This window comes from Cellulosimicrobium sp. CpK407 (assembly GCF_051844275.1).
Classification (GTDB): Bacteria; Actinomycetota; Actinomycetes; order Actinomycetales; family Cellulomonadaceae; genus Cellulosimicrobium; species Cellulosimicrobium cellulans_G.
The window spans coordinates 1-56,230 of the sequence record NZ_JBGNYC010000032.1; the positions used below are offsets into that span (position 1 = coordinate 1).

The 56,230-nt window shown below is 75.5% G+C and carries 48 protein-coding genes and 1 pseudogene; 36 read left to right on the plus strand and 13 right to left on the minus strand.

The genetic code is table 11. The annotated features are described in order from the left end of the window. Positions 1-165: 165 nt before the first annotated feature. Entirely contained in the window at positions 166-522 is a 357-nt protein-coding gene (locus ABWU78_RS14065) for an iron chaperone (protein ID WP_439158721.1), read from the plus strand. Between the two features lie 102 nt (positions 523-624). Further along, positions 625-1,062 (plus strand): alternative ribosome rescue aminoacyl-tRNA hydrolase ArfB, encoded by a 438-nt coding sequence (gene arfB / locus ABWU78_RS14070; protein ID WP_439158722.1) that lies wholly within the window; start codon positions 625-627, stop codon positions 1,060-1,062. 118 nt (positions 1,063-1,180) lie between these two features. On the opposite strand, the gene ABWU78_RS14075 is transcribed toward arfB, so the two are convergent. Continuing rightward, on the minus strand, positions 1,181-1,810 hold the full coding sequence (locus ABWU78_RS14075; RefSeq protein ID WP_439158723.1) for a putative glycolipid-binding domain-containing protein: 630 nt from the start codon (positions 1,808-1,810) through the stop codon (positions 1,181-1,183). A 62-nt stretch (positions 1,811-1,872) separates the two neighbouring features. Here ABWU78_RS14075 and ABWU78_RS14080 point away from each other — a divergent pair, with 62 nt between their 5' ends. Next, positions 1,873-2,292: a VOC family protein gene (locus tag ABWU78_RS14080; protein ID WP_205201125.1), complete on the plus strand. Its 420-nt coding sequence runs from the start codon at positions 1,873-1,875 to the stop codon at positions 2,290-2,292. On the opposite strand, the gene ABWU78_RS14085 is transcribed toward ABWU78_RS14080, so the two are convergent. After that, a complete protein-coding gene (locus tag ABWU78_RS14085) occupies positions 2,289-3,005 on the minus strand; it encodes a helix-turn-helix transcriptional regulator (RefSeq protein ID WP_439158724.1) in 717 nt (238 codons plus the stop codon). The two genes, ABWU78_RS14080 and ABWU78_RS14085, sit on opposite strands and share 4 nt — an antisense overlap. A gap of 231 nt (positions 3,006-3,236) precedes the next feature. On the opposite strand from ABWU78_RS14085, the gene ABWU78_RS14090 reads away from it, so the two are divergent. The 14 genes from ABWU78_RS14090 (at position 3,237) to ABWU78_RS14155 (ending at position 19,232) form a co-directional block, all read left to right on the plus strand. Further along, a complete protein-coding gene (locus tag ABWU78_RS14090) occupies positions 3,237-5,063 on the plus strand; it encodes a fatty acyl-AMP ligase (RefSeq protein WP_439158725.1) in 1,827 nt (608 codons plus the stop codon). Beyond that, on the plus strand, positions 5,060-5,326 hold the full coding sequence (locus tag ABWU78_RS14095; protein WP_439158726.1) for an acyl carrier protein: 267 nt from the start codon (positions 5,060-5,062) through the stop codon (positions 5,324-5,326). Before ABWU78_RS14090 ends, ABWU78_RS14095 begins: the two co-directional genes overlap by 4 nt. Then, positions 5,323-6,300: a 3-oxoacyl-[acyl-carrier-protein] synthase III C-terminal domain-containing protein gene (locus tag ABWU78_RS14100; protein ID WP_439158727.1), complete on the plus strand. Its 978-nt coding sequence runs from the start codon at positions 5,323-5,325 to the stop codon at positions 6,298-6,300. Before ABWU78_RS14095 ends, ABWU78_RS14100 begins: the two co-directional genes overlap by 4 nt. Further along, positions 6,297-7,784: a hypothetical protein gene (locus tag ABWU78_RS14105; RefSeq protein ID WP_439158728.1), complete on the plus strand. Its 1,488-nt coding sequence runs from the start codon at positions 6,297-6,299 to the stop codon at positions 7,782-7,784. Before ABWU78_RS14100 ends, ABWU78_RS14105 begins: the two co-directional genes overlap by 4 nt. Further along, complete coding sequence (locus ABWU78_RS14110; protein WP_439158729.1) at positions 7,781-9,100, plus strand: type III PLP-dependent enzyme; 1,320 nt, start codon at positions 7,781-7,783, stop codon at positions 9,098-9,100. The genes ABWU78_RS14105 and ABWU78_RS14110 overlap by 4 nt, the downstream gene beginning before the upstream one ends. A 71-nt stretch (positions 9,101-9,171) precedes the next feature. Then, positions 9,172-9,462: an acyl carrier protein gene (locus tag ABWU78_RS14115; protein WP_253051684.1), complete on the plus strand. Its 291-nt coding sequence runs from the start codon at positions 9,172-9,174 to the stop codon at positions 9,460-9,462. Between the two features lies 1 nt (position 9,463). Continuing rightward, positions 9,464-10,429, plus strand: a complete 966-nt coding sequence (locus ABWU78_RS14120) for a hypothetical protein (RefSeq protein WP_439158730.1) — start codon at positions 9,464-9,466, stop codon at positions 10,427-10,429. Beyond that, positions 10,426-11,229 (plus strand): acyl-CoA dehydrogenase family protein, encoded by an 804-nt coding sequence (locus tag ABWU78_RS14125; RefSeq protein ID WP_439158731.1) that lies wholly within the window; start codon positions 10,426-10,428, stop codon positions 11,227-11,229. The genes ABWU78_RS14120 and ABWU78_RS14125 overlap by 4 nt, the downstream gene beginning before the upstream one ends. Further along, a complete protein-coding gene (locus ABWU78_RS14130; RefSeq protein WP_439158732.1) occupies positions 11,226-12,383 on the plus strand; it encodes an acyl-CoA dehydrogenase family protein in 1,158 nt (385 codons plus the stop codon). The genes ABWU78_RS14125 and ABWU78_RS14130 overlap by 4 nt, the downstream gene beginning before the upstream one ends. A 58-nt stretch (positions 12,384-12,441) precedes the next feature. Then, on the plus strand, positions 12,442-14,172 hold the full coding sequence (locus tag ABWU78_RS14135) for an MATE family efflux transporter (RefSeq protein ID WP_439158733.1): 1,731 nt from the start codon (positions 12,442-12,444) through the stop codon (positions 14,170-14,172). A gap of 62 nt (positions 14,173-14,234) precedes the next feature. After that, positions 14,235-16,385 (plus strand): hypothetical protein, encoded by a 2,151-nt coding sequence (locus ABWU78_RS14140; RefSeq protein ID WP_439158734.1) that lies wholly within the window; start codon positions 14,235-14,237, stop codon positions 16,383-16,385. After that, positions 16,382-17,134, plus strand: a complete 753-nt coding sequence (locus tag ABWU78_RS14145) for an HAD-IA family hydrolase (RefSeq protein ID WP_439158735.1) — start codon at positions 16,382-16,384, stop codon at positions 17,132-17,134. Before ABWU78_RS14140 ends, ABWU78_RS14145 begins: the two co-directional genes overlap by 4 nt. Beyond that, the gene (locus ABWU78_RS14150) at positions 17,131-17,898 is read left to right on the plus strand and encodes a 4'-phosphopantetheinyl transferase family protein (protein WP_439158736.1); all 768 of its coding nucleotides are present in this window, start codon (positions 17,131-17,133) and stop codon (positions 17,896-17,898) included. Before ABWU78_RS14145 ends, ABWU78_RS14150 begins: the two co-directional genes overlap by 4 nt. Positions 17,899-17,918: 20 nt before the next feature. Then, on the plus strand, positions 17,919-19,232 hold the full coding sequence (locus tag ABWU78_RS14155; RefSeq protein ID WP_439158737.1) for a condensation domain-containing protein: 1,314 nt from the start codon (positions 17,919-17,921) through the stop codon (positions 19,230-19,232). On the opposite strand, the gene ABWU78_RS14160 is transcribed toward ABWU78_RS14155, so the two are convergent. Continuing rightward, on the minus strand, positions 19,219-20,019 hold the full coding sequence (locus ABWU78_RS14160; protein WP_439158738.1) for a thioesterase family protein: 801 nt from the start codon (positions 20,017-20,019) through the stop codon (positions 19,219-19,221). The genes ABWU78_RS14155 and ABWU78_RS14160 overlap by 14 nt on opposite strands. 162 nt (positions 20,020-20,181) lie before the next feature. On the opposite strand from ABWU78_RS14160, the gene ABWU78_RS14165 reads away from it, so the two are divergent. Further along, the gene (locus ABWU78_RS14165; RefSeq protein WP_439158739.1) at positions 20,182-21,201 is read left to right on the plus strand and encodes an NAD(P)H-dependent flavin oxidoreductase; all 1,020 of its coding nucleotides are present in this window, start codon (positions 20,182-20,184) and stop codon (positions 21,199-21,201) included. Between the two features lie 23 nt (positions 21,202-21,224). On the opposite strand, the gene ABWU78_RS14170 is transcribed toward ABWU78_RS14165, so the two are convergent. After that, the gene (locus tag ABWU78_RS14170) at positions 21,225-22,172 is read right to left on the minus strand and encodes an ArgP/LysG family DNA-binding transcriptional regulator (RefSeq protein ID WP_439158740.1); all 948 of its coding nucleotides are present in this window, start codon (positions 22,170-22,172) and stop codon (positions 21,225-21,227) included. A gap of 70 nt (positions 22,173-22,242) precedes the next feature. Here ABWU78_RS14170 and ABWU78_RS14175 point away from each other — a divergent pair, with 70 nt between their 5' ends. After that, entirely contained in the window at positions 22,243-22,902 is a 660-nt protein-coding gene (locus ABWU78_RS14175) for a LysE/ArgO family amino acid transporter (protein ID WP_439158741.1), read from the plus strand. Between the two features lie 12 nt (positions 22,903-22,914). On the opposite strand, the gene ABWU78_RS14180 is transcribed toward ABWU78_RS14175, so the two are convergent. The 3 genes from ABWU78_RS14180 to ABWU78_RS14190 all read right to left on the minus strand — a co-directional run bounded on the left by ABWU78_RS14180 (position 22,915) and on the right by ABWU78_RS14190 (position 25,123). Further along, the gene (locus tag ABWU78_RS14180) at positions 22,915-23,295 is read right to left on the minus strand and encodes a VOC family protein (RefSeq protein ID WP_253051697.1); all 381 of its coding nucleotides are present in this window, start codon (positions 23,293-23,295) and stop codon (positions 22,915-22,917) included. A 43-nt stretch (positions 23,296-23,338) separates the two neighbouring features. Beyond that, the gene (locus tag ABWU78_RS14185; RefSeq protein WP_439158742.1) at positions 23,339-24,106 is read right to left on the minus strand and encodes a methyltransferase domain-containing protein; all 768 of its coding nucleotides are present in this window, start codon (positions 24,104-24,106) and stop codon (positions 23,339-23,341) included. A 147-nt stretch (positions 24,107-24,253) separates the two neighbouring features. Beyond that, a complete protein-coding gene (locus ABWU78_RS14190) occupies positions 24,254-25,123 on the minus strand; it encodes an MBL fold metallo-hydrolase (RefSeq protein ID WP_439158743.1) in 870 nt (289 codons plus the stop codon). A gap of 100 nt (positions 25,124-25,223) precedes the next feature. Between ABWU78_RS14190 and ABWU78_RS14195 the strand changes: the two genes are divergently transcribed. The 5 genes from ABWU78_RS14195 to ABWU78_RS14215 all read left to right on the plus strand — a co-directional run bounded on the left by ABWU78_RS14195 (position 25,224) and on the right by ABWU78_RS14215 (position 30,276). Next, positions 25,224-25,742, plus strand: coding sequence for a VanZ family protein (locus tag ABWU78_RS14195; protein ID WP_439158744.1), 519 nt, complete (start codon positions 25,224-25,226; stop codon positions 25,740-25,742). Positions 25,743-25,878: 136 nt separating this feature from the next. Next, a complete protein-coding gene (locus tag ABWU78_RS14200; RefSeq protein WP_439158745.1) occupies positions 25,879-26,853 on the plus strand; it encodes a LacI family DNA-binding transcriptional regulator in 975 nt (324 codons plus the stop codon). A 112-nt stretch (positions 26,854-26,965) separates the two neighbouring features. Then, positions 26,966-27,466 carry a hypothetical protein gene (locus ABWU78_RS14205; protein WP_439158746.1) on the plus strand — a complete coding sequence of 167 codons (501 nt, stop codon included), beginning with the start codon at positions 26,966-26,968 and terminating at the stop codon, positions 27,464-27,466. A 135-nt stretch (positions 27,467-27,601) separates the two neighbouring features. Further along, positions 27,602-28,639 (plus strand): glutaminase A, encoded by a 1,038-nt coding sequence (gene glsA, locus ABWU78_RS14210; protein ID WP_439158747.1) that lies wholly within the window; start codon positions 27,602-27,604, stop codon positions 28,637-28,639. Beyond that, on the plus strand, positions 28,636-30,276 hold the full coding sequence (locus tag ABWU78_RS14215; RefSeq protein ID WP_439158748.1) for an MFS transporter: 1,641 nt from the start codon (positions 28,636-28,638) through the stop codon (positions 30,274-30,276). The genes glsA and ABWU78_RS14215 overlap by 4 nt, the downstream gene beginning before the upstream one ends. Positions 30,277-30,280: 4 nt before the next feature. Here ABWU78_RS14215 and ABWU78_RS14220 read toward each other — a convergent pair whose 3' ends face one another. Then, positions 30,281-31,450 (minus strand): YihY/virulence factor BrkB family protein, encoded by a 1,170-nt coding sequence (locus ABWU78_RS14220; RefSeq protein ID WP_353707029.1) that lies wholly within the window; start codon positions 31,448-31,450, stop codon positions 30,281-30,283. A 352-nt stretch (positions 31,451-31,802) separates the two neighbouring features. Continuing rightward, positions 31,803-32,954 (minus strand): LacI family DNA-binding transcriptional regulator, encoded by a 1,152-nt coding sequence (locus ABWU78_RS14225; protein WP_253051706.1) that lies wholly within the window; start codon positions 32,952-32,954, stop codon positions 31,803-31,805. 278 nt (positions 32,955-33,232) lie between these two features. Here ABWU78_RS14225 and ABWU78_RS14230 point away from each other — a divergent pair, with 278 nt between their 5' ends. The 6 genes from ABWU78_RS14230 (at position 33,233) to ABWU78_RS14255 (ending at position 45,475) form a co-directional block, all read left to right on the plus strand. Continuing rightward, a complete protein-coding gene (locus tag ABWU78_RS14230; protein WP_253051707.1) occupies positions 33,233-34,612 on the plus strand; it encodes an ABC transporter substrate-binding protein in 1,380 nt (459 codons plus the stop codon). Between the two features lie 270 nt (positions 34,613-34,882). Further along, positions 34,883-37,891 carry a CBM35 domain-containing protein gene (locus ABWU78_RS14235; protein ID WP_439158749.1) on the plus strand — a complete coding sequence of 1,003 codons (3,009 nt, stop codon included), beginning with the start codon at positions 34,883-34,885 and terminating at the stop codon, positions 37,889-37,891. 58 nt (positions 37,892-37,949) lie between these two features. Then, positions 37,950-40,541, plus strand: coding sequence for a TIM-barrel domain-containing protein (locus ABWU78_RS14240; protein ID WP_439158750.1), 2,592 nt, complete (start codon positions 37,950-37,952; stop codon positions 40,539-40,541). Positions 40,542-40,746: 205 nt separating this feature from the next. Next, on the plus strand, positions 40,747-41,118 hold the full coding sequence (locus ABWU78_RS14245) for a carboxymuconolactone decarboxylase family protein (RefSeq protein WP_439158751.1): 372 nt from the start codon (positions 40,747-40,749) through the stop codon (positions 41,116-41,118). Between the two features lie 50 nt (positions 41,119-41,168). Beyond that, positions 41,169-43,403 (plus strand): AAA family ATPase, encoded by a 2,235-nt coding sequence (locus ABWU78_RS14250; protein ID WP_439158752.1) that lies wholly within the window; start codon positions 41,169-41,171, stop codon positions 43,401-43,403. 149 nt (positions 43,404-43,552) lie between these two features. Continuing rightward, positions 43,553-45,475, plus strand: coding sequence for a heavy metal translocating P-type ATPase (locus ABWU78_RS14255; protein ID WP_439158753.1), 1,923 nt, complete (start codon positions 43,553-43,555; stop codon positions 45,473-45,475). A 7-nt stretch (positions 45,476-45,482) separates the two neighbouring features. On the opposite strand, the gene ABWU78_RS14260 is transcribed toward ABWU78_RS14255, so the two are convergent. Beyond that, the gene (locus ABWU78_RS14260) at positions 45,483-46,655 is read right to left on the minus strand and encodes an epoxide hydrolase family protein (protein WP_439158754.1); all 1,173 of its coding nucleotides are present in this window, start codon (positions 46,653-46,655) and stop codon (positions 45,483-45,485) included. A gap of 129 nt (positions 46,656-46,784) precedes the next feature. Here ABWU78_RS14260 and ABWU78_RS14265 point away from each other — a divergent pair, with 129 nt between their 5' ends. The 6 genes from ABWU78_RS14265 (at position 46,785) to ABWU78_RS14290 (ending at position 52,595) form a co-directional block, all read left to right on the plus strand. Next, complete coding sequence (locus tag ABWU78_RS14265; RefSeq protein ID WP_253051714.1) at positions 46,785-49,151, plus strand: arylsulfatase; 2,367 nt, start codon at positions 46,785-46,787, stop codon at positions 49,149-49,151. Positions 49,152-49,275: 124 nt separating this feature from the next. Beyond that, positions 49,276-49,752: a DUF6325 family protein gene (locus tag ABWU78_RS14270; RefSeq protein ID WP_439158755.1), complete on the plus strand. Its 477-nt coding sequence runs from the start codon at positions 49,276-49,278 to the stop codon at positions 49,750-49,752. Between the two features lie 24 nt (positions 49,753-49,776). After that, positions 49,777-50,097: an SHOCT domain-containing protein gene (locus ABWU78_RS14275; protein WP_253051716.1), complete on the plus strand. Its 321-nt coding sequence runs from the start codon at positions 49,777-49,779 to the stop codon at positions 50,095-50,097. Positions 50,098-50,129: 32 nt separating this feature from the next. Beyond that, positions 50,130-50,507, plus strand: a complete 378-nt coding sequence (locus tag ABWU78_RS14280; RefSeq protein WP_253051717.1) for an SHOCT domain-containing protein — start codon at positions 50,130-50,132, stop codon at positions 50,505-50,507. Positions 50,508-50,565: 58 nt separating this feature from the next. After that, the gene (locus ABWU78_RS14285; RefSeq protein WP_253051718.1) at positions 50,566-51,936 is read left to right on the plus strand and encodes a glutamate decarboxylase; all 1,371 of its coding nucleotides are present in this window, start codon (positions 50,566-50,568) and stop codon (positions 51,934-51,936) included. A gap of 5 nt (positions 51,937-51,941) precedes the next feature. Next, entirely contained in the window at positions 51,942-52,595 is a 654-nt protein-coding gene (locus ABWU78_RS14290) for a YrhK family protein (protein ID WP_253051719.1), read from the plus strand. A 46-nt stretch (positions 52,596-52,641) separates the two neighbouring features. Here the strand turns inward: ABWU78_RS14290 and ABWU78_RS14295 are convergent, their stop codons facing one another. From ABWU78_RS14295 to ABWU78_RS14305, 3 genes and pseudogenes are all read right to left on the minus strand, one after another. Next, a complete protein-coding gene (locus ABWU78_RS14295; RefSeq protein ID WP_439158756.1) occupies positions 52,642-54,855 on the minus strand; it encodes a sialidase family protein in 2,214 nt (737 codons plus the stop codon). Between the two features lie 216 nt (positions 54,856-55,071). Then, a complete protein-coding gene (locus ABWU78_RS14300; protein ID WP_353707039.1) occupies positions 55,072-55,743 on the minus strand; it encodes a peptidase in 672 nt (223 codons plus the stop codon). Between the two features lie 339 nt (positions 55,744-56,082). Further along, positions 56,083-56,230, minus strand: a pseudogene (locus ABWU78_RS14305) (glucosamine-6-phosphate deaminase); the annotation flags it as partial.

Here is a 56,230-nt window from a genome sequence, read left to right on the forward strand (position 1 = left end):
GAGAGTGTAGACAGGCATGGTTCCTCAGGTTCCTTCCGTCGGTATGCAGCCACGCTAGGACCTCGACCACGGTTGAGGTCAAGGTGGGCGCACTGTGATCTTGCAGGTCGGACGAGCGGTCCCGCTCGCCGAGCGGCCCCGCGCCGACGGCGGGACGATGGCCGGATGGGGACCGTCACCGACTACCTGGCCGGCGTGGACGAGCCGGACCGCGCGACGCTCGCGCGCGTCGTCGAGGTCGCGCGCGGCGTCGTCCCGGACGCCACCGAGGGCACGAGCTACGGGATGCCCGCCCTGCTCTACCGCGGCAAGGCGCTGCTCAGCGCCATGGCCTCGGCGAAGCACCTCGCGGTCTACCCGTTCAGCCCGGCCGCGGTGACCGCCGTCGAGGCGCGGCTCGACGGCTTCTCGCACGCCAAGGGGACCGTCCGGTTCTCCAGCGACCATCCGCTCCCCGACGACGTCGTCCGCGACCTCGTCGCCGCCCGGGTCGCCGAGATCGACGCGCAGCTCGACCGCTGACCGCCGGGCCGCCGCCCGCCGTCGCTGCCGTCGCCTGCCTGCGCCCGCGAGGCGCGACCGAATCCCCTGGGCCGCGCGGGCGCCGTCGGGCACGATGGACGGATGCCCGACGACGCCCGCCCCGGCCTGCCCGTGACGACCACCCTGGTCGTCCCCGAGGCGGAGCTGTCGTGGCGGTTCTCGCGCTCGTCCGGGCCCGGCGGGCAGGGCGTCAACACGACCGACTCGCGCGTCGAGCTGTCGTGGGACGTCGCGCGGTCGGCGGTGCTCACGGAGTCCCAGCGCGCGCGGCTGCTGGACCGCCTGGGCCGGCGGCTCGTCGGGGGCGTCGTCACCGTCGCGGCGTCGGAGCACCGGGAGCAGCGGCGCAACCGCGAGGCCGCGCGGACGCGGCTCGCCGCCCTGCTGGCCGACGCCGTCGCCCCGCCCGGGCCGCCGCGGCGCGCGACCCGGCCCACGCGGGGCTCGGTCGAGCGCCGGATCGGCGCCAAGAAGCGGCGGACCGACGTCAAGCGCCTGCGCCGGCCGCCACAGGACTGACCCGGCCCGCCGCCGCTCGCCGTCAAGAACGACGTTCCGCGCGGGTCGAGCACGAGGTTGCTGTCGTCATCGCCTCGAGAACGACAGCAACGTCGTGTTCGGCGGGAGGCCGGGTGTGTCAGAGGCGGCGGGCCAGGTGCGGGTAGTCCACCACCAGGCCGTCGGTGTCGACCGTGAGGTCTGCCGTGAAGTCGCGCGTGGCGCTCGTGTACGTGACGACGCCCTGACCGGTCGCGGGGTCGAGCGGCTCGCGCGCGGCGTATACCTGGTCGCTGCGCAGGACCGCCAGGGACGGCAGGTCGACCCACGCCATGACCAGGCGTGTCTCGCCCGCCGGCGGGCGGTCGCCGAGCAGGCCCAGCCGCAGGATCGGCATCGTGTTGGTGACCGGGCACAGCGCGACGTCGCAGTCCAGCGCGCCATCGAGCGCCGCCGGGTCGGCGATGCCCGGCTCGGCGAGGCCCGACGGCGGCGTCCCCGACTCGCGCACGTCGGCGCGCCACGCGCCGTCGGGCGTCCGGACGAGGTCGAGGTGGCGGGACCACCCGAGCCCGCGCACCGAGACGTCGAGGTGCTCGGTCACCCAGCCGGGACCGGTGCGCAGCGCCCACGCGGTCGCGTGCGACGTCGCGCGCGACGTGCCCAGCGCCGCGAGCCGGTCGTCGCGCACGGCGACGGTCGCAGCCTCCAGGCGGTCCGGGTCGTCGTCCCACCCGGTCCACGCGACGTGCCTCGTCGATGCGCTCACGCGGGCCAGTCTCGGGCGAAAAGACGGTGCCCGCGCGGTGAGCGCGTGGCAGGGTCACGCCCATGACCTCTCGCATCTCCCACACCACGTTCGACGCGCGCGACTCCTACGCGCAGTCCGTCTTCTGGGCCCAGGTCCTCGGGTACACCGACGTGCCCGGCGACCCCAACCTCCCCGGCCACGAGGAGTGCATGATCATCCCGCCGGCGGACGCGACGACGCCCGCCGAGAGCCGTGGCCATGTCCTGTTCGTCGAGGTGCCCGACGACAAGGAGCTGAAGAACCGCGTCCACCTCGACCTGCGGCCCACGGACCGCACGCGCGAGGAGGAGGTCGAGCGCGTGCTCGCGCTCGGGGCCACGCAGGTCGCGGACCGGCGCACGCCCGACGGCGGGGGCTGGGTCGTGCTCGCCGACCCCGAGGGCAACGAGTTCTGCATCCTGCGCAGCGACGCGGAGCTCGCGGCGGCGGCTGCCCGTTAGCGGTCGGTGATCCGGATCCAGCCGCGCTGAGCGGCCCGGGCGCCGGCCTCGAACCGGCTCGTCGCGCCGAGGCGCCCCATGAGCCCGGCGGCGTGACGGCGGACCGTGCGCGGCGACACGCCGAGCCGCGCGGCGACCGCGGTGTCCGTCTTGCCCTCGGCGAGGAGCCGCAGGAGCGTGTCCTCGCTCGGGGCGAGCGCGTCGTCGGCCGCCCGCGCCCGGTCCCACTCGGACTCGGCGAGGGCCCGCAGCGCGCGGACGGCGTCCCGGTCGGTCACGGCTCGCGTGCGGTCCGGGCGGGCGACGAGCACGACCGTGTCGTCGAGGGCGACGAGGGTCAGGGGCAGCGCCGGTGCCACGCGGTGCTCGACGCCGGGGCCGTCGTCGCGCCCGTCGTCGCGCTCGTCCTCGGGGGCGTCGGGGCCCGGGTGGTCGGCAGCGGGCGGCGTGTCGACGAGCGGTCCGTCGGGGACGGCGTCGCCGTCAGGGGCGGTGTCGTCGAGCGCCCCGTCGCTCGGCGGCTCGGGTGGCTCGACCGTCACGACCCGGATGCGGGCGTCGCGGCGCGCCCGCTCGCGCACCCGTGTCCACAGGGGCTCCGGGGCCGCTCCGACGCCGGAGTCGAGCACGAGGACGTCGCGGGCGCGGCGCAGCGCGACCGCCCGCGCGGAGTGCCTGGCGCCGAGGGCCGGGTCTCGCTCCGTCGACGTCACACGGTGGGACTCTAGCCGACCTCCCGCGGCGTGCAGAGGGCCGTCCCGGCGGTCGGACCTGTGTGACGAACGGGGAGGTCAGCGGGCATTTGTCCTCTTCCGGACACGTCGGATTTGTTTACACCGCGGCCTTCCGCTGCCAGGCTTCCCCCGGACCGCCGGGTCGGGCTTAGTGCTGCCCGGCGTCCTACGTGCCGGGACGGTCCCGGCGCCGGTGACGGAGGGGGCCACATGGGCGCGCAGCCGGACGACCTGACCCTCGTGGACCTCGTCCACGAGCACGCACGCGAGCGGCCGGACCACGCCGCGGTGGTGGTCGTGCCGGAGGTGGGCGAGCGGCGCACCCTGACCTACGCCGAGCTCGACGCGCAGGCGGCGGCGCTCGCGGCCGACCTCGCGGACCGGCACGAGCAGGGCGACCGCGCCCTCGTGCTCTACTCGGCGACCGCGTCCTTCGTCGTCGGGATCGTGGCCTGCTTCTACGCGGGCCTGATCCCCGTCCCGTCGCCGCTCCCGGGAGGGCAGGCGTACCAGCGCGAGCGCGTGCGCGGCATGCTCGTCGACTGCGACGCCGCCGTCGTGCTCGTCGACCCGACCGCCGCGAGCGAGACCACCGAGTGGGCCGAGCCGCTGCGGCGCGCCGACGGCGGCCCCGTCGTCGTGACCGTGGTCGACGGCGCCACGGACGGCCCGGCCCGGCGCGGCCGCCTGGGCCCGCAGGACGTCGCGTTCCTGCAGTACACCTCCGGGTCCACGAGCAGCCCCAAGGGCGTCGTCGTCACGCACGCGAACGTGCTGCACCACCACGAGGCGTTCTCGACGACCCTCGGCCTCGTCCCCGAGGACGTCTTCTGCAGCTGGCTGCCGGGGTACCACGACTTCGGCCTCGTCGGGATGCTGCTCGTCCCCCTGGGCCTGGGCGCGACGGCCGTCATCGTCCCCTCCACGGCCTTCCTCAAGCGTCCCGTCCGCTGGCTCTCCGCGATCACCGAGACCGGCGCGACCGTCACGGCGTCGCCGAACTTCGGCTACGACCAGTGCGCGCGGCGCGTGCGCGACGACCAGCTCGCCGAGCTCGACCTCACCCGGCTGCGCTGGGCGCTCGGCGGGGCCGAGCCGGTGGATCCCGCCGTCCTGGACGCCTTCACGCGCCGGTTCGAGCCCGTGGGCTTCCGCGGGTCGGCGCACGGCCCGGGGTACGGCCTCGCGGAGGCGACGCTCACGGCGACGTACCCGGACCGGCGGCTCCCGCTCGTCATCACCGCGGACGAGGCGGCGCTCGCCGACGGCCACCTGGTCGTGCTCGAGGAGGCGTCGTTCCTGTCCGCCCTCCCGGACGCCGCGGCGCAGGGCCGGGGCAGCGTCCCGGGCGCGCGGCTCGTGTGCTGCGGCCTGCCGAGCGGCGTGGAGCTGCGCCTCGTCGACGACCAGGGCGTCGAGGTGCCCGACGGCGCGGTCGGGGAGGTCTGGCTGCGCGGCGGGACCGTCGCGGCCGGGTACTGGGGCGACGCGGCCGCGGGCGCGACGGCCGAGACGTTCGGCGCGGTCGCGGCCGACGGCACCGGCCCGTGGCTGCGGACCGGCGACCTCGGCGCGCTGCACGGCGGCCAGCTCGTCGTCACGGGCCGGATCAAGGAGCTCCTCATCGTCGCGGGGCGCAACCTGTACCCCTACGACCTCGAGCGCGAGCTGCGGCGCCTGCACCCCGGCGCCGAGGGGCGCCCGGGCGCGGTGTTCGAGGCGGAGGGCCTGCCGGGCACGCTGTGCGCGGTCCAGGAGTTCCGCCCCACGCCAGGGGCTCGTCTCGACGGCGCGAGCGCCGAGGACGAGCTGGACGCCGTCGTGCGCCAGATGGCCTCCCACCTGGCCTCCGTCTCGGGCGCCGCGGTGCACGACGTCGTCCTCGTGCGTCCCGGCCAGGTGCCGCGGACCACGAGCGGCAAGATCCAGCGCGGTCGGGCGCGCGACCTGCACGGCGCGGGCGACCTCGCCGCGCTCCACTCCCTGCGCGCGTCCCGTGACCGCGCGCGCACCGAGCTCGCAGGGACCCGCTCATGACCTCACCGCAGCCCGACGCTCTCGACGACCTCGTGCTCCGCCACGTCGCCACCGCCCTGGGCGTCGCGCCCGCGGACGTCGACCCGGCGGGCGACCTCGCCGGCCTCGGCCTCGGGTCGGTCCAGGTCCTGGCGCTGCTGGGCGACCTGGAGGACGCGCTGGGCGTCGACCTGGACCCGGAGGCCGTCGTCGACAACCCGACGCCCCGGGCGCTCGCCGAGCACCTGCGCAGCGTCGTGGACGTCCCCGGGACCGCGGCATGACGACCCTCGTCGACGTCGGCGCGCACGTCCCCGCGACGCGCGTGCCCATCCGCGACCTGGCGGACGAGCTGGGCCTCGACCACCTCGAGCTCGGCGTGTTCGAGCGCTTCTTCGGGCTCCGTGAGGTGTGCACGGCGCCGGACGAGAGCCTCACCGACCTGCTCGTCGCCGCGGCGCGCGCCGTGCCCGGCCTCGCGGGCAACGAGCAGCGCGTCCGGTACGTGCTGGGCGCGCGGACCATCGCGACCGTCGCCCCGGTCGGGGTCAACCCCCTGCACGACGCCGCGGACCGCCTCGGGCTCGACCACGCGGTCGTGTGGACCCTCACCCAGCACGCGTGCGCGTCCGCGCTGCTCGCGGTCGACGTCGCGGGGCGCCTGCTCGCGGCCGACGGCGACCCGGACGCGCTCGCGCTCGTCCTCACCGGGGAGAAGGCGTTCAGCCCCGGGTCCCGCCTCATCGAGGGCACGACGATCATGGGCGAGGGCACGGCGGCGGTCCTCGTGGCGGCGGACCCGGCCGGCGGGGTCTCGGCGCAGGCCGGCAGCCCCGTCCTCTCCTACGCGACCCGCACCCTGGGCGAGTACCACCAGGTCCCGCTCCCGGAGGACCTGGCCGCGCCGTTCGGCGTCGCCTACACCGAGGTGCTCGCGGAGGTCGTGGTCGAGGCCGTCGAGCGCGCGGGCCTGACGCTGGACGACCTCGCGCTCGTCCTGCCGCACAACGTGAACCGCGTGTCCTGGCGGCGCCTGTGCACGCGCCTCGGGCTGCCGATCGCGCGCGTCCGGCTCGACGACGTGCCCGTGACGGGCCACTGCTTCGGCGCCGACTCGTTCATCGGCTACGCCGCGGCGCGCGCCGAGGGCCGGCTACGCCCCGGCGACCCGTTCCTCATGGTGGCGGTCGGGCTGGGTGCCACGTTCTCCGCCATGGTCCTGCGCTACGCGCCCCACGAGACGGAGGAGCCCGCATGACGGTCGAGCAGGTGGCGGAGGCCGCCACCCCGGACGCTGCCCCGGACGTTCGGACGGGGGTCCCCCGCGAGCCGTTCCTCGCGCGGACCAAGCGCGCGCTCGCAGGCGCGCCCGACGCGCCGCTCGTGCTGCTGGGGAACTTCGAGGTCGAGGACGCGTGGGCGGTCGGGGAGGTCGGCCTGCCCTCGGTCGGGGGCGCGTCGGCGACGGCCGCGCTCGTCAACCGCATGGACGAGCTCGCGCTGCTCCTCGCCGGGCCGGACGACCACGTCGTGCTCAAGGCCGAGCCCGACCCGGACCACCTCGCCCACCTGGACGCGCTCGGCGTCGGGCTCCCGACCGTGCACGTCGCCGAGTCGAGCGACCCGCTGCGCACCGTCACCCTCGACGCGCTCGACTCGCCCGCGCTCCTCGCTCGCCTGGGCGACCTCGCGGCGGACGGCGTGCGCCTCCTCGCGCACGGGACGTCGTCGGCGGAGGAGGACCTTGCGGCCGCCACCGGCCTGCGCTCGGTGCTCACCGACGCCGCCACGACCAAGGCCGTCAACAGCAAGGTCTACAGCCGCGGGCTGTGCGACGAGCTCGGGATCGAGCAGGCGCGCGGCTGGGCGTGCCGGACCGTCGAGGACTTCGAGCGCGCGTGCGCCGAGGCGGCGCGGCTCGTCGCGGACGGCGCGACCGTGGGCGTCAAGGACGCGTACGGCGTCTCCGGCAAGGGGATCCTCGTCGTCGATGACCCGCGCCGCCTCGACCAGCTCGTGCGCATGGTCACGCGCCGGGCCGCGCGCTCGGGCGACGACCGCCTCGCCGTCGTCGTGGAGGTCTGGGCCGACAAGGCGACCGACCTCAACTACCACTTCACCGTCGCGCAGGACGGCTCGGTCGCGTTCGACTTCGTCAAGGAGGCGATCACGGAGGGCGGGGTCCACAAGGGTCACCGCATCCCGTCGCGCCTGCCCGCGGCGCAGGTCGACGCGCTGGCCGAGCTGTCGTCCCGGCTCGGGGCGCGCCTCGCCGCCGACGGGTTCCACGGTCTCGTCGGGGTCGACGCGCTCGTGCGCACGGACGGGTCGCTGCTGCCGGTCCTGGAGATCAACGCGCGCAGCAACATGTCCACGTACACCGTGCCGCTCCAGGAGCGGTTCCAGCCGGACGGGTGGGTCGCGCTCGCGCGCCAGTACCCGCTCGTGCTCGACGCCCCGCTGTCGTTCGCGGCGCTCCACGACGCCCTCGGCGACCTGCTCCCGGGCGCGGCCGGGCGGGCGGGTCTCGTCGTCCAGGGGACGGGCACGGTCAACGCCGGCGCGCCCGCCGCGGCCTCGGGCGGCACCTTCGCCGGCCGGCTGCACGGCTTCCTCGTCGCGCCCGACGAGGACGCCCTCACCCGCCTCGACCGCGCCGTGACGGAGCGGCTGACGGAACGGACCGCCCGGCGCACGACGGCGCCGACGGCCGCGACCCCGACCGAAGGAGACCCCCGATGACCACGACCCCGAGCCGGCCGACGACGCCCGGGAGCGCGGACCTCGCCGCGGTCGCGGAGGAGTTCGGCACGCCCGTGTACGTGTACGACGGCGACGTGCTCGCCGCGAACTACCGCGCGCTGCGCGAGCGGCTGCACCCCGCGCTGGGGATCTTCTACTCGCTCAAGGCCAACCCCAACGTGAGCATCTGCGGGCTGCTGCACTCGCTCGGCGCGAACGCCGAGGTGTCGTCGCTCACCGAGCTGCGCACGGCGCTCGCGGCCGGGGTCGAGCCGCAGGACGTCCTGTTCCTCGGCCCCGGCAAGAGCCGCGACGAGCTCGTCGCGTGCCTCAACTCGGGCGTGCGCGCGATCATCGTCGAGTCGCTGCCGGAGCTCGCGCTGGTGGACGAGCTCGCCCGCGCGACGGGACGGCCCGCGCGCGTCGTGCTGCGCGTCAACCCGTCGTTCTCCGTCAAGGGCTCCGGGCTCACGATGGGCGGCAAGCCGCGCCAGTTCGGCATCGACGAGCAGCAGCTCCTCGACGCGCCGGACCTGTGCGCCGGGCTCACGACGGCGCGCGTCGTCGGGGTCCAGGTGTACATGGGCACCCGGATCCTCGACGAGGGCACGATCGTCGAGAACACCACGCGCATCTTCGAGCTCGCGGAGCGCCTCGCGGACCGGCTCGGGTTCCCGCTCGAGCTCGTCGACGTCGGCGGGGGCCTGGGCGTGGCGTACTTCGAGCGCGAGCGCGACCTCGACGTCGAGGTCCTCACCGCGGCGCTCAACCCCGTGGTCGAGGCGTTCGTGCAGCGGCACCCCGCGACCGACCTCGTCATGGAGCTGGGGCGCTACCTCGTGGCGCTGTGCGGCACGTACGTCGCGCGCGTGCGCTACGTGAAGAAGTCGATGGGCGAGCGGTTCGCCGTCGCCGACGGCGGGACCAACCACCACATGGCGGCCGTCGGCATCGGCTCGTTCGTCAAGCGCAACTTCCCGATGCGCAAGGTGGGCCCGGCGACCGGCGCGGAGGACGTGCCGTGGAACGTCACGGGTCCGCTGTGCACGCCCAACGACACGATCGGCAAGGCCGTCCCGCTCCCGGCGGACCTCGCGGCCGGCGACCTCGTCGCCGTCGACCGCTCCGGCGCGTACGGCGCGACGGCGTCGCCCGTGCACTTCCTCAGCCACGGCTACCCCGCGGAGGTGCTGACGCTCGGCGACGAGTCGTTCCTCGTGCGGCACGCGGACACGCCCGACGACCTCCTGTCCCGTCAGGTCTTCCACGACCTCGGCGCGCGCGTCGCCCCCGCCGAGGCCGTCGCCGCCCCCTGACCCGCCGGCCGACCGGCCGCGACCCGCCACCCGCTCCCGCGGGCGCCCGACCCACCACCCGGAGGAACATCGTGAGCACCAGCACGAACACCGAGTCCCAGGAGGCCCTCGGCCGCGAGCGCGTCGTCGGCGCGGTCGTCGAGGCGCTGTCGAGCGTCCTCGGGCGGCCGCTGCCCGACGTCACGGACGCGACCCGCCTGTTCGACGACCTCGACCTCGACTCGACGAGCGTCCTCGGCCTGCTCATGGCCCTCGAGGACTCGCTCGACATGGAGGTCGACCCGGAGTCGCTCGAGCAGCACCACCTCGAGACCGTGGGCTCGCTGACGGACTTCGTCGTCGAGCACTCGACCCGGAACTGACGTGACGCTCGGGGGCAGCAGCGGGTCGTCGTCCGGCCCGGCGTCCTGGACGGGTCCCGGCGGCGCCGCCCTGCGCGTGCGCGGCGTCGTGGACGTCCCGGTCGACGACCTCGTCCCGGTCGGGGACGGGACGCGCCGGTCGGTCGCCGAGGACCTGCGGTACGTGTACGGCGAGGACCAGCCGACCGACTGGCTCCAGAGCGGCCCGGGGCGGGACTACCCGACGATGATCCGCGCGGCGCGCGCCGCGCTGGGCGACCGGGGCCTGCTCGACGACGTGCGCCTCGTCGTCCTCGTCGTCACCACCCCGGACCTGCAGCACGAGCGCCTGCTCGGCGGGTTCGTCGCCGACTTGTTCGACGACCGGCCGTACACGTTCTGCGTGACCGAGCAAGGGCTGGCCGGACCGTTCACGGCGCTGCGCCTCGCGCACGAGGAGCTCGCGCACGGCGGCCCCACGGGCACCGGGCTCGGGGGCGACGCCATGGTCCTCGTCCTGGAGCAGTGCACGCTGCCCCCGACGGCGACGCGTGTCCCCGCGCGCGACCGGGTCGTCGCGCTCGTCGTGGGCCACGGCGGCGCGGGCCGGCCGGTCGAGGCGCTGTCGGTCGCGCGGGCACCGCGCGGCCCCCGGCCGGACGCGGCGGAGTCGCCCCGCGACGGTGCTCCCGCGTCGGCCGGGGAGAGCGCCCCGGCACCGGGCGCTCGGCGCGTCGTGCTCGGCGTCGACATGGACCCGGGCGACGTACCCGATCTCGACGGCGTCGTGCTGCGCGCCGACCCGGGCGCGGCGGCGACGGGCGTCTGGGAGGTCCTCGCCGCGTGCGACGACGTCTCTGACGCGCCGGTCGCGCTGCACGAGCGGTGCCTCGAGCTGGGGTACCGCTGCTCCCTCGTCCTCGGCCCGCGTCCCGTCGAGGCGTCCCCGGACGTCGACGACCTGTCCCGAGAGGCGGTGCTCGCATGAGCACGGACGTCGTCGCCCCCGCCCCCGTCGGGGCGGGCGTGCTGCCCGAGAAAGGCACCGTGGACGGCCCCGCCGACCTCCGCGCCGTCGCGCGCGAACGTGGCGCGGTCGCGGCGCTCACCGCGCTCGGGGGTCTGCTGCCCGTCGCGGCGCTGCCGGGCGAGTGCGTCCTGCTGCCCGACGACGTCCCGCCCCCGGGCGGGTGGGCGCGGGTCGGCGAGGTGGCGTCGGACGTCGGCACGCTGCGCGCGTGGCGGGCGCCCCGCGCCGCCGTGGCACCCGGGTCGGCCGCGCCCGCAGCCGGGGAACCCGGACCTGCCGCACCCGCCACCGACGGGGGCGCCGCGGCCCGCGCGGCCGACGCCGCCTGGCGAGTCGGGGTCGCGTGGGTCCGGACCGGGCTGTGCGAGCGCCTGACGGACCGGGCCGTGGAACGCCTGCGGGGCCGCACGGTCGGCGGTACGGCGACGGTGAACCTGCCGCCCGTCCGCCTCGTGCTCGCGGACGCGGCGCTCGCGCACCTCGAGGCGCAGGCGCTCCTGGGCGGGGTCGCGGCGGGGGACGCCGCCGCCGGGTCGCCCGACCGCGGGCCCGCGGTCTCCGGGACGTCGCTCGCGCGCGTCACCGCGGTCCTGGACCGCTCGTCGCGCGCCGTCCACAACCTGTTCGGCGCGTCGGGGTACGTCGACGGCGACGCCGCGCGGCTCGCGCGCACGATCGACCTGCTCGGCCACGCGAGCGGGACGCTGCCGGGCCGCGACACCGAGACACCCCACGGCCGGGAGGGGCAGGACGCATGAGCACCGTCGACCTCGTCGCACTGCGCGACCACCTGCGGCCCGTGGGCGCCGCGCTCCGCGAGCACGCCCTCGCGATCGACGCCGACCCCGCCGCGCTCCAGGTGCTCCTGGACTCCGGCGCCCTGCCGTACCGGCAGCTCGGCGGGTTCCCGCCCGGCTACCTCGACGACCCGCTGCGTGTGCGGGGCGTGCCGGTGCACGTGCGCACGTGCGTGGAGCGCGTGGTCGTGGCCGAGGCGCTCGCGTGGGGCGACGCGTCCGTCGTCGTCGGGGCGCCGGGGCCGTCCATGTCCGGGGTCGTCGTGGACGATCTCGCGGACGACGAGCAGCGCGACCGCTTCTACCGTCGCGTGGCGCAGCCGGGCACGTGGACGTTCTTCGGCCTCACCGAGCCCGAACGCGGCTCGGACGCGGCGGCGCTGGAGACCGCGGTCGCCGAGGCCGACGGCGCTCCCGTGCTGCGGGGCCACAAGAAGTACGTGGGCAACGTGGCGCGCGCGAGCCTTGGCGTCGTGTTCGCCCGGCACCGCCCGGGCCCGCTGGGCGTCGGCGTCTACCTGGTCGACACCGACCGGCCGGGCTTCGACGCCGCGCCGCTCGTGACGACCGGGATGCGCGCCGTGCAGCTCGGCGAGGTGCGGCTGCACGACGTGCCGCTGCTCGCCCAGGACACGCTCGGGCGGCACCTGTCGCCGTCGCGCCGCGGTCTCCTCGGGGCCGTGCGCACCTTCAACCGGCTGCGCCCCGTCGTCGCGTCGCTCGCCGTGGGCGTGACGCAGGCGGCGCTCGACCACGTGCGCGCCGAGCGGTCGTCGTTCACCGCCGACGAGCGGTGGCGCCTGGAGACCTTCGACGACCGGCTCCACGCCGCGCGCGCTCTCGTGCTCCAGGCCGCGCGTGCCGCCGACGCCGACCCCGCGGACGGGACGCTGCCGGCGGCGGCCAAGGCCACCGCCCTCGACCTCGCCGAGGAGGTCACGCACGCGGTGCCGCCGCTGCTCGGCCCGGGTGCGCGGTGGGAGCACCCGTACCTCGACAAGCTGGTCCGCGACGTGCCCGGCCTGGAGATGATGGAGGGCACGCGGACCGTGCAGCGGCTCACCCTCGCGCAGGGCTGGTTGCAGGGCAGGGCACGGCATGCCGAGTTCGTCTAGGGAGGCGGCCGCGACCCCGGTCGCGACCGCCTCGCCGCGACCGGAGGCGCTGCCGCCCGTGGCGCCGCCACCGTCCGCGGGGCCGACGGTCGGGGCACTGCGCCGTCGCGTCGTCCGCCTCGCCACCCCGATCTGCGCGGCCCTGGTCGTGGGGGCGCTCGCACAGCTCGTCATCGCCGCGCTGCTGGGGCACATGGGCGACGACGCGCTCTACGTCCGGTCGCTCTTCATCCCCGTGACGTTCCTCGTCCTCGCCGTCCAGGAGGGCCTCGACGTCTCGACCCAGGTCGGCTTCGCGCGCCTGCACGGGTCCCGGGGGCGGGGCGAGGGGGCCGACGCCGAGGACGGCGGCGGGGCCGGCGCGGGCGAGGACGGCGGCGCGGCCGTCGTCCCGACCTCGGCCACCGCGGCGCTGCTGGGGCGGTTCGTGGCGGCGGGTGCGGCCGTGCTCGGCGGGGTCGCCCTGCTGGTGGTTCTGGCCGCGCCGGCGCTCGCCGACGTGCTGTCCGTGCCCGCGCCGCTCGTCGCTGAGTTCGTCGCGTTCGCGCGCTGGACCGTGGTCGCGAGCGTGCTGTCCGTCCCGACGGCGGTCGCGGCCGCCGCGCTGCGCGGGTGGGCGCGCACCGGGGCGTCGGCGACCGTGGCGCTGCTCGTCGCGGGGCTCCAGGTGCTCGTCGTGTGGCTCGTCGGGCTCGTGGGCGGGTTCGGCGTGCTCGCGGTCCCGGTCGCGATCACGGGCTCCACGCTCGTCGGTGCCGCCGTCGCCTGGGCGCTCCTCGTGCGCGCCCGCCTCCTCCCGCGGCCGGGTCACGTCCCCGGCCTGCGCCGCGTGCTCGCCCTGCGCCACCACCCGGCGCCGCAGCGGGTGGCCGCGTGGTGGCGACGGGTGCTCCGGGCGCTGCCCGCCGGCTCGTGGACGACGCCGGCCCCGCCTCCGCCTCCACCTCCGCCTCTGCCGCCATCGTCCGCGACGACGACGGCTCCGACCCCGGCCACGGCACGGCCCGGCCGGCCGGGTGCTGCGGCGTCCGTCCCCCCGGCCGCCCCGGACATCGCGGAACCGTCGACGTCGGACGCGCCCTCCGAGGGTGTGGTCGTCGAGCGGGTCGACGTGCGCGGGCTGCTCCTCGGCGTCGGCCTGCCGGTCGGCCTGTCCTACCTGCTCCTCACGGTGACGAACCTCGTCATGGTGTGGGTCCTCGGGCCGTCGGGCACGGACGTCGTCGCGGGGTTCGGCGGTGCCGCGACGGTCCAGACGCTCGTGATCGTGCCGGCGATCGGGCTCGCCGCGGCGGTGAGCATCGTCATGAACCAGCAGTGGGGCGCGGGCGAGCTCCGGCTGCTGCCGCGCACGCTGCGCGCGGGCACGGTCGTCGTGGCGGGCGTGTACGTGGTCGTGGGGGCGCTCGTCCTCCTGACCGCGCCGTTCGTCGCGGGCCGGCTCTCCGCGGACCCGGACGTCGCCACGCAGGCGGCGCTCTACCTGCGGGTCGTCGGCCCGTCGTACGCGGGCGTCGGGCTCGTGCTCTTCCTCCTGACCCTGCTCGAACAGCTCGGGTACGGGCGCGTCGCCGTGACCCTCAACGTGCTCTACCACGCCGTCTCGCTCGGCGTCGGCGGCGTCCTCGCGCGCGCGGGCGGGGGACCGGCCGCGCTGTACGCGACGATCGCGGTGACGAACGTCGTCGGCCTCGTCGTCATGCTTCCCGTCGCGGTGCGCCTGGTCCGGCGGCGCGCGACGGCCGAGCCGGTCGAGCAGGCCGGCTCGGCCGTGGAGGTCGCGTCGTGACCGCGCGGCGGACGACGCCGCCGGTCCAGGACGTTCCGGTCCCTATCGCTGCGATCCGCGACGTGCCGGTCCATGACGCGCAGGTCCGCGACGTGCCGGGAACGGGCGCGGTCGTGCGGACGGCGGCCGGGGGCCCGGGCTCGGAGGCCCCGGAGCCGGTGCTCAGCGTCGTCGTCATGCACCACCCGGCACGGGGCGACGTGTCGGACCTGGTCGCGGCGTGCGCGCCGCTCGACGTGCGGGTCGTCGAGGACCCCGAGCCGGACGGCCCGCCCAGCCCGCTGCGCACCGCGAAGCGCGCGTGGGCCGCCGTGGCGCCCGGTGCGACGCACCACCTCGTGCTCCAGGACGACGTCACCCCGGTCCCCGGGTTCGCCGAGCTCGTGCTGCGGGCCGCGCGCGCGCGGGACCGGCACGCCGTCGCGCTCTACTCGAACTGGAACAGCCCGCGCAACGCCTACCTCGTGCGCGCCGCGGCCGTCGCCGGGCAGGCGTGGGCGCCGCTCGGGCACGACGAGTGGGTGCCCACGCTCGGACTCGTCCTCCCCGCGGACGGCGCCCTGCGCCTCGCCGCGCACCTCGCGACCCTGCCCGACGACGAGCGCGACGACGACGAGGCCGTCGTGACCTTCTGCGCGCGCGAGGGCTACCCCGTCGTCGCGACGCTGCCGCACCTGCTGGAGCACGGCGACGGCCCGAGCCTCGCGGGCAACGACGCGCACGGGGCCCGGCACGCGACCGTCCCGGCGGGCGACGCCGTCGACCCGGACGCGTGGGACCGGCCCGGCCTCGACCGCGAGCCGTCGCGCTCACCGGCGACCCTCCGGCCGGTCGCGGTCACGCTCGAACGCTCCCGCTGCACGCTGCGCGTGCTCCGTCCGGGCACCGGCGAACCGCTCGAGCACCCGTTCGGCTGGGGCTGGGACGCGTGGTCGTGGTGGCTCGGCGTCGACCCGGCGGCCGTCGCGCACGACGTGACGGCGCTCGTCGCGGGCGCCTCCCCGGCGCTCGGCCGGGTCTCGCGCGACGCGCTGCTCGAGCTCGGCGCGGCGTGCTGGCTGCTGGGCCACGACGTCGCCCGCTCGGACTGGCCCCCGCCGGCCGGTCCCGACGCCTCGGCGCACCGGGCCGCCGCGGTCCGGACGTGGGTGCTCTCCGGCCTTCTCCCCGCCGACCGCCCGGAACACCTGGTCGACGAGCTCGTCGCCTTCGCCCTCGACGCGCTGCTCGCGGGCTCGTCGTGGACCGGCACCACCCCGTCGAACCCGGGGTTACGGGCGGGTTCGGCGCCGGGGTCGCCCACAACCCCGGGTTCGGCACCCGCTGGCGGGGTGGGGGCGCGCGACGGCGCGGCGGGGGTCGCGGTCGACCGGGCCGTGCTTGCCGCCGCTCGGCTCCTCGGGGAGCGCGACGCCGAGGTCGTGTGCCGGGCGGCGGGTCCGGCGGTGCCGGTGCGCGTCGTCGTGCACGACTGCGCGGCGTGCGGCGCGCGCGCCGAGGACGCGGTGCGGCGCCTGACCGCGCAGGTCGACCTCGACGGCGCCGCCGAGCACCGGGTCGCCGGGACCGGTGAGCACCGCGTCGCCGGGACCGGTGAGCACCGCGTCGCCGGGACCGGCGAGGACCGTGCCGCCGGGGCCGACGACGTCGCGGGCGGGGGCGGGACGCCCTCCGGCCCGTCCGACCGTCCCGTGCCACCCCTGACACCCGAGGCGTCTGATGCGCCTGACGCACGCGAGGCACGCGAGGCGCCCGACGGCGCGGACGGCCCGGGCGGCCGGGCCGTCGTCGAGATCCTCGCGTGCGAGCACGTCGAGCCGCGCGGGCTCCTCGGCGTCGAACCCGGCGGGCGTCACGTCTCGCGCGGGCTGTGGGTGGCGCGCAGGGCGGCCCCCGCACCGCCGGGCGCGACGACGCGCGAGCCGCACCGCACGACGGCGCCCCTGTCCCCCGCCGCGCACGGCACCGTGGCGGAGGCACTGGTGACGCTCACCGATGCCGATGCGGCGCACCTCACCGTGGCGGACGTCCTGGTGGCGCTCGTCGACGCCGACGCCGCGCACGTGCTGCCGGTCGTCGCGCGCGCGGACGGTGACGCACCGGGCCGGCCGAGCCCGGCCACGCTGGGGCTGCAGCACATGCCCGGGCTCGCGCAGCGGTGCGCCGACCTCCACGCGGAGGCGCGGCTCGCGCGCGCGGTGGAGCTGCTGTGAACGCGGCCCCGACCGGTGCGTCGGCGCCCGCGTCGACCGGCGTGTGGGCGTGGCGCGGCGCTGCCCTGCTGCTCGACCTCGACGGGACGCTCGTCGACTCCTCGGCCGCGATCGAGCGGCACACGCTCGCGTGGGCGGCCCGGCTCGGGCTCGACGGCGACGCCGTGGTCGCGGCGTCGCACGGCCGCCGCGACGTCGAGGTGGTCCGCCTCGTGGCGCCGGGTGCCGACGTCGCGCGCGAGGTCGAGTGGCTGCACCGCATCTCGTGCGACGACACCGAGGGGGTCGTCGCGGTGCCCGGCGCGGCGGACCTGCTGGACGGCCTGGACCCGCGCGCCTGGACGGTCGTGACGTCGGCAGCGCGCGAGGTCGCGCTCGCGCGCCTGACGGCCGCCGGGCTGCCCGTGCCGGCGCGGTTCGTGTGCGCGGAGGACGTGGAGCGGGGCAAGCCCGACCCGGAGGGCTTCCTCGCGGGGGCGCGGCTGCTCGGCGTCGACCCGCGGCGCTGTCTCGTCCTGGAGGACTCCGCGGCCGGGGTCGCCGCGGGCCGGGGCGCGACGGCGACCGTGCTCGCCGTCGGCCCGGACGACGTCCCCGGCGCGCACCACGGCGTCGCGGACCTACGCCCGGTCGTCGCGCGCGCGGTCGACCGGCGGGTGGAGGTCGTCGTGACGACGCGCGGCACGGGCGCGTTCGGGGGCGCGGCCGAGGGAGCGGTCGACGACGGCCTGCCGGAGTTCGTCGCATGAGCGCGGTCGATCCCGAGCCGGAGGTCGAGCTGTGGTTCGTCACCACGACCCCGCCCCCCGCCGAGCACGACATGAGTGTCGTTCTGGGCTCCATTCCGACCGCCAGGTCGTGCTCGACGGCGGGTGACGTCGTGCTCGACGCCTGGGTGCTGGACGTGGTGGAGCGTGACCGTGCTCGTCGCCTCGCCTCGCCCGCCGACGCCGCGCGGTACGTGCGCGCGCACGTCGCCGCGCGCGAGATCCTTGCGGCGCGTACGGGCCTGTCGCCCGCGGACGTGCGCTGGGAGGTGGGGCCGCACGGGAAGCCGGGCCCCGTCGTCGGGCAGCGCTGGAACCTCAGCCGCAGCGGCGACCACGCGCTCGTGGCGCTCGCCGGGACGGACGTGGGCGTCGACGTGCAGGTGCGCGACCCGCGCGTCGACGTCCACCGCCTCGCCGCGCGGTTCCTGGTGCCGGGGGACGCGCGGTCGGACGTGGACGGGGACCCGTGGCGCCGGTTCTCCCGGCTGGAGGCGTGCGCCAAGGCGGTCGGCGGGCGACTGCTCGACGTGCTCGGGCTCGACGTCCGCGCCCCCGGTCTCGTCCGGGCCGACCGCGGCCCGTGGCGCGGGCAGGAGTGGTGGGTGAGCGACGTGGCGGCACCCAGGGACGCCGTCGCGGCGTGCGCGACGCCGGGGCCGCGGCCGCACGCCCTCCGTACCCGGGTCCGGGGCGCGGAGCATCCGTCGCCCCCGCTGCGTCCGGGCGTGGGAGGTGCGGGGTGAGGGTCGTGCATCGTGTCGAGGTGAACGGGCGAGCGGGCGCGGGACCCGCGACGTGGGGCCAGACGGCGATCCGGCGGGCGCTCGCCGCCCTGGAGCCGCTGGACCACCAGTTCAACCTCGTGTGGGGCGGCCCGCTCGACGCGCCCGTGCCGACCGAGGCCGCGACCGCCGTCGTGCGCGGGCTCGTGGAGCGGCACGACTCGCTGCGCACGCGGATCCACCCGAGCGGGGACGGTTACGTCCAGGAGCTGTGCGGGGCCGGGACGGTCGAGGTCGTCGAGGAGCGCGTGCCCGACGTGGCGGACGTCGCCGCGCACGGCGCGCGGCTGCGCGACGAGCTCTGGGGCCGCGCGTTCGACTACCCGGCCGAGCTGCCCGTGCGGGTCGGTCTCGTGACGGTGGACGGCGCGGTGCACCACACCGTGCTCGTCGTCGCGCACACCGCGCTCGACGGCTGGGGCCTGCCCGTGCTCGACGGCGACCTCACGGCGCTCGCGGCGGGGGCCACGCTGCCGGACGTCGCGGCGTGGACGCCGCTCGACGAGGCGGCCTGGCAGACCTCGGACGAGGGCCGGCGGCACGACGACGCCGCGCGCGCACGCACTCTGCGCACCATGCGCGCGGCCCCGCCGCAGGTCTTCGCGCCGCGCCCCGCCGAGGCCCTCGACGGGGGGCCGCGGTACCGGCAGACGGTCCTGCGGTCGCGGCGCCTGGGGCCCGCGGCCGAGCGGGTGGCGGCGCGCTGGCGCACGAGCGCGTCCGGCGTCCTGCTCGCGGCGTCGTGCCGGGCGCTCGCCGCCGCCGCGGGCCGGGACGACCTCGCGCTGCAGGTCATGGTGAGCAACCGCTTCCGCCGGGAGCTCGCGACGGCCGTCGTGACGACGGCGATGGAGGGCCTGGTGCACGTCGACGGTCTCGACGCGCCGTTCGACGAGGTGGGCGCGCGGGTCTGGCGCGCGGCGATGACGGCGTACCGGTCGGCGTACTACGACAAGGACCGGCTCCAGGCGGAGGCCGCGGCCGACCCGTCGACCGCCCACGACGGCACCTGCTGGTACAACGACCGCCGCGGCACCGGACCTGACCGGACGCTGCGCGCCCGCCCCACGTCGTCGCGGCGGCTCGCGCGCGCCTACGCGTCCGACGAGCAGGGCGGCGTCACCCTCACGCTGCACCTCGTCGACGCCCCGGGCGGGGGCATCGACGTGGTCCTCACCGCCGACACGTCGCGCGTGGACGACGCGACGGCGGAGCAGGTCGTGCGCGACGTCGAGCGCTGCGTGCTCGACGCGTCGCGCGAGGGGAGCCCCGGCGGGACGGTCACGCGCCGGTAGGAGCGCCGCCCGGCGCGGCGAGCGCGCGGACGACGAGGGCCTGCGCGAGCATCCCGAACGGCCCGTCCTCGTCGTGGAGCGTGCTGTGCGTGACGCCGGAACCCGCGGGGCCGAAGACGACCGAGGTGTCCAGGCCGACCCAGCCGCCCAGCGGCGCGCGGAAGAGGTGGGCCGTGAGGTCGACGTTGGGGAAGGCGACCTCCCGCGGGTCCGCGCGCACGGCCATGCCGTTGGCGGCGTCGAGCAGCGCTGCGGTGCGCGCGAGCGGCCCCACCTCCTCGTCGGCGACGAGCGGGACGTCGGTGCGCACCCAGACCGTCGCGCGCCCCGGCTCGACCGCGGTGCGGCGGACCTCGACGGAGTCGATGAAGCCGCCGGGCCAGACGGTCGCCGGGTCCCAGGGCGGCGTCCGGTCCGGTCCCGGCACGGGTGCCGGCGCCCCGCCGGCGAGGTCGGCGGTGTCGCCCCTCCGCACGAGCCACGCCCGGAGCGAGACGGCGCAGCGCCCCGCGCACCAGAGCGTCGCCTCGACGAGCTCCACGCCCCGCCCCGGGCGCACTACGCGGACCCGAGTCTCCACGTCGCCGATCGGGAACACGCCCCAGATGTCGTAGGCGAGGCGCGACGCCGCGAGGTCGTCGCGCCCCCGGGCGGCGCGGTCGGTCTCGACGACGTGCGCGAGCAGCCCGAGCGCGGGTGCCACGTGCTGCTCGTCGGTGCGCCACGCCCCGCCGACGTGCGGGCTCGCGCGGAACGTCGTCGGGCCGGTGCGGAAGAAGTACGCCATCGTGCTCCTCGGTGGGGGTGGTCGCTCGGCTCTGCGAGCGGGTGACCCCACGAGTGTGCCCCGGTGCGACGGCGGCCGGTGCCCGTCGACGGCACCGGCACGTCCGAGGGGCGACCACGGGGGCGAGGTCGAGCCGTTCCGGCGACCTGAGAGGATCCGACCATGAGCGCGCCGATCCTCGACTCCCCGCTCCCGATCGTCGCCGCGCCGATGGCCGGCGGCCCGACGACGGTGGCGCTGTCGACCGCCGTCGCGTCCGCCGGAGGGTTCCCGTTCCTCGCCGGTGGCTACACGACGCCCGAGGCGCTGGCGGCCCAGATCGAGCCGCTCCACGCCACGGGGCACGCCTTCGGGGTCAACCTGTTCGTGCCGTCGCGCGACGTCGTCGACCCGGACGCGCTCGCCGCCTACGCCGCCGAGCTCGCGCCGGAGGCGGACGCGCTCGGCGTCGTGCTCGACCCGACGCCCGTCGCCGACGACGACCGCTGGGAGGAGAAGCTCGCGCTCCTGCTCGCGCGGCCGGTGCCGGTGGTGTCCCTGACGTTCGGGCTGCCCGACCGGGCCGCGGTCGCCGCCCTCCGCGCCGTCGGGACCCGGGTGCTCGCCAGCGTCACCGCTCCCTCCGAGGCGCGGCTCGCGCGCGACGTCGGAGTCGACGGGCTCGTGGTCCAGGGCTCCGACGCGGGCGGCCACAGCGCCGTCCACGACCCCGGCCGGGACCCGGAGCCCGTCGCGACGACCGAGCTCGTCCGGCGGGTGCGGCGCGAGGTGGACCTGCCGGTCGTGGCCGCCGGTGGCGTCGACGGACCCGGGGCGGTGCGTGCGCTCCTCGACGCCGGGGCGCAGGCCGTGGCCGTGGGCACGCTGCTGCTGCGGACCGACGAGGCGGGCACGTCGCCCACCTACCGTCGCGCCCTCGCCGACCCCGCCTTCACCGAGACGGTCCTGACCCGGGCGTTCACCGGCCGGCCCGCCCGGGCGCTGCGCAACGGCTTCGTCGAGCGCCACCGCGGGAGCGCACCCGTCGCCTACCCCGCGGTGCACCACCTGACCCGCGGGCTGCGGCAGGCGGCCGCGGCGGCGGGCGACGCCGACCGCCTGCACCTGTGGGCGGGGACCGGCTACCGGAACGCGTCGGACGGGCCGGCGGCCGACGTCGTGCGGGCGCTCGCGGGCGTCTGAGCGGACGGGTCGGCGTCCGGGCCTCAGGGGTCGCCGAGCGCGGCGCGGGCCGCGCGCGCGACGGCGGTCGCCAGGCGGTCGAGAGACGTGGAGTGCAGCCGCCACTGCTGCCAGTGCTGCGGCACGTCCATCGCCCGGGCATCGTCGAATCCCACGAGGAGGCCCGCGCGCTCGGCCCGAGCGCTCTGGAGGTCGGGGAGCATGCCCCACCCCATGCCGAGCTCGATCGCGCGGCGGAACTCGTTCGACGCGGGGACGTGGTGGCGGGGCGGGTCGATCACTGCCCCTGCCGCTGTCCCGACCGCCTCCTGGGCGCGCAGCCGCAGGTAGCGCTCCTGGAGGTCGTCCTTGCGGTCGAACGCGAGGACGGGCGCGCGGGAGAGCGCGACGGCGGTCGGGCCCTCGGGGAACCAGCGCGCGGCGAACGCGGGGCTCGCCATGGGGCGGTAGCGCATCCGGCCCAGCAGGGTCGAGCGGCAGCCGGGGACGGCCTCGGCGACCGACGTCACCGCCGCGACGGCCGTGCCGTCGCGCAGCAGGCCGATGGAGTGCTCCTCGTCCTCGCGCAGCACCTCGAGCCGGGCCCACTCCGACGCCTCGACGAGCGCCGGCAGCGCCCAGGTGGTCAGGGCGTCACCGGAGACGACGAGCGTGACCTCGGGCAGGGGCACGCCGCCGCCGGCCTCGGGGTCGCTCGGACGCGTCGCGGTCCCGATCCCCAGCTCCGCGAGCACGTCCGCCTGCTGCAGCGCGAGGTGGCGCGCGTGCCGGACGAGCACCTGGCCCGGCGGCGTGAGCTCCGCGGGCTTCCCGCGCCGCACGAGCACCTGGCCCACCGCCGACTCGAGCGCGCGCACGCGCTGGCTCACGGCGGACGGGGTGACCCCGAGCCGCTGGGCGGCGGCCTCGAACGTCCCGGCGGCGGCGATCGCGTCGAGCGTCCGGAGTTGGTCGGGCTGGAGGTCCACCATGAAGCAGATCTTAGGGAAGTGCAGAATCTTTCGCTGTACTTCATCGGGCCGCGTACCTACCGTCGAGGGCGTGCTCGCCGCTCTCTCGCCCCTCGCCGCCGGTCTCGCCGCCGGGCTGTCCCTCATCGTCGCGATCGGGGCGCAGAACGCGTTCGTCCTGCGCCAGGGCCTGCGCCGCGAGCACGTCCTGCCCGTCGTGCTCGTCTGCGCGCTCTCCGACCTCGTCCTCATCGCCGCCGGGACGGCCGGGCTCGGCGCGCTCGTGACCGGCGCGCCCGCGCTGCTCACCGCGGTGCGGTGGGGCGGTGGCGCGTTCCTCCTCACGCTCGCGGTCCTCGCCGCCCGCCGCGCCCTGCGACCCGGCGGTCTCGACGCAGCGTCCGGCGAGGTGTCGGGCGCCGGCGTGACGAGCGCCCGCTCCGCCGTCGGGACGTCGCTCGCCCTCACGTGGCTCAACCCGCACGTCTACCTCGACACCGTGCTGCTCCTCGGGTCGCTCGCCGCGGGCTACGCCGCCGCGCACGCCGGGGGAGCGGGCGACCCCGACGCCGCCCGCTGGCTCTTCGGGGCAGGCGCGATGGTCGCGAGCATCGCCTGGTTCACCGCGCTCGGCTTCGGCGCACGCCTGCTCGCACCCGTGTTCGCCAGGCCCGGCGCGTGGCGCGTGCTCGACGGCGCGATCGCCGTCGTCATGGCGACGATCGGGGTGTCGCTCCTGCTCGGTGGCTGAGGCGGCGCGTCCTCAGGACGTCGCCCAGGCCCCCAGCTCGTTGCCGCTCGGGTCGAGGAAGTGGAACCGTCGGCCGCCGGGGAACGCGTACGGGCCCTCGACCACCTGGCCGCCCGCGCCCTGCACGGCGGCGAGCGTCGCGTCGAGGTCCGCGGAGAACAGCAGCACGAGCGGCCCGCCCCGCGAGACGTCGGCCGCCTCCGCCAGGCGCAGCCCGCCCGCCTCGTCCGCACCCGACTCCGCGGCGGTGCGGATCCCCGCGTACCCGGGGCCGTAGGGGACGAACTCCCAGCCGAACGCCGCGCCGTAGAACGCCTGCGCCGCGGCGAGGTCGGTCACGGGGAGCTCGACGTAGTCGATCGAGTGGTGGATGCCGTGCGCGTGGGTGCTCATCCGGGCATCGTCGCGCGGGCCACCCACAGGGACGCGGCCTCGGTCAGCGGTCGGCGACCACGACGAACAGGGTGACCGACGCGAAGAACGCCGCGGTCGTGAGGTGCGCGACCCAGCGCTCGTACGCGTCCGGCTCGAGGTACCCGGCCTCCCGCGCGCGCCGGGCGACGCGCCCGAGACCCAGCACGGCGTCGGCCTCGCCGACGTCCCGGAAGACGGCCGTGACCGGGACGACCCGGCGGACCGAGAGCCCCGAACGCGCGGCGAGCGCGGGGAGCTGCCGGCCCGTCCACGCGTTGCGTACCACCTCCTCGACCACGTACGCCTGGTACGCGTGCGTCGTCGCGCGGTCCGGCCCGTCGATCGCGAGGGTTCCCCAGTCCGGCTCCGCGAGCACGGCGCGCCCGCCCGGGCGGAGCACGCGAGCGATCTCGTCGACGGCGCGGCCGGGGTCCGCGACGTGCTGGAGCACACGATCCGTGTGGGCGCGGTCGACGCTCCCGGCGTCGAGGTCGAGCTCGTGGGCGTCGCCCGTCCGCACCGTGACGTTGCGGGTCCCCGCCACGCGCTCCCGCGCCGCCTCGACCGCTTCGACGTCGTGGTCGATCCCCACGACCAGCCCGTCGGCGCCGACCGCCGCGCTGAAGGCGAGGAGGTCGGCACCGGGGCCGCACCCGACGTCGACCACGGTGTGGCCGTCCGCCAGGGCGAGCTCCGCGGTCACCATCGCCTTGTAGCCGCGCCCGAGGTCGGACGCCGCCAGGCGCATCAGGTAGTCGTCCGGTCGGGTGGCCTCGAAGATGTCCGCCATCCGACGATTCTCGGCTCTCGTCGGCGGCGTCGGCGGGAGGGAACGGCAGGATCCGGGACGGAGACCGTGAAGGGGCCGAACCGTCGCCGAAGGATCGAACGTCACGGATCCATGACCGTGGTCGACGGACCCGCGGGCGGCGACCGGTCAGGTGAGGTGGTCGAAGTCGCCGCGGACCCAGGCGGCGTGGCGCTGCGCGGAGCGGAGCACGACCTCTCGCGCGTCGGCCGGGACGACGCCCTCGAAGTTGTTGTAGAGCCGCTCGAACGGGCGCCGCGCGACGTGCTCGGCGACGCGCAGCACGACGGCGGCGGACAGCGGGATGCGGTTGGGGTAGGACCGCATGAAGCTGACGGACGTCCGGTCCGGGTTGGCGAAGATCGTGTCGCCGGACAGCAGCACGCCCCGGCCCTCCGCGCCGGCCGCCCAGTGCACGACGGCGCTCCCGGGGAAGTGGCCGCCCGGCTGCGACAGGACGACGCCGGGCAGCACCTCGCGCTCGCCGGTCCAGGTCTCGATGACCGGGTCCGGGCGCGCGACCCAGTGCGCGTCCGCCTCGGCGACGAGCACCGGGACGCCACCGAGGGCGCGGCTCCACGCGACCTGGACGCCGAACATGTGGGGGTGGCTCGCCGCGATCGCGACGACCGGGCCGAGCGCGCGCACCTGCTCGACGGCGTCGTCGTCCACGTAGCCGGGCGGGTCCCACAGGAGGTTGCCCGCCGGGGTGCGCACGACCTTGGCCTGCTGGCCGATGCCGACGCTGGGCTCGCTCGACAGGCCGAACAGGTCGGGCTCGAGCTCCTCCAGCACGAGGCGCTCGCCGGCCGCGGCGAGCTCGGCGAGCGTCGTCCACGCCTGCCCGGTCGCGGGGACCCACTGGCGCTCGTCCGCGCAGATGGCGCACACGTCGGGTCGCTCGGCGTGCTCGACCGCGCACGTGCAGCAGATCCACCACTCCTCGCGGGATGCGGGAGCGTCGGGCGCGAGGGGCTCGGGGGACGGCGTCGTCGTCATGGGCACAGGTCTACCGTGACCCGCCGACACGCGTCGCCTGTCACCCGGCACCCGGGCGCCGACGCACCAGGGCATCCGGCACCTGCGAGACTGGCCGCCCATGATCGCCACCGTCCTCGTCGCGCACCCCTGGCTGTCGCCGCTCGCCCTCCTCGTCCTCGTCGTGGCGGGTCCGCTCGTGGGCGCGTGGCTGGCGGGCCGCCGACCGCTCGCGTGGGTGCTGTTCGGCGTCTCGCTGCTCCCGGTGCTCCTGCTGACCCTCGTGCCGGTCGACCGCGAGCTCTTCGCGGTGTGCACCGTGAGCTGGTCGCTGCCGACCCCGGGTCGGGTCGAGCTCCTCGCGAACGTGGTGCTGTTCGTGCCGCCGGTGCTGCTCGCCGCGGTCGCGCTGGGCAGGCCCCTCGCCGCGCTCCTCGGCGGCGTCGTCGCCTCCGCGCTCGTCGAGGTGGTCCAGGCGCTCGTCCCGGCGCTCGGGCGGTCGTGCGACACGAACGACTGGCTCTCCAACTCGATCGGGGCGCTGCTCGGCACGGTCCTCGCCGTGGTCGCGCTCCGCCTCGCGGCCCGCCGGGAGCGCGCGACGAACCCGGGCTCGGTCCCCACCGCGCGCCGGTCCTGAGGAGCGACCCCGGGATCGACGACGGACCGGGCTCCGACACGACCGTGGGAACGCTTCCACCGACGGCCCTCCGCGGGTTAGCGTGGTGCTCCGGGCGCCGCCCGTCATCGCCGACCGGACCGCCCAGGAGATCGCCATGCCGCCCACCACGCTCGACGACGTCGCCGCGGCGGCCCGCGTCTCGCGGTCCACGGCCTCGCGCGTCGTGCGCGGCACGGGCCCCGTCTCCGACGCGGCGCGCCGTGCCGTCCTCGCCGCCGTCGAGGAGCTCGGGTACGTCCCGCACCCCGGTGCGCGGTCGCTCGCGAGCGGGCGTGGCGAGCGCGTCGTGGTCGCGGTCGGGTCGCCGTCCGCCGACCTGCTGGGCGACCCCTACGTCGCGCGCGTCGTCGCGGCGGCCAGCCGCGCGGCCGACACCCAGGGCGTCGGCGTGGCGCTGCGCTGGCTCGGGCGCGACCCGCGCGACGAGCTGGCCCGTCTCGCGCGCGACCCCGGCGTGGGCGGCGTGCTGCTCGTCGACTACTCCGCGGAGGTGCTCGCGAGCGTGCCGCGAGCGCTCGTCGACCGTGTGGCGGCGATCGGCCCCGCCGACGGGCGCGTGCCCTCGTACGACGTCAACGCCGCCGCGGGGATCGCCGCGCTGGTCGAGCACGTGCTCGCCGAGGGTCGGCGCGACGTCGTCATGCTCACCGGCCCCGGCTGGCTCCCCGGCGCACGGCGCGCGGTCGAGGCGTACGACGCCGTCGTGCGCGCGGCCGGGCTCCCGCACCGCGTCGTGGCCGCCGACCTCACGTCCCTCGCGGGCGCGGAGGCGGCGCGCGAGGCTCGCCGGCGCTGGCCCGCCGTCGACGCGCTCGTCGCGATGAGCGACACGCTCGCCGTCGGCGCGATGCGCGCGCTCGCGGAGGACGGCGTCCGCGTGCCCGACGACGTCGCCGTCACCGGGTTCGACGACCAGCCCTTCGCGGCGCAGGCCGGGCCGGGCCTGACGACCGCGACCCACCCCGTCGAGCGGATCGCGGCCGCGGCGACGGCAGCCCTGCTGGACCGCCGCCGGCGCGACGACGAGCGCACGTTCCCGTCCGTCGTCGTCCGCCGCACGAGCGCCTGAGCGGAACCGCGGGCAGACGTCGGATCCGGTCGTCGGCGCCGAGCCCGCGGCGCGCGCAGTAGGGTCGGCTCGCGCCGCCGACGGGCGGCCTCACGAGCACCCGGGGGGAACCATGACGCTGCAGCCCGACCTGCCCACCGCCGGTACGCCGGTCCCGCCGGTCCCGAGCCCGACCCGGCGTCGCGGGCGCCTGGTCCTCGTCGTCTCGCTCGTCCTCGTCCTCGTCGTCGCCGCCGCGCTCGTCGTCTACCTCACCGTCCGCCCGCGCCTCGCCCGCGAGTCGAACATCGAGGACGTGGCGACGGCGTTCGAGGCCTGCGATCTCGACGTCACGGGCGCGACCCTCGACCGGGACAACGGGTCGATCGACTTCGGCGCGGTGGAGGCGGCGACGGGGCCCGGCGGGTTGGGCACGACCTGGGACGACGTCGAGTGCGTGGGCGACGCGCTCGGGATGCCGGCCGAGCACCTCTCCCGGCTCCAGGAGCCGGGCAGCGGGTTCGACACGGAGGAGCTCCGGTGGGACGTGTACATGGTGCTGCGCCTCCAGGGCGACGGGGACACCCACGTGTCGCTGTACCACGACTGGCAGGCGCCCGCCTACGGCGACTGAGGGCCGCGGCCCAGCGCCGGGAGCCGATCACCCCGGCCGCGACGCCCACCGCCCCGTGCCTCCTCCTGCGCCCGCGGGGCGGACGTGGCAGCATCGCGCGTGGTCGCTGCGGACGATCCGGACGGAGGGGACGGGATGGGACTGGACGTCGACGGGGTCGAGCAGGAGGTCGCGACCGGGTCCCTCCCGGGGTGGGACCGCGTCGAGGAGCACGTGCGCGCGGCCCACGAGCGGTACCGCGCGCACGACGACGGTGCTGTCGCCGACTACATCCCCGTCCTCGCCGAGGCGGACCCGGCTCTGTTCGGGGTGTGCGTCGCCGAGTCGGGCGGGGCGGTCCACGCCGTGGGCGACGCCGACGTCGAGTTCTCCGTCCAGTCGATCTCCAAGGCGTTCGTCTACGCGCTCGTCTGCGAGGCCTACGGCCACGAGGGGGTGCTCGAACGGGTCGGGGTGGACAACACGGGCCTCGCCTTCAACTCGGTCATGGCGGTCGAGCTCCACGACGGCCACCCGCGCAACCCCATGGTCAACGCTGGCGCGCTCGCGACCACGGCGCTCATGCCCGGCTCGTCCTTCGCCGAGCAGTGGGAGAACGTGCGGACCGGCCTGTCCCGGTTCGCCGGTCGGCCGCTCGAGCTCGACGGGGTCGTGTACCGGTCGGAGTCGGCGACGAACATGCGCAACAAGGCGATCGCGCGGCTCCTGGAGAGCTACGGACGGATCGAGGTCGACCCGCTGGAGGTCGTCGACGTCTACACCAGGCAGTGCGCGCTGCGCGTGAGCGCGCGCGACCTCGCCGTCATGGGCGCGACGCTCGCGGACGGCGGGGTCAACCCGGTCACGGGCGAGCGCGTGGTCTCCGCGCAGGTCTGCCGGGACACGCTCGCGGTGCTCGCCGCGACGGGCATGTACGAGCGGTCCGGGGAGTGGCTGTTCGAGATCGGCCTCCCGGCCAAGTCCGGCGTGGCAGGGGGCATCGTCGCGGTCGCCCCCGGCAAGGGGGCGATCGGCACGTTCTCACCGCCGCTCGACCCGGCCGGGAACAGCGTGCGCGGCCAGCGCGCGACCGCGTACCTCTCGCGGACGCTCGGCCTCAACCTCTTCGCGTCCTCCCCGCACGTCCCCGTGACGACCACCCGCCCGACCGAGAGAAGGGACGCCGCCCTGTGAGCACCCGAGACGCCGTCGACGCCACCGCCGCACCGGCGACCGAGGACCGTCGGTCGTGGGTGCCGATGGTCGGCCTGTTCCTCGCCCAGGTCCTCATGTCGTTCAACGTCGCGGCGCTGCCCGTGTCGCTGGGCGGGATGGTGGAGGACTTCGGCGTCCCGCCGACCGTCGCGAGCACGACGATCGTCGTCTACGGCCTCGCGGTCGCCGCGCTCGTCATGACCGGGGCGAAGCTGGGCCAGCGGATCGGGTGGGTCGCGATCTTCCGGGTCGTCGTGGCGACCTTCGCCGGCTCGGCGCTGCTCATGATCCTCTCGCCGACCGTCGCCTGGGCCATCACGGGCCAGGCCGTCGCGGGCGCCTCGGCCGCGATCATCGTGCCCGCGCTCGTCGCCCTCATCGCGGAGAACTACCGCGGACCCCAGCAGGCGACGGCGATCGGCTCGCTCGGCTCGGCGCGCGCGGTGTCCGGCATGAGCGCGTTCTTCATCGGCGGCGCGCTCGGGACGCTCATCGGCTGGCGACCCACCTTCGGCATCGTCCTCGCGCTCGCCGTCGTCGTCTTCGTGCTCAGCTTCCGGCTCCGGTCCGACGCGGGCGACCCCGGCATCCGCATCGACCTCGTGGCCGCGGTGCTCATCGGCGCGGCCGTCGTGGCGCTCACCCTCGGCTTCAACAACCTCAACGCCTGGGGGCTGTTCTTCGCCGCGCCGGGCGCCCCGTTCGACCTGGTCGGCGTCTCGCCCGCACCCGTGCTCGTCCTGCTCGGCATCGTGCTCGGGCAGGCGTTCTTCTGGTGGACGCGGCGCCGGACCGCCGCCGGCAAGGTCCCGCTCGTCGACCTGTCCGTCCTCGCACGGCCCAGCGAACGAGCGGCGGTCTACGCGATGTTCGTCGTGGTCGCCCTCGAGGCCGCGCTGAACTTCACCGTGCCGCTGTACATCCAGATCGTGCAGGGCCGCACGCCGTTCGACACGGCGCTCGCGATGATGCCGTTCAACCTCACCGTGTTCGTCACCGCGACGCTCGTCGTGCGCTTCTACCGGCGCTACCCGCCGCGCACGATCGGGGTCTTCGGCTTCACCCTGACGACCGCCGCGCTGCTCTGGCTGTCGTTCGTCGTGACGAACAACTGGGAGACGCTGCCCACGATCCTCGGCCTCGTCGTCTTCGGGATCGGTCAGGGTGCGCTCGTGACGCTCGTGTTCAACGTGCTCGTCACGGCGGCGCCCAAGACCCTCGCGGGCGACGTCGGCTCGATCCGCGGCACGACGCAGAACCTCGCCTCGGCGGTCGGCACGGCGCTCGCGGGGGCTCTGCTCGTGACGATCCTGTCGTTCAGCGTCGGGCGCGCCGTCGTCGAGCACCCCGAGCTGCCGCCGTCGCTCGTCGCCCAGGTCGACCTCGACACCGTCAACTTCGTGAGCAACGACGACCTGCGCACGGTCCTCGCGGGCACCGACGCGACGCCCGCCCAGGTGGACGCCGCCGTCGCGCTCAACGAGGACGCGCGCCTCGGGACGCTGAAGATCGGCCTCCTCGTCCTGGCCGCGGTCAGCGCGACGGCGATCCTCCCCGCGAGCCGCCTGCCGCGCTACCGGCCCGACGAGATCCCCGACCCCGCGCCCGCCCGGTAGCCCGCTACGCCTCGCGGCCTCCGGCGCCGTCGGGCCCGTCGGCGGAGCGGTGGGCACCGCGACCCGACTCCTGACCGGGGCCGCCGTCCCGGGTCTCGGCGTCCGCGGAGCGCCCGCCGCTCCGGCGCAGCGCACGGGCCTGCTCGACCGCCTCGTCGCGCTTGGCCGCCTTCTTGTCGCTCGCGCGCGTGTCCCGCGGCGGGAGCTGGAGGCGCTCCTCGGCCTCGAGCCCGCCCTGGAGCTCGCGGCTGCGCTCGACCTCCGCGTCGAGCTCGGCGCCGAGCAGGAGGGCGAGGTTCGTGATCCACAGCCAGAGCAGGAAGATGATGACGCCGGCGAGAGTCCCGTACGTCGCGCCGTAGCTGCTGAGGCCGCTGCCCAGGTAGAGCCCGAACGCGGCGGACGCCAGCGCCCACACGAGGATCGCGAGGAGCGCCCCGGGGCTGACCCACCGGAAGCGCGGCTGCTTCACGTTCGGCGTGAGGTGGTACAGCAGCGCGACGAGGACCACCACGAGCAGGAGCGCGACCGGCCACTTCACGACCTGCCACACGGCGATCGCGGTGTCCCCGAGGCCCACGAGCTCGCCCACCTGGCGCGCGATCGGTCCGGAGAGCACGAGGCTCGCGACGACGAGCGCCGCGAGAACCACCACGACGACCGTCACGCCGAGCATGACGGGCCGCAGCTTCCAGATCGGGCGCCCCTCCTCGACCTCGTAGATGCGGTTCATCGACCGGCCGAACGCCCCGACGTAGCCCGACGCGGACCACAGGGCCAGCACGACACCGATGACCAGCGCCCACCCGGCCTTGTCGGTGTCGGCGGCCTGCTCGACGAGCGGCTCGATCATGCTCAGCGTGGTGGACGGCACGACCCCCTCGACGCTCGTCAGGACCGAGTCGACCGCCTTCTCGCCGTCGCCCACGAGCCCGAGGATCGACACGAGCGCCAGGAGCGCGGGCGCGGAGGCGAGCACGGCGTAGTACGTGAGGGCCGCGGCGAGGTCGGTGCACTGGTCGTCCAGGAACTCGCGCACCGCGCCCTTGAGCGCCAACCCCCACGACGGCTTGTGCAGGTCGGTGGGGGAGCCCGGCTTGCGCTCGGGGGCAGGCCCGGCCTCGGCGTCCGCCGCGGTTTCGGACGCGCGGCGTCCGCTGCTGCTCTCGGTCATGGCGGCCTCCTCGGTGGGCGTCGCCTCGGCGCACGACGCTCGCGTCGGCGGACCGGCCTCGCGGCCCGTCCCGGACCCTCACCACGCTCGGGGCGCCCGGCTGCACCCGCAAGCCGGGGACGGTCAGTGCGAAGTGCCCGCACGCTCCCCGCTGTGCCAGGTGAAGGCGACGGCGTGGGGCGGGTCCCAGCGCGTGACGCGGCCCGCTCGGCGGTGAAGACGCCGAACGCGCGCTCCGGCGGGCCGGGACGGCGAGGGTCGTGACGAGCGGTGCGGTCGTCGCGGTCATGAGGTCCTCGCGACGGGTGCGTCCTGTCGACCGTGGCCCCGATGCGCGAGCAGGCAGCCGCGGCTACGGCGCGGCCGCGGTCGACCGCCGCTCGACCAGCGCGACGTCGATGCGGGTAACGCCGGTGGGTCGGTCGGCCAGCTCGTCGCGGGCTGCGTCCTGGGCGGGCCGCCGCGGTCGCGACGCACCGTCGTCGAGCGCGTCCAGGAGCAGGTCCGCCGCGGTGCGCCCCTTGAGCGCGGTGTCCTGCGCGACCGTCGTGAGCGGCGGGTCGACGTAGCGCGCGATCTCCGCGTCGTCGAACCCGACGACCGACACCTCGCCCGGCACACGGACCCCGGCCTGGGTCAGCCCGCGCGAGATCCCGGCGGCGAGGACGTCCGCCGTGGCGAACACCGCCGTCGCGCCGGGATGACTGGCCGCGACGCGCGCGGCCGCGTCGAGGCCGTCGTCGTACGTCGTGTTCGCCGGTACGACATGCAGCACGACGCCGTCCCCCGCCTCGCCACGGACCACGTCCTGCGCCGCTCGCTCCTCCCGGGTGTGACGGTCGGGCGCGCTCGGCTCGGCCGCGTCGGCCGGGTCGAGCCCGAGCCCCGCGCGGAAGCCGGCGAGGCGCTCGCGGACGACCTGGCTCGTCGTGCCCACGGGCCCGCACAGCACGACCTCGCGGTGACCCAGGGCGCGCAGGTGCTCGCCCGCGAGCCGCCCGCCCTCGAAGTCGTCGGCGCGCACGGTCGCGGCACCGGGGGCGTCCACGTAGGTGTCGACGACGACGGCGGGCACGCCCCGCGGTAGGTCGAGCGTCGCGAGCTCGTCGTCGGTGAACCCCATGACGACGATCCCGTCGAGGTTCCAGCGCTGGACGGAGTCGAGCACGTCGCGGTGGTGCGTGACGCCCCGCAGCATGAGGTGGTGGTCGCGCTCGCGCAGGCGCGCCTCGACGGCCCCGGCGACGGCGACGTCGTGCGGGCTGCCGAGCAGGCTGCCGCCGTCGGCGCGGTCGGGTAGCAGCAGGCCGACGAGGCGGGTGCGCCGCGCGGCGAGGCTCTGCGCCGGACCGTTGGGCACGTAGCCCCGCGCGGCGACGATGCGCTCGACCTCGCGGGCCGTCGCGGGGGAGACGCGGCCGAGGTTGCCGTTCACCACGTTGGAGACGGTCATGACGGACACGCCCGCCTCGCGGGCGATGTCCTTGAGCGTGACGCGGGCCATCGTCGGCGCGGCTCCTTCGGTCGTGGGCGGGGCGCGGGTCGGCCCGAGGGTCGACGGTAGCGGCGACGGCGTCCGGGCACCGTGACCAACTCGTGACCCGTCGGTCGCTTGACGCCGATCTTAAGCGCGTTTAGCGTTAAACGTATACCGCTAAACCTGCACTGCTCACGGTGGGGACGGCGACCGACGGGACGTACCGGCGGCGTCGAGGGGCAGCGCGTTCCCGACACCCAGCAGACGCGGGCATCATGGCCCGGAGTCCTCAGCGAGGAGAGACGATGAAGTCAGCAACCACGGTGGGCGCGGCTGCGCTCACCGGCGCCCTGGTCCTCACCCTGACCGCGTGCGGCACCGGCGACGACGCCGAGGGTGACGGCGCCGCCACCTCCGGCGCGGTCGAGATCGAGGTCTCGATCGACGCCGGCCTGGACGACGACGCACGAGCCAAGTTCGACGAGCGCGTCGCGCAGTTCGAGGAAGAGCACCCGGACATCACCGTCACGGCGCGCGAGTACACGTGGGAGGGCACGACCTTCGCCACCGAGCTCGCGGGCGGCACGCTCCCCGACGTCTTCACGATCCCGTTCACCGACGGCCGCGGGCTCATCGAGCGCGAGCAGATCGCCGACATCAGCGACCTCGTCGCCGAGCTCCCGTACGCGGAGGACTTCAACCCGAACGTCGCGCAGGCCGGCCAGGCCGCCGACGGCTCGATGTGGGCCGTGCCCATCGCCGCCTACAGCCAGGGCCTGCACTACAACCGCACGCTGTTCGAGCAGGCGGGGCTCGACCCCGACGACCCTCCGACCACGTGGGAGGAGGTCCGCGAGGACGCGAAGACCATCGCGGACGCCACCGGCGTCGCGGGCTACGCGACCATGACGTCGGGCAACACCGGGGGCTGGATCCTCACGACGCTCACCAACGCGTTCGGCGGCTCCGTCCAGGAGTTCGACGGCGAGACCGCGACGTCGACGATCGACACGCCCGAGCTCACCGAGGTGCTCGAGTACCTGCACGCGCTGCGGTGGGAGGACGACTCGATGGGCGCGAACTTCCTCTACGACTGGGGGAGCATCAACCAGGACTTCGCCGCGGGCCAGATCGGGATGTACGTCTCGGGCGGCGGCAACTACGGCAACCTCTTCACGCAGAACGCGATGAACCCGGACGACTACGGGCTCACCGTCATCCCGCTGGTCGGCGACGGCGGCGTCCTCGGCGGCGGCACGCTCGCCGCGGTGAGCGCGAAGGCCTCGCCCGAGGAGCAGGCGGCCGGCGTCGAGTGGATCGACTTCTACTACATGGAGAAGCTCACCGACGAGGCGGCGGCGAAGCTCGACGCGGAGACCGCCGTCGCGAACGACCAGCCGGTCGGCGCCCCGGAGCTCCCGGTCTTCGACGAGCAGACGTACCTCGAGTCGCGCGCCTGGACCGAGGAGTACGTCAACGTGCCGGTGGACCAGATGAGCTCCTACACGGAGAACATCTTCGACCAGCCGGTCGTCCCCGAGCCCGCACGCTCGACGCAGGAGATCTACGCGCTGCTCGACCCGGTGGTCCAGGCCGTGCTCACCGACGAGGACGCGGACATCGACGCGCTCGTCGCCCAGGTGCAAGAGCAGGCCCAGGCGCTCCTCGACGCCGCTCAGGGCTGACGCCCACCGCCGAACCCGGGGTTGCTGCACTGCACCCCCCCGGTGCCGAACCCGCCCGTATCCCCGGGTTCGGCCGCTCCCCGGTCCAGAACCCCGGGTTCGGCTTTTCGCCCGACGGCCCCCCCGGGTGAGCGCCCCGACAGACCACCACCAGCCCGCCCGTCCGCCCTGCGGTCGAAGGAGATCGTCGTGCACCGAACCTGGCCCACCTCCACCCTCGCTGAGGGCATGAAATGGGCACGCTCGCGTCGTTCCGACAGGGCCCATTCCATGCCCACAGCGGGGGCTGTGGTCGCCGCGCTCGTCGGGGCCGCGCTGGTCGCCGGGCCCGCGGCGGCGGAGCCCGCCGTCGCTCCCGCCCTGCCGACCGAGGTCGCCCCGGCAGTCACCGCCACGCTGCCGATCGAGCTCGAGGCGGAGGATGCGGTGCTCGTCGGGGGCGCGGGCGTCAACGACAACCACCTCGGGTTCTCCGGGACCGGGTTCGTCGACGGGTTCGTCATCGACCACACCGGGACCGCGAGCGTGACGTTCACGCTCGACGTCCCGGAGGCCGGCCAGTACGGCCTCAACCTCCGGTACGCGAACGGGCTCGGTTCCGACATGACGCTCTCGCAGGTCGTCGTGCACGACGGCGCGGTCGAGGACCGGCAGGTCACCCTGCCCTCCGCGGTGGGGGCGTCGTGGAGCACGTGGTTCGTGCACCAGGAGGTCGTGTCGCTCGACGCGGGCGAGCAGACCGTCGTCTACCGCTTCGACGCCGACGACACGGGCAACGTCAACCTCGACGCGATCGCGCTGACGTCGGTCGGCGACCTCTCCGTACCCGGCGGCGGCGCGACCCAGCCCGGCACGGAGCCGGGCTCCGGCCCGGACACGCGGTACGACGACGTCGCGGACGTCCTTCGCACCACCGCTCCACGTGCGGGGCAGCAGTACGAGGCCGAGAGCGCGTTCACCGCGAACGGCGCAACCGCCGGGGTGGAGGGCGTCGATCTGGCCGCACCCCGTGCGCGCCTCGTCGTCGCGGTGGACGCGGCGAAGGCCGGCGACCAGACCGTGACGTTCCGGTACCGCAACAGCACCGGCGCCGACCAGGACGTGGTCCTCGCGGTGGACGGGCAGCCCGTCGGGCGTCTCGTCCTGGCCCCGCGCGAGCGCTGGGGCGACGTCGCGGTGACCCTCCCGCTCCGCGCCGGGCTGGGCAGCGTCGAGCTGCGCCGCACGGGCGCCCAGGGGGACGCGTCCGCTCAGGGTGCGCCGGCGCCGTCGGGCCTGGAGATCGACCGCGTGACGCTGCAGCGCGGCGAACCGTTCGCGGACCGCGGCGCGTTCACGCCCGCGACGACGTACGAGGCCGAGCACGGCCGCACGACCGGCGAGGTGCTCGCGCCGAGCCGCGCGTTCCGCACGGTCGCGGCCGAGGCGTCCGGCCGACAGGCCGTCACGCTCGACCGCACCGGCGAGCGGGTCGAGTGGACCCTCACGGAGCCGGCGAACGCGATCGTGCTGCGCGCGTCGGTCCCGGACTCGGCCGACGGGACCGGCCAGGACGGCTCGCTCGGCGTCTACGCGGGCGGGCGCAAGGTCGCCGACGTCGACGTCACCTCGCGCTACTCCCACGTCTATGGCGGCTACCCGTACGGCAACGACCCGACGCAGGGCGGGACGCAGCGGTTCTTCGACGAGACGCGCGTCGTCCTCCCGCGCGAGCTGAAGGTCGGAACGACGCTGCGCCTCCAGCGCGACAGCGCCTCCGCCGACCTCCCGTACACCGTCGACCTCGTCGAGACCGAGGTCGCGCCCGCGCCGCTCACGGCACCTCTCGGTTTCGTGGACGTGCGCGACCACGGCGCCACGGACGACTCCTCCACGGACTCGTCCACAGCCACCCCGACCGACGACACCGCCGCGTTCGTCGCTGCGGTCGCCGCGGCGCGCGAGGCCGGGACGGGGGTGTGGGTCCCACCGGGCCGCTTCACGCTGACCGACCGCGTGCGCGTGCACGACGTCACGGTCCGCGGCGCAGGGCCCTGGTACTCCGTGGTCGCGGGCCGCGACGGCAAGGGAGGGTTCTACGCGCAGGGGTCCGGCGTGACGATCGCGGATCTCATGGTCGACGGCGACGTCCGGTACCGCGACGACGCCCGGTTCGACGCGGCGCTCGAGGGCAGCTTCGGGCAGGGCTCGTTCGTCCAGAACGTGTGGGTCAGGCACACGAAGGTCGGCCTCTGGGCCGACACCGGCACCGACGGGCTGTACGCGCTCGGGCTCCGCGTGCGGGACACGTTCGCCGACGGCGTCCACCTGCACGGTCGGGTCACGGACACGCGCGTCGAGCACACGACGGTGCGCAACACCGGCGACGACGCGATGGCGATGTGGTCCTCGGGCGGCGCGGTGACGCGCTCGTCGTTCGTGCGCAGCACGGTCACGAGCCCGCTGCTCGGCAACGGCGCCGCGATCTACGGCGGCGACTCGAACAGCGTCTCGGGGCTCGTCGTGCGCGACACGCTCACCGCCGCCGCGGGTGTCGCGGTGAGCACGCGCTTCAACCCCGTGCCCTTCTCGGGGACCACGGTCGTCGAGGACAGCACGCTGATCCGCACCGGCGGGTGGGAGCCCAACTGGAGCACGTCGTTCGGGGGCATCTGGGTGTTCGCGGACACGAGCCACATCACGACGCCCGTCGTGATCCGCGGCACCCAGATCCTCGACTCGACGTACGAGGGGCTCCTGGTGAGCGGCAGCCACTGGGTGAACGACCTGCGGGTCAGTGACACCAGGATCGAGCGGACCGGCTCGTACGGCGTCGCCGCGCGCCTCGGCGGTGACCATCGGTTCTCCGACGTCCGCGTCTCGGGCGTCACCTCGCAGCCCGACGGCGACCACCACCTGTGGGGCACCGTCCACGACGAGGGCGGCAACTACGGCCTCCTCGAGAACGCGCCCGCAACGTGCTCGGTCGGGGCAGGGACGCTCACCGTCGGGGGCACGACGCTCACGACCGTGCGCGTCACCAACACCGGCACCGAGCCGCTGGATGGCTGGGAGCTCGCGTGGTACGCGAGGCCGGACGACGTCGTGGCCACGGGGATCGGCGTCACCGTCGCGCAGGACGGCACGCGGGTCACGGCCTCGGGACGGACCGCGCTGCGCCCGGGGCGCAGCACGACGTTCGTCGTGCTCGGCACCACGCACGTCCCCGGCCTGGGAGCCGGCCCGGCGTTCGACGCCGCCACGCTCGACGGCCTCGCGTGCGGGGTGACCCGCCCGTGACCTGAGCCCCGCCCCGCCACGACCACCCCCGAACCCGCACCGACAGGAACTGCCGCACATGACCTTCCCGCCCCGCCTCGCCACCAGCCCCGTCGCCCGCCCCGGGGCGACGATCCTCGGCGACCAGTACCGGATCACGGTGCTCGCCGACGGGTTGGTGCGCCTCGAGCGCGCGGAGGACGGCGTGTTCGAGGACCGCGCCTCGGCGTTCGCGCTGCACCGCGACCTGCCGGTGCCGGACTTCCGGGTGACCCGGCCCGGCACCGGGCCCGCGGACGGGGTCGAGATCGTCACGGACCGGCTGCGCCTGCGGTACGACGGGGGGCCGTTCAGCGCGAGCGGGCTCAGCGTCGAGGTGCTCGGCGCGCACTCGGCCTACCACGGGGTGTGGCGGTACGGGCAGCGCGGGCCGGGCGTCCCGGCGACGGCCGTCCCCGTGGAGCCCGACGCCGTCGGGAACGGGCCGGGCAACCTCGGCGGGACGGCGCGCACGCTCGACGAGGCGGACGGCCCGGTCCCGCTGGGCCCCGGGGTCGTCTCGCGCGACGGCTGGGCCGTGATCGACGACTCGGCCGGCCTCGTCCTGGACGACGACGGCTGGGTCGCTCCGCGCGACGGGTCGCGCCAGGACCTCTACGTCTTCGCGTACGGGCACGACTACCGGGCCGCGCTCCGGGCGCTGTACGCGCTGTCCGGGCCGCAGCCGGTGCTGCCCCGGTACGCGCTCGGCACGTGGTGGAGCAGGTTCCACCGGTACTCGGCCGACTCCTACGCCGAGCTCGTGCGGCGCTTCCGTCGCGAGGGCGTCCCGCTGTCGGTCGCGGTGCTCGACATGGACTGGCACGTGACCGACGTCGACCCCCGGCACGGGAGCGGCTGGACCGGGTACTCCTGGAACCGCGACCTCTTCCCCGACCCGGCGGCGTTCCTGCGGTCGCTGCACGACGACGGCCTCCGCGTCACGCTCAACGTGCACCCTGCCGACGGGGTCCGGGCGTTCGAGGACGCCTACCCGGCGATGGCGGAGGCGCTCGGGCTCGACCCGGAGAGCGGCGAGCCGGTCGCGTTCGACGCGACCGACCGCGACTTCCTGCGCGCCTACGTCGAGGTGCTGCACCGCGGGCTCGAGCGCGACGGCGTCGACTTCTGGTGGGTCGACTGGCAGCAGGGCGGCGTCTCGCGCGTACCCGGGATCGATCCGCTGTGGATGCTCAACCACGTGCACTACCTCGACAACGCGGGTGAAGCGTCGCGCGCCGCCGCGAGCCGGGCGACGCGGGCCCTGACCTTCTCCCGGTACGCCGGGCCGGGGAGCCACCGCTACCCGGTCGGGTTCTCGGGCGACTCCGTCATCTCGTGGGAGTCGCTCGACTTCCAGCCCTACTTCACCGCGACCGCGAGCAACATCGGGTACGGGTGGTGGAGCCACGACGTGGGCGGCCACATGCACGGCACCAGGGACGACGAGCTCGCGACGCGGTGGGTGCAGCTCGGCGTCTTCTCCCCGATCCTGCGGCTGCATTCCGCGGGGAACCCGTTCACGCGCAAGGAGCCGTGGACGTTCGGCCCCGAGGCCCGCGACGCGCAGGTCGCGGCGCTGCGCCTGCGCCACCGCCTGCTGCCGTACCTGCACACGATGAACGTCCGCGCCGCGCGCGCTGGCGTCCCCCTCGTCCAGCCGCTCTACCACGAGTGGCCCGAGGCTCCCGAGGCCTACAGGGCACGCAACCAGTACCTCTTCGGTTCCGAGCTCGTCGTCGCGCCGATCACCGCCCCGGCGGACCGCGCCTCCGGAACCGCCGCGGTGCGCGCGTGGCTCCCGGAGGGCACGTGGGTCGACCTGCTCGGCGGGCTCGTCTACGACGGCGGCCGGGAGGTCTGGCTGCATCGCGACCTCGCGAGCATCCCCGTCCTCGCGCGCACCGGCGCGGTCGTGCCGCTCGACGGCGCGACCGTCCCGGGCAACGGCGTCGTGCACCCCGAGCACGTCGAGGTGCTCGTCGTCGTCGGGTCCGACGGCGCGCTCGACCTCGTCGAGGACGCGGAGGGCCTCCCGTCGGGTGGCCTCCCCGGCGGGCTGCTCCGGGAGACCCCGGGGGACCCCGCCCACGAGGCGCGCACGCCGGTGACGTTCGACCAGGCGGCGGGCCGCGCCGCCGTCGGGCCCGTCCAGGGCGACGTCCGCGTGGTCCCCGCGGCGCGGCGCTGGACGCTGACGTTCCCGGCGCTCGGGGGCCTGCGTGCCCCCGCCGACGTCGCGCCCGTCGTCACGGTCGACGGCACGCCTGCCGACGCTCTCGTCGAGCGCGACGACCACGGGCTGCACGTCACGGTCGAGGCAGTCGCACCGACGTCCCGCCTCGTCGTCGACCTCGGTCACGACCCCCGCCTCGCGGACAACGACGTCGCGGCCCGCGTGTTCACCGCGCTCGACCGCGCTCGCGTCCCCTACGACGACAAGGAGCGCGCCCACCGCGTGCTCACGGCGGACCGGCCCCTGTCGGTGCGCGTGTCGCACCTGCACGCGCTCGGACTGCCGCGCGCGCTCGAGTCCGCGCTCACCGAGATCCTCCTGGCCCGCGCGCCAGGGCAGCACGTCGCCGGCGGGGACGTCCTCATCGGTCTGTCGGAAGCCGTCCGACCGGCCTGAGGGTCCATCGGGGTGCCGCGCCGTTCGTGCTGGGGCGGCGCGGCACCCGGACGAGCGCCGCCGCGCCCCGTCGTGGTCGTCATGCGTTCTGCGTGACGACCCCGCGCCGTGGCGTCGTCATGCTGGCGGGGAGGGGCGATCGGGCAGGGGACAGGCGCGGTGGGCGGCCCCGGCCGGGCCGGGGTCGGAAGGGTGGGTGGTCGGCGTGGACCATGCGGAGGTGCTCCGGCGGCTCACGATCAACGACGAGCGCGTCGCCGACGGCGCGGCGCTCGGGGACGACGCGCTGTCCGGGCGCGACCGTGCCCTGGTGCGGATCGCGGCCGCGGTCGCCGTCGGCGCGTCGGTCCCCACGTACGGCGCCGAGATCGACGTCGCGGTCGAGGCCGGGATCGACCCGGCGGAGGTGGTGGGCGTCCTCGCGGCGGTCGTGCCGGTCGTCGGGCTGCCGACGGTCGTGGCGGCCGCGCCGCGGGTCGCGCTCGCCCTGGGCCTGGAACCCGTCGAGGGGTGGGACGACGCCGACGCCGCCGCGGACGACGCGGCGGCGGAGGGCGCGCCCCGGCGCCCCGGGTGATTTCCCCCGCTCCGGTTGAGGGCCTCGGGGGCCGCTCCTAGGCTGCTCGCGTGTCCGACGGGAGCCGTCAGGCGGTCACCGCGCGACCGGATCTCAGCACCGCGCTGCTCGCGGGCAAGGTCGAGCCTCCGGCGCCGCGCCGGGGTGCGGTCTCGCGGCGCGGGCTCGTCGAGCGCGCGCGGCGCGACGGCGCGCGGGTCGTCGTGGTGACGGCTCCCCCGGGGTACGGCAAGACGACCATGCTCGCGGAGTGGGCGAGCGTCGAGGACCGCGCGGTCGCGTGGGCCAGCCTCGACCGGCTCGACGACGACCCCGGCGCCCTGCTCACGCTCCTCGCGCTCGCGTGCGCGCGCGTGTCGCCCGAGGTCGCCGCGGTCGCGGCCGAGATGCGCGGCACGGGCGCGGCGATGCTCGGCCGGTCGGCCCCGCTGCTCGCGTCGGCGCTCGCGCGCACGGGCACGCCGTTCGTCCTGTTCGTCGACGACCTCCACGAGGCGGGCTCGGCATCCTGCCGGGACGCGCTCGAGATCGTGCTCGGCGGCGTCCCGCGGGGGTCGCAGGTCGTCGTCGCGAGCCGTCGCGCCCCGGGGTACGACGCGCGACGCCGCGTGGAGGGCGACCTCGTCGAGGTCGGCCCCGACGACCTGCGGGTCGACGCCGACGGCGCGCGCGAGATCTTCCGCGCGGCCGGGGTCGTCTCGGACGAGGCGCTGGACCGTGTGGTCGAGCGGTGCGAGGGCTGGCCGACGGGCGTCTTCCTCTGCGCGCTGCTCGTGCGCGAGGGCGAGGACCCGTCGTCCCTCACGGGGACCGACCGGTTCGTCGCCGACTACCTGTACCGCGAGTGCATGACCCTCCTCCCCGCGCGGACCCAGCACTTCCTGCGGGCCACGGCCGTCCTCGACCAGCTCTCGGCGGCGACGTGCGACGCCCTGCTCGGCACCACGGACGCCGCGGAGCGGCTGCGCGAGCTGGAGGACGCGAGCCTGTTCCTGGTCCCGCTCGACCACCACCGCGGCTGGTTCCGCTACCACGCGCTGTTCCGCGAGTTCCTGCTCGCGGAGCTCGACCGGGTCGAGCCCGACGCCGTCGCGCCGCTCCACCGGCGCGCCGCCGCGTGGCACGTCGAGGAGGGGCTGGAGGCCCGCGCGGTCGAGCACCTCCTCGCGGCGGGCGACGTCGAGGAGGCGGCCGTCCTCGTCGGGCGCCTCGCGCTGTCGACGTACCAGGACGGCGGGGTGGCCGTCGTGACGCGCTGGCTCGACACGCTCGGCGACGCCGTGGTCGAGGCGTTCCCCGAGCTCACGGTGGTCGCCGCGTGGCGCGCGCTGCTGCTCGGCGAGTCCCCGGCGGCCGAGCGGTGGGCCGCCGTGCTGGAGGGCTTCGACGCCGACCCCCTCCCCGACGAGGACCGGGTCGCGCTCGAGTCCGCCCGGTGCCAGGTGCGGGCCGCCATGTGCGCCGACGGGCCGGAGGCGTCCCTCGCGTGCGCGGCCTACGCCGTCGAGCACGAGCCCGCGTGGAGCCCCTGGCGTGACCAGGCGCTGCACCTCCTCGGCTCCGCGCACCTGCTCGTGGGCGACCGGGACGCGGCGCGCGAGGCGTTCGTCGAGGCCGTGGCGTGCGGGACGGAGGCGGGGAACCCGGACTCGGTGCTGCTCAGCGAGGCGGAGCTGGGGATCCTCGCGATCGACGACGGTCGGTGGGACGAGGCCGAACGGCACGCGCGTGCCGCGGTCGCCACGGTCGACGACCATCACATGGAGGGCTACTCGACCACGGCGATCGCTCTCGCCGTGCGTGCTCGCGTCGCCGCGCACCGGGGCGAGCGCACCGCGGCGGAGCGGTTCGTCGCCCGCGGGATGCGGGCGCGCGTGCCGTGCACGTACGTCATGCCGTACCTCGCGCTGCGCGTCCGGCTCCAGCTCGGCTACGCGTGCCTCGCCCTCGGGGACCGCACGACGGCGACCCACCTCGCCGCCGAGGCGGCCGAGCTGCTGCGCCGCCGCCCCCGTGTGGGGCTCCTGGTGGGCGAGGTCGCCGCGTTCCGGGCCCGGCTCGAGACCGTCGCCGCGACGCGCGGCGCCCCGCCGCTCACCCCGGCCGAGCTCCGCCTCCTGCCGTACCTCCAGACCCACCTCACGATGGCCGAGATCGGCCGTCGGCTCTTCGTCTCCCGCAACACCGTGAGCACGCAGGTCGGCGCGATCTACCGCAAGCTCGGCGCCACGACGCGCGGCGCCGCCGTGGAGCGTGCCGTGACCCTCGGCCTCCTCGGGAGCTAGGTCGCCGAGGAGGAAGCGCGTGCCCCCGGCGCCCGATTCCCGGGCCCCCACATTATGGTGAGGCTTTCCTTTCTTGCCTTTCCATCAATGGTGTTCGGCAAGGCTCTGCTTGCTTGAATCAATGCGAATCATCGATAAACATGTTTGGCATGAGCCGCATTTTCTCTGCTGCGCGCGCCTTTCCGTACGTGACCGCGACCCTCGCCGTGATCGCCGTCGCGGGCGTGCTGTCGGCGGTGCGGCCCGAGGCCGTGCCGTGGGTGCTGGGCGTCTACGCGGGCGCGATGGCGCTGCGGGCCGCGGTCGCGATGGTCGCGGAGCTGCGCTCGGGGACCTTCGGCGTCGACATCCTCGCGGTGACGGCGATCGGGTCGACGATCGCGGTGGGGGAGTTCTGGGCGGCCGCCGTCATCGTGCTCATGCTCACCGGCGGCGAGGCCCTGGAGGAGTACGCGTCGGGCCGGGCGCGCAAGGACCTGACCTCGCTCGTGTCCAACGCCCCGCGTACCGCGCACCTCCTCACCGCCGACGAGGCGGTGCGCGACGTCGACGTCGCCGACGTCGAGGTGGGCGAGCGGGTCCTGGTCCGCGCGCACGAGATCGTGCCGCTCGACGGCGTCCTCGTGTCCGACGCGGGGGTCTTCGACGACGCGTCGCTCACCGGGGAGTCGCTGCCGCAGGAGCGCGTCGCGGGGGACACCGTGTACTCGGGGGCGATCAACGGCGCGGGCGCCGTGACGATCCGGGTCACCCGACGCGCCGAGGACTCGCAGTACCAGCGGATCGTCGCGCTCGTCGAGGAGGCCGCGGCGAGCCGCGCCCCGATGGTGCGTCTCGCCGACCGCTACGCCCTCCCGTTCACGGCGCTCGCGCTCGCGATCGCGGGGATCGCCTGGTGGGCCTCGGGCGAACCGCTCCGGTTCGCCCAGGTGCTCGTCGTGGCGACGCCCTGCCCCCTCATCATCGGCGCGCCGGTGGCGTTCATGGCGGGCATGAGCCGTGCGGCCCGCCGTGGCGCGATCATCCGGTCCAGCGCGACGCTGGAGAAGCTGCACCGGGCAGCGACCTTCGCCTTCGACAAGACCGGCACCCTCACGCGCGGCACACCCGCGCTCACCGACGTGCGCCCGGCGGGGGGCCTCGACCCGGACGCTCTGGTGCGTCTGGCAGCCGGGGCGGAGCAGGCCTCCGTGCACGTGCTCGCTGACGCGATCGTGCGGGGCGCGACGGCCCGCGGTGTCGTGCTGCCGGTGCCGCAGGACGTCACCGAGACGACGGCCGGTGGCGTGACCGCGACCGTCGACGGCGTCCGCGTCGTGGTCGGCAAGCGGACGTTCGTGGCCGAGCAGACCGGGTCCGAGGTGCCCGTGCCCGGGCTCACCCCGGGCGAGCTCGCCGTCCACGTCGCGGTCGACGGCGCCTACGCCGGGTGCCTCGTCCTGCGCGACGAGGTGCGCGCCGACGCGGCGGAGACGGTGGCCGGCCTGCGCGCGCACGGCATCCGCCACGTCCTCATGGTCACGGGCGACGAGGAGGCGACGGCCCGCGCCGTCGCCGACCAGGTCGGCATCGACGACGTCCGCGCCGGGTGCCTGCCCGCGGACAAGGTCGCGGCCGTGCGCGACGTGCCCGAGCGGCCCGTGGTCATGGTCGGGGACGGCGTCAACGACGCCCCGGTGCTCGCCGCGGCCGACGTCGGCATCGCCATGGCCGCCCGCGGCTCGAGCGCCGCGACCGAGTCCGCCGACGTCGTCATCCTCCCCGACGAGGTCGGGCGCGTGGCCGAGACGCTGGAGATCGGGCGCCGCACCGTCGACGTCGCCCGCCAGAGCATCTGGATCGGGATCGCCGTGAGCGTCGCCCTCATGCTCGTCGCGACCACGGGTGCTCTGCCGGCGGTGGTGGGCGCGTGGCTCCAGGAGGCCGTCGACGTCCTCGCGATCGCCTGGGCGCTGCGTGCGGCCGGCCGTACCGTCCGGCTCCCTCGCCTGCGCCGGAGCCGGTCCGCGGCAGCAGAGGCAGCCCCGGCACCGAGCCCACGACCAGCGACGAGAGCGCGCACGGCAGCCTGACGGGCGGCTAGAACCGGCCGAAGAACGCCCGCAGCTCGTGGGCGTAGACCTCGGGCTGCTCGAACGGGGCGAAGTGCCCGCCGCGCGACGGCTCGGTCGCGTACACGGTGTGCGCGACGCGGTCGAGCCACGCACGCGGGGGCCGGACGACGTCGCCCGCGAACACGGAGAACCCGGACGGCACGTCGACGTAGCGGGCGAGCTGCTCGCGGGGGATCGCGGCGTTCGCCCGGTAGGCGCGGACGCCGGACCCGACGTTCGCGGCCGCCCAGTGCTCGGTGAGGAGGTCGAGGACCTCGTCCCGCGTGTACACCGACTCGAGGTCGCCCCCGCAGTCGCTCCACGACCGCAGCTTCTCGACGACCCACGCCGCGAGACCGGCGGGGGAGTCGGTGAGGCCGACCGCGAGCGACTGCGGCTTGGTGGCCTGCACGGCGGCGTAGCCGCCCTCGGCCGTGCGCCACCGCGCGCTCTCCTCCAGCCAGTCGCGCTCCTGGGGCGTGAGGGACGCGGGGTCGCCCGTGAACACGGGCAGCCCGGCGTCGGTGCGGTGCACCGCGATCACCCGGTCGGGGAAGTCGAGCGCGAGGAACCGGGCGACGTGGCTGCCCATGTCTCCGCCCGCGACGAGGAACCGGTCGTAGCCGAGGGCGGTCATGAGCTCCGCCCACAGGGCGGCGACCGTCCGGTTGTCCGGGGCCGGGCCGGAGGGGACGTCGGAGAACCCGAAGCCGGGCATGTCGGGGACGACGAGGTCGAAGGTGCGTCGACCCGCCTCACCCGGGGCCGCGGGTTCGCCCGCGTCGGTCAGGAGCGGCACGACCTTGCGGTACCGCCACGCCGAGTCGGGCCAGCCGTGCGCGAGCAGGAGCGGGAGCGGGGACGGGTCGCCAGGACGCGGGCTCGCGAGCGCGTGGAGGAGGTGGACGCGGGTGCCGTCGATCGAGGCGCGCCGGCTCGGGAGCGCGGAGAGCCGTGCCTGGTGCGCGGCGAAGTCGAAGCCGTCGGCCCAGTACGCGACGAGGTCGCGCAGGTACGCGACGTCGGTGCCGGCGTCCCACCCGAGCCCGTCCGGGGCGTCGACCCACCGGGTCGCGCGGAGGCGGGACCGGAGGTCCGCGACCACCGCCTCGGAGATCCGCGGGGTGTAGTCCTCCAGGTCGGTCACGAGGTGCGCCATGCGACCGAGGTTAGCCGGGCCCGGAGCGCGGGAGCGTCGTTCGCGCGATCTGCGTGATGCCCTGCCCGTGGTGGCGGACCTACGGTCGAGAGCGCCGTCCGTGAGGTCCTGGACAGACAGGAGAAGTCGATGAGTGACGAGCCCCGCCGTACGGTCGTCGGACCGCCGCTGCCCGCCGAGCGATCGCTGCCGTTCCCGCCCCGTCGGTCCGGCAGCGTCGCCGGACGCACGATCCAGGAGTCCACGTACTCTCCGCGCCCGCCCGAGCGGCACCTGCCCGCGGACGCCCCGAACGTCGTCGTGATCCTCATCGACGACGCCGGGCCCGCGCTCCCGACGACGCTGGGCGGCGCCGTGCGCACCCCGACGCTCGACCGGGTCCGCGCGAACGGCATCGGGTACAACCGGTTCCACACCACCGCGATGTGCTCCCCGACGCGCGCGTCCCTGCTCACCGGGCGCAACCACCACCGGGTCGGCAACGGGCAGATCGCGGAGCTCGCGAACGACTGGGACGGCTACTCCGGGCACATCCCGAAGAGCAGCGCGACGATCGCCGAGGTGCTGCGCCAGTACGGCTACGCGACCGGAGCGTGGGGCAAGTGGCACAACACCCCGGCGGAGGAGACGACGGCGGCCGGCCCGTTCGACCGCTGGCCCACCGGGTACGGGTTCGAGTACTTCTACGGCTTCCTCGCGGGCGAGGCGTCGCAGTACGAGCCGCACCTGGTGCGCAACACGACCCCGACGCTCCCGCCGAAGACCCCGGAGGAGGGGTACCACCTCAGCGAGGACATCGCCGACGACGCGATGCGCTGGCTCCGCGACCACAAGGCGAACGCGCCGGACAAGCCGTTCTTCGTCTACTGGGCGACCGGCGCGCTGCACGGGCCGCACCACATCATGAAGGAGTGGGCGGACCGGTACGCCGGGGCGTTCGACGACGGCTGGGACGTCTACCGGGAGCGGGCGCTCGCGGGCGCGAAGGCGGCGGGCTGGGTGCCCGAGGACGCCGAGCTCACGCCGCGTCCGGACGGTCTCGCCGGGTGGGACGACATCCCCGACGACCAGAAGGCGTTCCAGGCGCGGCTCATGGAGGTCGCGGCCGGGTTCGGCGAGCACGCGGACGTGCAGGCCGGCCGGCTGCTCGACGAGGTCGAGCGGCTGGGGTACGCGGACGACACGATCGTCGTCTACATCTGGGGCGACAACGGGTCGTCGGGCGAGGGGCAGAACGGGACGATCAGCGAGCTGCTGGCCCAGAACGGCATCCCCTCGACGGTCGAGCAGCACCTCGCCGCGCTCGAGGAGCTCGGCGGGCTCGACGCCCTCGGCACCCCGGCGACGGACAACCAGTACCACGCCGCGTGGGCGTGGGCCGGGTCGTCGCCGTACCAGGGCATGAAGCTCCTCGCGTCCCACCTGGGCGGCACGCGCAACCCGATGTTCGTGAGCTGGCCCGGTCGCATCGAGCCGGACCCCGTGCCGCGCACGCAGTTCCACCACGTCGTCGACCTCGTGCCGACGATCTACGAGATCCTCGGCATCTCCCACCCCGAGACGGTGAACGGCGTCCCGCAGGACCCGATCGACGGGACGAGCTTCGCGTACTCGATCGACGACGCCGGTGCCGAGGGCCGTCGTCGGACGCAGTACTTCGAGATCATGGGCAGCCGGTCGATCTACGCCGACGGCTGGATGGCCTCGGCGACCGGTCCGCGCCTGCCGTGGGTGCAGGGGATGCCGGCCGGGATCCGGACCTGGACCCCGGACGACGACCCCTGGGAGCTCTACCACCTCGACGAGGACTGGAGCCAGGCGCACGACCTCGCCGCGCAGCACCCCGAGAAGCTCGCCCAGCTCAAGGAGCTGTTCGCGATCGAGGCCGCACGCAACGACGTCCTGCCCGTGGGCGGCGGCCTGTGGGTCCCGGCGATGCACCCCGAGGACCGGATCAGCCCGCCGTACACGGAGTGGGACCTGTCCGGGGACACGGTGCGCGTCCCGGAGTTCTGCGCGCCCGCGCTGGGCAACCGCCCCAACCGGGTCGAGATCCGGCTCTCCGTGCCCGACGCCGCGAACGGCGTCCTCTACAAGCTCGGGGGAGCGGGCGGCGGGCTCACGTGCTTCCTCCTCGACGGCGTCCTCACGTACGAGTACAACCTGTTCCTCATCCAGCGGACCGTCGTCCGGTCGAGCGCACCGCTCGCGGCCGGCGACCACACGGTGGAGGTCGTGACGACGTACGTCGAGCCGCGGCCCGGCGGTCCGCTCGAGGTCGTCCTCCGCGTCGACGGCGCCGACGTCGGCTCGGGCACGGTGCCCGTGAGCGCGCCGCTGCTGTTCTCCGCGAACGACTGCCTCGACGTCGGGCGCGCGTACGGCGGCGCGGTGTCACGAGCGTACGCGGACCGCATGCCGTTCGCGCTCGACGGACGCATCGACGCCGTGCACGTGGAGTACCTGCTGCCCGCGACCGACGGGACGGACCGGTAGGCGCCGGGCGGCGCGGCCGGTCGGGAGTTCACTCGTTCTGGGTGAGGACGCGGCCGACGGCGACGACGAGCCTGAGGACACACCCGCGCACGGCGCGCGGGACGGACGCGGAGAGGACGCGACGATGACGCAGGAACTCAGCGACGGGGTCGGGAGCGAGCTCGGCGACCTCGAGGAGAGCGGGCCGATCGACTTCCTGGTCATCGAGCTGCCGACGGACCGCGCGACGGGCGACGCCGCCTTCCCGCACCTCGTCGACCTCGTGGACCGCGGGATCATCCGGGTGCTCGACCTCGTGGTCGTGCGCCGGGAGGACGACGGGAGCGTCGTCGGCCTCGGCCTCGAGGAGCTCGACGACGGGTCGACCGAGCTCGCGGTGTTCGAGGGCGCTCGGTCGGGCCTGCTCGGCGACGACGACCTCGACGAGGCCGCGAGCGCCGTCGAGCCCGGCATGACGGCCGTCGTGCTGGTCTACGAGAACGTCTGGGCGGCGCCCTTCGCGACCGCCCTGCGCCGCAACAGCGCCCAGCTCGTCGCGAGCGGGCGCATCCCGGTCCAGGCGCTCATCGCGTCGCTGGACGCCACCGAGCCGGACGCCTGATCCGGCCGCCCGAAGGAGGACCCCGTGCCTGGACTGATCCGCGGTGTCGCGCGCACCGCCGTCGTCGCCGGAACCGCGACCGCCGTCTCCAACCGTGTCTCCCGTCGCCAGGCGGGGCGCTGGGCCGCGCAGGAGGCCGCGCAGGAGCCGCAGTACGCGCCGCCCCCGCAGCAGTACGCGGCCCCGCAGCCGGCCTACGCGCCGCCGCCTGCCCCCGAGCCCGCGGCGGCGCCGGACATGGACGCGCGCATCGCGCAGCTCACGCAGCTCGCCGCGCTGCGGGACCAGGGGGTGCTCAGCCCCGCGGAGTTCGAGGCGCAGAAAGCACGCATCCTCGCGGACTGAGCGAGGACGACCCCGACACGAAAGGCACGGACATGGACACGTTCTGGGACTGGTTCTGGCTCATGGTGTGGTGGTTCTTCTTCGTCATGTATCTGGTGATCCTCTTCCAGATCGTCGCGGACCTGTTCCGCGACCGGCACCTGAGCGGGTGGTGGAAGGCGGTGTGGCTGCTCGCGCTGATCGTCGTGCCGTTCCTGTCGGCGCTCGTCTACCTGATCGCGCGCGGCAAGGGCATGGGCGAGCGGCACGCGCAGAGCGTCGCGAGCGCCCAGGCGGCGACCGACGCGTACATCCGCGGCGTCGCGGGCTCGTCCCCGTCGTCGCAGATCGCGGACGCGAAGGCGCTGCTCGACGCGGGTGCGATCGACGAGCGGGAGTTCTCCGCTCTCAAGGCCAAGGCCCTCGCCTGACGCGACCTCGCCAGGACCATCGAACGAGCCGGAACCCGGCGTGTCGGGAGGAACCAGCATGACCGACGAGCAGCACGTCCTGCGCCCGACCTACACGCGACCCGGCGTGCGGGCGGTGGCGCCACGCTTCACCCTGCCGGACGCCGAGATGGAGCCGACGTCCGCCTACCAGGTGGTCCACGACGAGGTGATGCTGGACGGCAACTCGCGCCTCAACCTCGCGACGTTCGTCGCGACGTGGATGGGCGACGAGGCGGACCGCCTCTACGCCGAGGTCTACGACAAGAACATGGTCGACAAGGACGAGTACCCGCGCACGGCTGCGGTCGAGGAGAACTGCTGGCGCATCCTCGGGTCGCTGTGGAACGTGCCGGACGTGCGGGACTGCATCGGCACGTCGACCATCGGGTCGTCCGAGGCGTGCATGCTCGGAGGCCTCGCGCTCAAGCGGCGGTGGCAGCTCGCGCGACGGGCCGCGGGGAAGCCGGCGGACCGGCCGAACCTCGTCATGAGCTCGGCCGTGCAGGTGTGCTGGGAGAAGTTCTGCAACTACTTCGAGGTCGAGGCGCGCTACGTGCCCATCACCGAGGAGCACCCGTGCCTCGACGGCAGCGCTCTCGAGCAGTACGTCGACGAGAACACGATCGGCGTCGTCGCGATCATGGGCGTCACCTACACGGGCATGTACGAGCCCGTGCAGGAGATCGCGGCGGCGCTCGACGCGCTCCAGGAGCGGACCGGTCTCGACGTCCCGATCCACGTGGACGGGGCGTCGGGCGCCATGATCGCGCCGTTCCTGCAGCCGGACGTCGTGTGGGACTTCCGCCTGGAGCGCGTGCACTCGATCAGCACGTCGGGCCACAAGTACGGCCTCGTGTACCCCGGCGTCGGCTGGGTCGTGTGGCGCACGCTCGACGCCCTGCCCGAGGAGCTGGTCTTCCGCGTGAGCTACCTCGGCGGGGACATGCCGACCCTCGCGCTCAACTTCTCCCGGCCCGGCGCCCAGGTCCTGCTGCAGTACTACCAGTTCCTGCGGCTCGGGCGGGAGGGGTACACCGCGATCCAGCAGGAGTGCCAGGACGTCGCGAAGTACCTCGCGCACGGGATCGAGGGCATCGGCGCGTTCGACCTGTGGAACGACGGGTCCGACATCCCCGTGTTCGCCTGGCGTCTCAGGCCGGGCCACACGGAGAACTGGGACCTCTACCACCTCTCGGACCGGCTGCGCATGAAGGGATGGCTCGTTCCCGCCTACCCGATGCCCGACGACCTCGCCGACCTCACCGTGCAGCGGATCGTCGTGCGCAACGGCGTGAGCCGCGACCTCGCGGACGACCTGCTGGAGGACATCCGGGTCGAGACGGCGTGGCTCGACGGGCTCACGTCGCCCATGCCCGCCGAGGGCCGACGCTCGGGCTTCCACCACTGACGGTCGTGGACCGGCGGGAGCGTCGTCTGCGGCGCGAGGCGTGGGGGTTCGCGGTCGGCTCGCTGTGCTTCCTCGTCGGGGCGCTCCCGCCCTACGCCGACGCCGTCGGCGCGGTGGCCACGAACGTCACGTTCGTCGTCGGCGCGGTGTTCTTCACCGCCGCCGCGTTCGTGCAGCTCGGCCTGAGCGGGCGGCGTCCGCCGCGTGCCGGGACCCACCCGGCCGACCGGTGGGACTGGTGGGCGGCGGCCGTCCAGCTCGTCGGCACGCTCTGCTTCAACGTGAGCACGACCGCGGCGCTCGTGGCGGCGGTCCACGACCCGACGCGGCTGGGCGTGGGCTGGAAGCCCGACGCCTACGGGTCCGTCGCGTTCCTCGTCTCCTCGGCGTTCGCCGTCGTCGCGACGCGCGACCGCGGGCACCTGTGGGACCGCGACGCCCGCACCTGGCACGGCACGTGGCTCAACCTGGTCGGGTCCGTCGCGTTCGGCGCGTCGGCGGTCGGGGCGTACGTCTCCCCGGCCACGGGCACCTACGTGAGCGAGTGGTGGGACGACGCGGGCACGCTCGTCGGGGCGGTGTGCTTCCTCGTCGCGGCGCTGCTGTCGCGGCGGACGGTCGACGTGCCGGCGCCGAGCGCCGCGCACCCGGTCGTGTGACGCACGTCGGGGTGCGTCGCTCGACCGGGTGCGCGGCGCTCGCGCGTCAGGCGCAGGTCGTGGCCGCGTAGGCGGCCTCGACCGAACCGGGTCCGGTCGCGGCGCTCGCGGTCCCCGCGTCGACCGAGGCCGTGCGCACCGCGAACGACTGGTACGCCGAGCCGCCCGGGGCCACGCCCGCGACCGTGCGCTCGCCGTACGGCGTGCGCAGGGTGACGTCGGCGGGGGCGTCCCCGGTGTTGCGCGCCGTGACGGCCACGTACGCCCGGCCCGCGAGGCACCGGCTCGTCGCCCGCACGTCGAGCGGGACCGCGCTGCCGAGCTCGACCGTCGGACCGTCGAGCTCGACGACGGTCACGCTCGACCCCGCCGTCGACGTCCACGTCGTGTCGGGCGTGAACGACCCGCGGTCGAGGTCGCCCTGGGTCACCACGTGGTGCGCGAACGTGCACGTGTACGACCCCTCGGCCGGCAGGGTGCGGTAGCGGCAGTTCTGGGCTGCGTTCGCGGGGTCGAGACCGGCGAGGTTGCCCGTGGGGACCACCGAGGTCGCCGTCGTGGAGAGGTTGCGGACCGTGTACGTGAACCGCAGGACGTCGCCGACGGCGTACGTCTCCTGCGGGTTCGCGTGCACCCCCTGGACCGAGATGTTCCCGGGCGCCCCGAAGTAGACGGCCGGGCCGTCGTGCTCGACCGTGGTGACGGTCGTGCCGGAGGTCGACGTCCAGGTCGTGCGCGGCGCGAAGAACCCGGCGTCGAGGTCGGCCTGCGTGACCGTGTGCCGCGCGGACGTGCACGTGTACGCGGCGCGCGCGGCGAGGTCGCGGAAGCGGCAGTTCGGCGCGCCCTGGGCCGGGTCGAACCGCTCGAGGTCCCCGGTCGGGGAGACCGTCGTGACGGCGTCGGACAGGTTCGTCACCGTGAACGAGTACGTGACGACGTCGCCGACGCCGTACCCGCCCGCGGGAGCCGTGCTCGTCACGCTCGCTCGCGTCACCTCGATGTCGCCCGGCGTGCTGCTCGGCGCGGCGAGGAGCCAGTCGTGGTCGAGCTTGGCGAACCGGATGCCCCCGCCGCCGCCGTCGGGCTCGTAGAGCAGGCCGACCGTGCCGTCGGGAAGCGTCGCGAGGGTGGAGTACGCCATGCCTCCCGGCTGGAAGACCCGTGCGACGGGCCAGGTCTCGCCGTCGTCGTAGCTGACGCGGACCGTGCCGTTGACGCGACCGGACTGCGAGGCGGCGTTGGAGAAGAGGAGCACCTTGGCCTCGGCGGAGCCCTGCGGCGCGTTCGGGTACGCCCGCACGATCGCCGCGTTGTTCGTCGGGTCGGGCAGCTCGCGGTCGAGGGTCACCGCGCCGTAGGTCACGCCGCCGTCGGTCGAGTAGGCCACCTTGCGGAAGCCCGAGCGCGCCGAGTCGCGCGAGTTGAGCATGACGCGCCCGTCCGAGAGCTCGACCGTCTTGTTCTCGTCCATGCCGGTGCCGACGGGGGTCCCGACCTGCCACGTCGCGCCGTGGTCGTCGGAGTACACGGACACGGCCTGGAACTGCCCCGAGCCGTTGATGATCGTGTACTGCTGGAGCAGGCGCCCCGCGTGCTCGCCGTAGCGGAGCTGGATGCCCTGGCCCGAGGCGGCGAAGCGCGAGCGCCAGCCCAGGTCGGCCGTGACGTCGGCCGTGATGGTGCGGTGGGTCCACGTGCGACCGTCGTCGGTCGAGGCGGACACGTTCGCGTGGATGACGTTGCGGGCGCTCGGGTCGACCCCCGGCTGGGAGCCGCCGAAGCCCTGGTCGTACGACTTCACGTGGAAGTTGAAGACGGTCCCGGTCTCGCGGTCGACGACGTAGCTCGGGTCCGAGTAGCCCTCGATCGGCGCGGTGGTCTTCCCGGCAGCGACGACCTCCTGCGGGCCCCACGTGACGCCCGCGTCGGTGGACCGGCGCTGGAGGATCGAGTTCGGCCCGGGGGAGTCGGCCGCGGTGGGGCGGCCGTCGTAGGAGGCGAGGACGTCGCCGTTGGGTGCGACGGTGAGCGCCGGGATCCGGTAGTTGGGGAAGCCGCCCTGGCCGTTCGTCGCGAGCTGCTGCTCGGTGTACGTGCCCGGGCCGCCCGTCGCGGGAGCGAGGTCGTGGTCCGGCGCGAGGGTGGCGTGGTGCGCGGCCGCCGTCGTGACGGGGACGACGGCACCGCCCACGCCCAGCGCGAGCGCGGTGGCGAGGGTCAGCGCGCGGCGCGCGGGTCTGCGGAGGTGTCCGATCATGCCGTTCCTTCCGGTCGGTGCTCGGCGCGGCGGGGACGACGTGGAACGCGGCGACGCTGCCGAGGACGCTTGAACAGATGACGTCAGATGTCTGACGTCAGGAAGGTAGCCCGAGGGGGCGCGCGGGTCAAGGGGAGGGGCCGTGACGCAGCACGACGCCCGCCGGTCGCAGGGGTCTGCGTCCGGCGGGCGTCGCGGGGTGGTGGTGCGGGGGTCTCAGCCTCGGCGCGCGCGGCGCGACAGGAGCACGATGGCGGCGCCCACCGCGGCGAGGCCGGCGGCGAGGGCCGCGTACAGCCCGACCGTCGCGCCGGTCTCCGCCAGGCTCGGGTTCGACGCGGACGCGCTCACCTCGTTCGAGACGGGGACGACCTCGACCGGGTCGTCGTGCCCGGGCGGGTTCGTCGCGCAGTCGGGCGACGAGGGCGGGTAGACCGTGGTCACCAGGACGTGCGGGTTGACCTCGAAGCTCACGTCGACGGCGGGGCGCACCCAGTCGTACTCGTCGCCCTCGACCCACTCGCCGTCCTCGAGGCGCCACCCCGGCCAGTCGACGCCCTTGCCCTGGTCGTCGACGACGGAGCCCGGCCACAGCAGGCGGCCCTGGAGCGGCAGCCCGGACGTGACGACGCTCTCGCCGTCGGGGTTGATCCAGGTGACCGTGACGGTGTCGTGGTCGGTGCCCTCGACCTCGATCGCGTAGTCGAGGTACGCGGCGTCGTCCTCGCACGCCGAGACGAGGGTCGTGAGGCGCATCGACGGCTGGGACGGCACGTAGGTGTCGTCCTCCGCGGCGTGGGCGGCCGGGCCGGCGAGGAGCGCGGCGGAGGCGGCGAGGGCGGCGGTGGTGGCCCGCACCAGGGTGCGGCGTCCGGTCGTGGTGCTCATGGTGGGTCCCGTCGGGTCGTGGTCGGTCGAGCGCGACGGGTACCGTCCTGGGGCGCGACCGTGCCACCGGCGGACCGGCGGTTCGGGGTGGCAAGGGCGCGGGCGTGTCGGACGCGTGAGGCGGCACCGCCGTGATCGCCGGTGCCCGCACTGGCAGGGGGCTGAGCGTACGGGCACCGGCTGTCCCCCACGCTAGACAGGCAACTGGACAGGCGTCCAGTTCGATGCCGGGTGAATGTCCGGCGCCGAGAACGACACTGGTGTCGTTATCGGGGCGAAAGCGACAGCAACGTCGTGCTCGACGGCGAGCGGCGTCGTTCTCGGCGCCCGGCGGAGGGTCTACAGGCCCTGCCAGTCCGGCTTGGACGCGTACGTCTGGCGGTAGTAGTCCCCGAGCTGCAGGCGCGAGGCCGCCGCGTCGTCGACCAGCACCGTCGCGTGCGGGTGCATCTGCATGATCGTCGCGGGCCACAACGCCGAGATCGGA

Coding starts and splice junctions, on each gene's coding strand:
- ABWU78_RS14220 (WP_353707029.1), bottom strand. CDS start 31,450: ATGACCGAGAGCAGCAGCGGACGCCGCGCGTCCGAAACCGCGGCGGAC.
- ABWU78_RS14130 (WP_439158732.1), top strand. CDS start 11,226: ATGAGCACCGTCGACCTCGTCGCACTGCGCGACCACCTGCGGCCCGTG.
- ABWU78_RS14065 (WP_439158721.1), top strand. CDS start 166: ATGGGGACCGTCACCGACTACCTGGCCGGCGTGGACGAGCCGGACCGC.
- ABWU78_RS14295 (WP_439158756.1), bottom strand. CDS start 54,855: ATGATCGGACACCTCCGCAGACCCGCGCGCCGCGCGCTGACCCTCGCC.
- ABWU78_RS14170 (WP_439158740.1), bottom strand. CDS start 22,172: ATGGTGGACCTCCAGCCCGACCAACTCCGGACGCTCGACGCGATCGCC.
- ABWU78_RS14300 (WP_353707039.1), bottom strand. CDS start 55,743: ATGAGCACCACGACCGGACGCCGCACCCTGGTGCGGGCCACCACCGCC.
- ABWU78_RS14270 (WP_439158755.1), top strand. CDS start 49,276: ATGACGCAGGAACTCAGCGACGGGGTCGGGAGCGAGCTCGGCGACCTC.
- ABWU78_RS14240 (WP_439158750.1), top strand. CDS start 37,950: ATGACCTTCCCGCCCCGCCTCGCCACCAGCCCCGTCGCCCGCCCCGGG.
- ABWU78_RS14235 (WP_439158749.1), top strand. CDS start 34,883: ATGCCCACAGCGGGGGCTGTGGTCGCCGCGCTCGTCGGGGCCGCGCTG.
- ABWU78_RS14225 (WP_253051706.1), bottom strand. CDS start 32,954: ATGGCCCGCGTCACGCTCAAGGACATCGCCCGCGAGGCGGGCGTGTCC.
- arfB (WP_439158722.1), top strand. CDS start 625: ATGCCCGACGACGCCCGCCCCGGCCTGCCCGTGACGACCACCCTGGTC.
- ABWU78_RS14180 (WP_253051697.1), bottom strand. CDS start 23,295: ATGAGCACCCACGCGCACGGCATCCACCACTCGATCGACTACGTCGAG.
- ABWU78_RS14165 (WP_439158739.1), top strand. CDS start 20,182: ATGAGCGCGCCGATCCTCGACTCCCCGCTCCCGATCGTCGCCGCGCCG.
- ABWU78_RS14190 (WP_439158743.1), bottom strand. CDS start 25,123: ATGACGACGACGCCGTCCCCCGAGCCCCTCGCGCCCGACGCTCCCGCA.
- ABWU78_RS14105 (WP_439158728.1), top strand. CDS start 6,297: ATGACGGTCGAGCAGGTGGCGGAGGCCGCCACCCCGGACGCTGCCCCG.
- ABWU78_RS14160 (WP_439158738.1), bottom strand. CDS start 20,019: ATGGCGTACTTCTTCCGCACCGGCCCGACGACGTTCCGCGCGAGCCCG.
- ABWU78_RS14255 (WP_439158753.1), top strand. CDS start 43,553: ATGAGCCGCATTTTCTCTGCTGCGCGCGCCTTTCCGTACGTGACCGCG.
- ABWU78_RS14090 (WP_439158725.1), top strand. CDS start 3,237: ATGGGCGCGCAGCCGGACGACCTGACCCTCGTGGACCTCGTCCACGAG.
- ABWU78_RS14100 (WP_439158727.1), top strand. CDS start 5,323: ATGACGACCCTCGTCGACGTCGGCGCGCACGTCCCCGCGACGCGCGTG.
- ABWU78_RS14185 (WP_439158742.1), bottom strand. CDS start 24,106: ATGGCGGACATCTTCGAGGCCACCCGACCGGACGACTACCTGATGCGC.
- ABWU78_RS14280 (WP_253051717.1), top strand. CDS start 50,130: ATGGACACGTTCTGGGACTGGTTCTGGCTCATGGTGTGGTGGTTCTTC.
- ABWU78_RS14285 (WP_253051718.1), top strand. CDS start 50,566: ATGACCGACGAGCAGCACGTCCTGCGCCCGACCTACACGCGACCCGGC.
- glsA (WP_439158747.1), top strand. CDS start 27,602: ATGGGACTGGACGTCGACGGGGTCGAGCAGGAGGTCGCGACCGGGTCC.
- ABWU78_RS14230 (WP_253051707.1), top strand. CDS start 33,233: ATGAAGTCAGCAACCACGGTGGGCGCGGCTGCGCTCACCGGCGCCCTG.
- ABWU78_RS14200 (WP_439158745.1), top strand. CDS start 25,879: ATGCCGCCCACCACGCTCGACGACGTCGCCGCGGCGGCCCGCGTCTCG.
- ABWU78_RS14195 (WP_439158744.1), top strand. CDS start 25,224: ATGATCGCCACCGTCCTCGTCGCGCACCCCTGGCTGTCGCCGCTCGCC.
- ABWU78_RS14095 (WP_439158726.1), top strand. CDS start 5,060: ATGACCTCACCGCAGCCCGACGCTCTCGACGACCTCGTGCTCCGCCAC.
- ABWU78_RS14260 (WP_439158754.1), bottom strand. CDS start 46,655: ATGGCGCACCTCGTGACCGACCTGGAGGACTACACCCCGCGGATCTCC.
- ABWU78_RS14205 (WP_439158746.1), top strand. CDS start 26,966: ATGACGCTGCAGCCCGACCTGCCCACCGCCGGTACGCCGGTCCCGCCG.
- ABWU78_RS14125 (WP_439158731.1), top strand. CDS start 10,426: ATGAGCACGGACGTCGTCGCCCCCGCCCCCGTCGGGGCGGGCGTGCTG.
- ABWU78_RS14080 (WP_205201125.1), top strand. CDS start 1,873: ATGACCTCTCGCATCTCCCACACCACGTTCGACGCGCGCGACTCCTAC.
- ABWU78_RS14150 (WP_439158736.1), top strand. CDS start 17,131: ATGAGCGCGGTCGATCCCGAGCCGGAGGTCGAGCTGTGGTTCGTCACC.
- ABWU78_RS14265 (WP_253051714.1), top strand. CDS start 46,785: ATGAGTGACGAGCCCCGCCGTACGGTCGTCGGACCGCCGCTGCCCGCC.
- ABWU78_RS14110 (WP_439158729.1), top strand. CDS start 7,781: ATGACCACGACCCCGAGCCGGCCGACGACGCCCGGGAGCGCGGACCTC.